General features: G+C 68.7%; 31 protein-coding genes and 1 pseudogene. 19 read left to right on the top strand and 13 right to left on the bottom strand.

Translation table 11 applies throughout. The annotated features are described in order from the left end of the window. Nucleotides 1-13: 13 nt before the first annotated feature. A complete protein-coding gene (locus KDK95_RS20570; protein ID WP_249161603.1) occupies nt 14-1,147 on the bottom strand; it encodes an IS630 family transposase in 1,134 nt (377 codons plus the stop codon). Nucleotides 1,148-1,206: 59 nt separating this feature from the next. Between KDK95_RS20570 and KDK95_RS20565 the strand changes: the two genes are divergently transcribed. The 3 genes from KDK95_RS20565 (at nt 1,207) to KDK95_RS20555 (ending at nt 4,465) form a co-directional block, all read left to right on the top strand. Continuing rightward, entirely contained in the window at nt 1,207-2,181 is a 975-nt protein-coding gene (locus KDK95_RS20565) for a tetratricopeptide repeat protein (RefSeq protein ID WP_212519849.1), read from the top strand. Nucleotides 2,182-2,518: 337 nt separating this feature from the next. Next, on the top strand, nt 2,519-2,593 hold the full coding sequence (locus KDK95_RS38305; protein WP_212519852.1) for a hypothetical protein: 75 nt from the start codon (nt 2,519-2,521) through the stop codon (nt 2,591-2,593). Nucleotides 2,594-3,178: 585 nt separating this feature from the next. Then, a complete protein-coding gene (locus KDK95_RS20555) occupies nt 3,179-4,465 on the top strand; it encodes a tyrosine-type recombinase/integrase (RefSeq protein ID WP_249161609.1) in 1,287 nt (428 codons plus the stop codon). Between the two features lie 246 nt (nt 4,466-4,711). Here KDK95_RS20555 and KDK95_RS20550 read toward each other — a convergent pair whose 3' ends face one another. The 6 genes from KDK95_RS20550 to KDK95_RS20525 form a co-directional block, all read right to left on the bottom strand. Then, entirely contained in the window at nt 4,712-5,047 is a 336-nt protein-coding gene (locus KDK95_RS20550; protein ID WP_212519847.1) for a YnfA family protein, read from the bottom strand. A gap of 121 nt (nt 5,048-5,168) precedes the next feature. After that, nucleotides 5,169-6,581: an FAD-dependent oxidoreductase gene (locus KDK95_RS20545; RefSeq protein WP_212519846.1), complete on the bottom strand. Its 1,413-nt coding sequence runs from the start codon at nt 6,579-6,581 to the stop codon at nt 5,169-5,171. 50 nt (nt 6,582-6,631) lie between these two features. Next, nucleotides 6,632-7,582 (bottom strand): thioredoxin-disulfide reductase, encoded by a 951-nt coding sequence (trxB, locus tag KDK95_RS20540; protein WP_212519845.1) that lies wholly within the window; start codon nt 7,580-7,582, stop codon nt 6,632-6,634. A 5-nt stretch (nt 7,583-7,587) separates the two neighbouring features. After that, nucleotides 7,588-8,016: an arsenate reductase ArsC gene (locus KDK95_RS20535; protein WP_212519844.1), complete on the bottom strand. Its 429-nt coding sequence runs from the start codon at nt 8,014-8,016 to the stop codon at nt 7,588-7,590. A gap of 31 nt (nt 8,017-8,047) precedes the next feature. Beyond that, on the bottom strand, nt 8,048-8,701 hold the full coding sequence (locus tag KDK95_RS37780; protein WP_307844507.1) for an arsenate reductase ArsC: 654 nt from the start codon (nt 8,699-8,701) through the stop codon (nt 8,048-8,050). Then, a complete protein-coding gene (locus KDK95_RS20525) occupies nt 8,698-9,471 on the bottom strand; it encodes an aquaporin (protein ID WP_212519843.1) in 774 nt (257 codons plus the stop codon). The genes KDK95_RS37780 and KDK95_RS20525 overlap by 4 nt, the downstream gene beginning before the upstream one ends. Nucleotides 9,472-9,587: 116 nt before the next feature. Here KDK95_RS20525 and KDK95_RS20520 point away from each other — a divergent pair, with 116 nt between their 5' ends. After that, nucleotides 9,588-10,310, top strand: coding sequence for an arsenate reductase/protein-tyrosine-phosphatase family protein (locus tag KDK95_RS20520; protein ID WP_212519842.1), 723 nt, complete (start codon nt 9,588-9,590; stop codon nt 10,308-10,310). Then, nucleotides 10,288-10,947 (top strand): arsenate reductase ArsC, encoded by a 660-nt coding sequence (locus KDK95_RS36000; RefSeq protein WP_249161602.1) that lies wholly within the window; start codon nt 10,288-10,290, stop codon nt 10,945-10,947. The genes KDK95_RS20520 and KDK95_RS36000 overlap by 23 nt, the downstream gene beginning before the upstream one ends. Nucleotides 10,948-10,954: 7 nt before the next feature. On the opposite strand, the gene KDK95_RS20510 is transcribed toward KDK95_RS36000, so the two are convergent. From KDK95_RS20510 to KDK95_RS20500, 3 genes are read right to left on the bottom strand one after another with little or no spacing between them, the layout of a single operon-like run. Continuing rightward, nucleotides 10,955-11,809, bottom strand: coding sequence for a hypothetical protein (locus KDK95_RS20510; protein ID WP_212519841.1), 855 nt, complete (start codon nt 11,807-11,809; stop codon nt 10,955-10,957). A 43-nt stretch (nt 11,810-11,852) separates the two neighbouring features. Beyond that, nucleotides 11,853-13,118 (bottom strand): MFS transporter, encoded by a 1,266-nt coding sequence (locus tag KDK95_RS20505; RefSeq protein ID WP_212519840.1) that lies wholly within the window; start codon nt 13,116-13,118, stop codon nt 11,853-11,855. Continuing rightward, nucleotides 13,118-14,542, bottom strand: coding sequence for an FAD-dependent oxidoreductase (locus tag KDK95_RS20500; protein WP_212519839.1), 1,425 nt, complete (start codon nt 14,540-14,542; stop codon nt 13,118-13,120). Before KDK95_RS20500 ends, KDK95_RS20505 begins: the two co-directional genes overlap by 1 nt. 375 nt (nt 14,543-14,917) lie before the next feature. On the opposite strand from KDK95_RS20500, the gene KDK95_RS20495 reads away from it, so the two are divergent. From KDK95_RS20495 to KDK95_RS20485, 3 genes are all read left to right on the top strand, one after another. Continuing rightward, nucleotides 14,918-15,301 (top strand): ArsR/SmtB family transcription factor, encoded by a 384-nt coding sequence (locus tag KDK95_RS20495; RefSeq protein ID WP_212519838.1) that lies wholly within the window; start codon nt 14,918-14,920, stop codon nt 15,299-15,301. Nucleotides 15,302-15,391: 90 nt separating this feature from the next. After that, the gene (locus tag KDK95_RS20490) at nt 15,392-16,099 is read left to right on the top strand and encodes a hypothetical protein (protein ID WP_212519837.1); all 708 of its coding nucleotides are present in this window, start codon (nt 15,392-15,394) and stop codon (nt 16,097-16,099) included. Between the two features lie 219 nt (nt 16,100-16,318). Next, on the top strand, nt 16,319-17,683 hold the full coding sequence (locus KDK95_RS20485; RefSeq protein WP_212519836.1) for a hypothetical protein: 1,365 nt from the start codon (nt 16,319-16,321) through the stop codon (nt 17,681-17,683). 291 nt (nt 17,684-17,974) lie between these two features. Here the strand turns inward: KDK95_RS20485 and KDK95_RS20480 are convergent, their stop codons facing one another. The 3 genes from KDK95_RS20480 to KDK95_RS20470 form a co-directional block, all read right to left on the bottom strand. After that, a complete protein-coding gene (locus KDK95_RS20480; RefSeq protein ID WP_212519835.1) occupies nt 17,975-18,391 on the bottom strand; it encodes an SLATT domain-containing protein in 417 nt (138 codons plus the stop codon). Nucleotides 18,392-18,606: 215 nt separating this feature from the next. Further along, on the bottom strand, nt 18,607-19,767 hold the full coding sequence (locus KDK95_RS20475; RefSeq protein ID WP_212519834.1) for a hypothetical protein: 1,161 nt from the start codon (nt 19,765-19,767) through the stop codon (nt 18,607-18,609). 1,130 nt (nt 19,768-20,897) lie between these two features. Next, on the bottom strand, nt 20,898-26,609 hold the full coding sequence (locus KDK95_RS20470; RefSeq protein WP_212519833.1) for a LamG-like jellyroll fold domain-containing protein: 5,712 nt from the start codon (nt 26,607-26,609) through the stop codon (nt 20,898-20,900). A gap of 437 nt (nt 26,610-27,046) precedes the next feature. On the opposite strand from KDK95_RS20470, the gene KDK95_RS20465 reads away from it, so the two are divergent. The 11 genes and pseudogenes from KDK95_RS20465 to KDK95_RS20415 all read left to right on the top strand — a co-directional run. Then, nucleotides 27,047-33,388, top strand: a complete 6,342-nt coding sequence (locus KDK95_RS20465) for an RHS repeat domain-containing protein (protein ID WP_212519832.1) — start codon at nt 27,047-27,049, stop codon at nt 33,386-33,388. 73 nt (nt 33,389-33,461) lie between these two features. Next, nucleotides 33,462-34,481 (top strand): WD40 repeat domain-containing protein, encoded by a 1,020-nt coding sequence (locus tag KDK95_RS20460; protein ID WP_212519831.1) that lies wholly within the window; start codon nt 33,462-33,464, stop codon nt 34,479-34,481. A 128-nt stretch (nt 34,482-34,609) separates the two neighbouring features. Beyond that, nucleotides 34,610-35,101: pseudogene (locus KDK95_RS20455) on the top strand (IS5 family transposase); the annotation flags it as partial. A 559-nt stretch (nt 35,102-35,660) separates the two neighbouring features. After that, the gene (locus KDK95_RS20450) at nt 35,661-35,858 is read left to right on the top strand and encodes a hypothetical protein (RefSeq protein ID WP_212519829.1); all 198 of its coding nucleotides are present in this window, start codon (nt 35,661-35,663) and stop codon (nt 35,856-35,858) included. 63 nt (nt 35,859-35,921) lie between these two features. Continuing rightward, the gene (locus KDK95_RS35995; protein WP_212519828.1) at nt 35,922-36,536 is read left to right on the top strand and encodes a restriction endonuclease; all 615 of its coding nucleotides are present in this window, start codon (nt 35,922-35,924) and stop codon (nt 36,534-36,536) included. A gap of 104 nt (nt 36,537-36,640) precedes the next feature. Further along, nucleotides 36,641-39,181: a hypothetical protein gene (locus KDK95_RS20440; RefSeq protein WP_212519827.1), complete on the top strand. Its 2,541-nt coding sequence runs from the start codon at nt 36,641-36,643 to the stop codon at nt 39,179-39,181. A gap of 793 nt (nt 39,182-39,974) precedes the next feature. After that, nucleotides 39,975-40,550: a restriction endonuclease gene (locus KDK95_RS37445; RefSeq protein ID WP_212519826.1), complete on the top strand. Its 576-nt coding sequence runs from the start codon at nt 39,975-39,977 to the stop codon at nt 40,548-40,550. A 176-nt stretch (nt 40,551-40,726) separates the two neighbouring features. Next, complete coding sequence (locus tag KDK95_RS20430) at nt 40,727-41,209, top strand: hypothetical protein (protein ID WP_212519825.1); 483 nt, start codon at nt 40,727-40,729, stop codon at nt 41,207-41,209. Continuing rightward, entirely contained in the window at nt 41,206-41,676 is a 471-nt protein-coding gene (locus KDK95_RS20425) for a hypothetical protein (protein ID WP_212519854.1), read from the top strand. The genes KDK95_RS20430 and KDK95_RS20425 overlap by 4 nt, the downstream gene beginning before the upstream one ends. Further along, nucleotides 41,643-41,912, top strand: coding sequence for a transposase (locus KDK95_RS20420; protein ID WP_307844505.1), 270 nt, complete (start codon nt 41,643-41,645; stop codon nt 41,910-41,912). Before KDK95_RS20425 ends, KDK95_RS20420 begins: the two co-directional genes overlap by 34 nt. After that, nucleotides 41,909-42,650: IS3 family transposase (locus tag KDK95_RS20415; RefSeq protein WP_212519823.1), on the top strand; the 742-nt coding region annotated here is incomplete at its 3' end. The genes KDK95_RS20420 and KDK95_RS20415, both read left to right, overlap by 4 nt.

Genomic DNA, 42,650 nt, shown 5'->3' with positions numbered 1-42,650 from the left:
AGCTAGTGCCGCATCAGGCAACGTTTGCCCTGGCGACGATCTGGCGTAGTCGTGTGTCGTCGGCATGCTTGTTGCGCCAGATGATGTACCGGCGGATCATGCTGGCCTGCTCTTTGTGGCTGGCATGGTCGGTGCCGTCGAGCGCGAAGTAGCGCAGGGCGGTGAACTGGGCTTCGATGCGGTTGAGCCATGAGGAGTTCGTCGGGGTGTAGGCGATCTCGACGTTGTTGGCCTCGGCCCAGTCCGCCACCCTGCGGCAGCGCTTGGTCGTGAGGTGCGGCGAGAAGTTGTCGCAGACGATCGCGATGCGCACATCCGTCGGGTACAAGGTGCGCAGGTACCGGCAGAACTCCAGGAACTGCGTGCGCTTCTTGTGCGGCTTGACGTGTCCGAACAGCCGGTCGCGGCCGAGGTCGTAGGCGGCGAACAGATGTCGTACCCCGTCGTTGCGGTTGTAGGTCGCTCGGCGTCGCGGGCGCGGGGCTCGGTCCGGGTCCTTGTGCACCCCGCCGCGTTCGGTCCACTGGCGCCCGGGGTGGGGCATGAGGTTGAGCGGGCCGAACTCGTCCAGGCACACCACGACCTCGGGATCCCCGTCCTCGGGTATCACCTCGCCGTCGGCTATCGCGTAGAGGTGCTCGACGCGCGCCTTCTTGACCTGGTATTCCGGGTCCTTCGAGGTCTTCCAGGTCTTTATGCGTTGAAAGGAGACGCCTTCGTCACGGAGCAGGACCCTCAGTCCCTCGTGCGAGATGTCGTCGACCACCCCCTCGGCGACCAGGAAGTCCGCGAGCTTCGACAAACTCCAGGTTGAGAACGGCAGGCCGTGCTCGGACGGCTTGGACTTCGCGATCTTCTTGATCTCGCGGCGCTCGGGCAGGTTGAAGGTGCGCGGACGGCCGCCGGCGTACTTCGGGTAGAGCGAGTCGAACCCGTCGGCGTTGAAATTGTGGATCACGTCCCGCACGCGGTCCTCGCTGGTGAACGTGACTTCGGCGATCTTCGCCACCGGCATCTTCTGCGCCGACAGCAGCACCATCTGCGCCCGTCGCCACGTCACCACCGAACCGGTGCCGCGCCGCACGATCCGCACCAGCCGCTTGCCCTCATCGTCATCGATATCCCGAACCTGAACCCGCTCCGCCATGTGCCAAGTCTGATACATCCGCCCCGCCGGGCGGCGTCACCACACCGACGGGGCAAACGTTGCCTGATGCGGCACTAGATTCTCAGCTTGGTGAGGGCACAGCACTCAACAATCTTGGCGTCGCTTTGCGGGAAGAACGGCGGTTCGACGAGTCAATCGAGGCCCACCAGAGGGCTGTTGGGATCTACCGCGGGACTGCGGATCGATCCGGGCAGGGTATGACGCTGACCAACTTAGGCGCCGCGCTGCGTGAGGTGGAGCGGTTCGATGAAGCGATCGATGCCTTGCGACAGGCGGCGGGCATCTACGCGGAGATCGGCGACCGGCGCAACGAGGGCGCGGCCCTAAATGGTCTTGGCGTCGCGCTTCGCGAGGCGCGCCAACTCGAGGAGTCTGGCGAAGCGCATCGACTGGCCCTGCACATCGCCCGCAGCACCCAGGACCGGCATGGTGAAGGCGTGGCGCTCAACAATCTCGGCCGCGCCCTCCGCGACGCAGGGAGGTTCGATGAAGCGATCGAAGATCACCAAGAGGCTATCGTCATCTACCAGGAAGCGAAGGACCTCCACTCCGAGGGGAGCGCATTCAACAACCTCGGCGCGGCATTGGCAGCGATAGGTGAGCTCGAAAAGGCGGTGGAAGCACATCGCCGGGCCGCCGGCCTCTACCTAGAGACAGGAGACAAGCACGGCGCAGCCAACGCGCTCACCGGTTTGGGGATCGCTCTACAAGATACACGCCGCTTCGACCAGGCGATTGAGGCCCACCAACAGGTCATCGCCCTCTACCGGCAGGCTGGAGACCGCCACAACGAAGGCATGGCGCTCGTCGATCTGGGCCTCGCCTACCAGGGCGGACACCAGCTCACCGAGGCGATCAGGAGTCTTAAACACGCCATTGATATCCTGAAGTCCTTCGACGACCAGAGCAGCGAGCGCATGGCGAATGGAATCCTTCGCGCCGTGCTCAAGCAAACCGCTTCGTCAAGCAGTGCCAGCACCGTCGAGGATCGACGAACTCGCGGCGCCGTGTGAACCACGGAGCAAGTGTGGGCGGAGAGGTGCCTGATCGACGCCGCGGCAGGCGTCTGCATTGTCGCGGAGTGCGACGCGACCCCGGACGGGGCAAGGCTGCGGTCGTGCGCCGCGAAGGCTTGTACTCATCGAATGTGATCGAGTGGCGTCGACTGCTGTCATCCAGGACACTCGCTGCAGCCGCGGCGAAGAACGCCAACAAGGCCAGGACTGATGCCGCCGAGCTCACGCGGCTGCGCAGGGAAAACGGCTCGTGGAGTGGGCCAAGCTGGTCGCCGAGAATATCACCCGAGTCGACCCGCAGATGCCCTAAGAGGTTAACGACCGGCCCGCCGATGTGTGGGAGCCGCTGCTGATCGTCGCAGACGCGGCCGGTGGGCATGGCCCAATCGCGACCGCACAGCGCGCGTAGAGCTGCTGGCGGCCGCGACGTATCCGGGCGAAGGCGACGCGGCCACGGGCTGTTGCTGGCCTGGCGGCATCTTGCGCTCGAGGCGCCGCTCGACGTCCATGCGGAAGAGCGCCTGCCTGCCGCGACCGATCGAGAGCTGCGCGCCGATCCACGGAATGGGTACGGAAATGGAGACCGGTCGCCGTGAGAGGTCAACCCGGAACTTGCTCGCCGCGTCCTCGACGAGCCGCTGCGACCAGTACACGTATTGCGTCAGATCGGTCCTCACAGTGACCCTTCGATCCGAAGCTGGCGTCTGCGCGCCGGAACGTGCCTATGTTATTGAGGACTGTGCCAGAGGTGGCGGACCTTTCTGCTGAACGGTCCGGACGTTCGCAATGCGGTCTGGCCGAAGGTGACCGGCCAGATGGACAGGTCATGCACCAAACCCGGTTATCAGCTGCGGCAGCGGTAACCGGCTGGCGCCCGTCGGCTGCGACACCGTGCGAACGGCTCGCGTGTGCGCCGGAAAGTGCATTGGACCTGGCTTTCTCGGGCCTTTCGTGATCATTATTGGGTGCAGGGATCTGTGCGGCTGGTGTCGTGATGGCGTATGTGGAGCGGTGCGGGCGGGTGTGGCGGGGCCGTTGGTTGCTGGCCGACGGGCACCGGTACGGGAGCCGGTCCGGTTTCGCGACGAAGCGGGAGGCCAAGCACTTCGCGGACGCGCGCGAGGTCCGTGAGCGCGCGCTGGCTGAGACTCTGGTCGAGGAGCGGGCGACGGCCGTGGAGCCCCCGGTCACGGTCGGGGCGTGGTGGGAGCGGTGGTTCGCGGCGCAGGACCTGGCGCCGAGCACGCTTGAGACGTACTCGCAGCAGTACCGCCACCACATCGCCCCGCGGTTCGGCGAGGTGCCGGTCGAGCTGGTCACGGGCCTGGATCTGGCGGGTTTCTCGCGCGACCTGCGGCGAGGAGGCTTGTCGCCGTCGAGTGTGACGGTGACCATGAGCGTGCTGCGCGACCTGCTGGGCGATGCCGCCGCCGAGGGCGTGATTCTGGCGGCCCCGAAGATGCCCGGGCGGGGTCGTAGTCGGCGCGCGCCTGTATCGGTGCGCCCGGGGCGGGTGCTGGATCTCGAGACGTTGCTGCGAGTGTGTGCGCGTCTGCCGGGGCAGTTCGCGCTGATGGTGGTGGTCGGGGTGTTCACCGGGATGCGCTGGGGCGAGGTGTGCGCGATGCGCAGGGTGTTCCTGCACCTGCCGCAGGCCGGCGGCGCGCCCGGTGGGGCGGGTTCGGCGTGGTACGAGGTCCACCCGCGGGTCGGGGCGGTGCACGAGGACGTGCACGCCCGCCGCTACTTCGGCCCGCCCAAGGGCGGGCGCGGACGCGTCGTGGATCTGCCCCCGTTCCTCGCCGAACTGCTGGCCCGGCACATCCAGGCGGCCGGCGGACGGGAGCTTTTGTTCGTCAACCGGTGCGACGACCCGATCCGGCACACCGACTGGCTCCATCTCTGGCACGCCGCGTGCGAGGGAGACGGGAGCCGCGCCGGTGGCGAGGACGGCGCGCTGTGTCCGGGGGCGCGGTTCCACGACCTGCGCCACACCCACACCACCATGCTCGCCGAACTCGGCGTGCCCGAGACCCTGCGCGACGACCGGCTCGGACACCACCAGCCCGGGGCGCGCTCGATCTACACCCACACCACCCCCGCCATGCGTACCGCGATGCTCGCGGAACTGGAGGCTAGGTGGACGCAGGTGGCCGCGCGATCCGGCGTCGACGTGGAGCGACTGTTCACCGACGACGGCCACGCCCAGGTCGCAGAGCCGGGCAGAGGAGGGTCGTGCTCCTCCCACGCACGGTGCGGGCGAGGAGCGGAGACCGGCTGACCTCGGGCACCTCCGGTTGCGCTGCCAGGGGCCGCCGCCACAGTTCCAGCGCTCGGCGTCTTACGGTGGGGCAGGCGGCGGGCGTTCCGTAGCGAACGGTCTGGCGTGCAGGGCCTTTGTGCAAGGGCCCGGGCCGAATGACGTCGTCCGGATCGTGGTTCGCCCGCATCTCGCTTGTCCGGCCGGGCGGCTGGCGAGCGATGCCAGCGAGGGGCGACCGGGGGGGATGCCCGAGCGGACAGGAGGCTAGCGGCCCCTCGGTACGTAGATGATCACGCCTATGCCGATCAGGCAGATCACTGCACCGATGACGTCGAACCCGTCGGGCCGGTAGCCGTCGGCGATCCAGCCCCAGGCCAGTGAACCGGCTACGAAGATTCCGCCGTAGGCTGCGAGTACGCGGCCGAAGTCGCCGGAGGGCTGTCTGGTGGCGACTGCGCCGTAGAGTGCGAGCGCTACGGCGCCGCCTGCCACCCACCACCAGCCGCGGTGGGCGCGCAGGCCTTGCCAGACGAGCCAGCAGCCGCCGATCTCCAGGAACGCGGCGAGCACGAACAGTCCGATCGAGCGGGCGATGAGCATGCTGACCGTTGTCCAGTAGCCGTTTGCTGCTGACTGGTCGCCGATGTCGGCGTGGTGGTGGAGCTCGGCGGAGTCGACGGGCGTGTTGGTTTCGGGTCCCGAGGTTGGGTGGGATGGCGGGTTAGGTGTTGGGTTCGCTCGGGTGGTGCTCGCGTGACCAGGCTTGCGCACTGATCTGCAGTGGGTCCCAGGGCGAGCCCAGGGGTGGGGTGTAGGACAGGTCGAGGTCGTTGATCGCGTCGATGTCCACGCCGTGGAACAGGGCGGTGGCGAACACGTCGACGCGTTTGGCGATCTCGGCGCCGAGGTGCCCGATCAGTTGGGCGCCGAGCAGGAGGCCTGATTCGGTGTCGCCGGTGACCCGGATGGTGATCGGGGTGGCGCCGGGGTAGTAGGCCTTGTGGTCGTCGGGTGTGCTGGTGGTGCTGGCCGGTTTCCATCCGCAGCCCGCCCCGGCTGCTTCGTGCTCGCGTAGGCCGGTTCGGGCGGCGACGAGGTCGAAGACCTTGACGACCTGGGTGCCGAGGCTGCCGGCGAAGCGGCGGTCTGCGCCTGCTGCGTTCTGGCCGGCGACGCGGCCTTGTTTGTGGGCGGTGGTGCCGAGCGGCAGCCATGTCGTGCCGAGCAGCCGGTGGTGGGTGACGGCGCAGTCTCCGGCCGCGTACAGGTGCGGTACGCCGGTGCGCATCCACTGGTCGACCTCGATCGCGCCGCGGGCTCCGAGCCGGGCTCCGGCGCTTTCGGCGAGTGCGGTGTCCGGGCGTACGCCGACGACCACGAGGACGAGGTCGGCGTTCCGGGTTACCGGTTGCCCGTCGGGGTTCGTGGCGTGGACCTTGAGGCGTCCGCCTGTTTTCTCGATGGCTCGGACGCTGGTGCCGGTGAGTACGTCGACGCCGTGCGCGGTCAGTTCGCGGTGGACCAGGGCGCCGAGGTCGGTGTCGACGGTGGGCAGGACCTGGGGTAGCGCTTCGATCTGGGTGACGTGGATGCCGCGCAGGGTCAGAGCCTCCGCCATCTCGAGTCCGATGTATCCGGCTCCGACGATTACCGCGGTCTCGGGGCTGTGTTCGGTGATCGCGTCGGCCAGTGCCCGTGCGTCGGTGATGGTGTGCAGTTGGTGCACACCATCACTGGGGCCGAGTGCGGCGGGTCCGGTCAGGCCGGTGATCGGCGGTGTGACGCTGACGGCTCCGGTGCCGATGACGAGTTCGTCGTAGGCCAGTTGCGTGTCGCGCCCGCCGGGGGTGTGGATGGTCAGGCGGCGGGTTTCGGTGTCGAGGGCGGTCGCGCGGGTGCCGGTCAGTACGTTCAGGCCCGCGTCGTGCAGGTCGTGCAGGGTGCGGTGGGCGAGGTTGCTCCAGTGCTCGACCTCGCCCGAGACGTAGTAGGGGATGCCGCAGATCGAGAAGTTCGGGTAGTCGTCCGCGACGACGACCGTGACCTCGCATCCGGGGTCGAGTTCGCGCGCGGCGAGCGCGGCGCTGATCCCGGCGTCGCTGCCGCCGACCGCGATCACGTGCCTACCTGTCATGGATCACTCCATCGTCTGTCGGTGCCGCCGCCTCGGGCGGGGTCGCGTGGTTAGGCGGCGGGCTGGTCGTGGGCGGCGAGGTAGCGTTCGGCGTCGAGGGCGGCTGCGGCTCCAGTGCCGGCTGCGGTGATGGCTTGGCGGTAGGTGTGGTCGACGAGGTCGCCGCAGGCGAAGACGCCGGGTTGGTTGGTGCGGGTGGTCGGCGAGTCGACGATGACGTATCCGGCGGGGTCGAGGTCGATCTGTCCGGCCAGGAGTTCGCTGCGGGGGTCGTGGCCGATGGCGATGAACGCCCCGTCGGTCGGCAGCGTGCGCAGGTCGCCGGTGACGGTGTCGCGGACGAGGATTCCGGCGATCTGCTTGTCGCCGACGAACTGGACGGGTTCGCTGTTCCACTCGAAGCGGATCTTCGGGTGGTTGAGCGCGCGGTCCTGCATGATTTTGGAGGCGCGCAGGTGGTCGCGGCGGTGGACGACGGTGACGGTGGTGGCGAAGCGGGTGAGGAAGAGGGCTTCTTCCATGGCGCTGTCGCCGCCGCCGATCACGGCGAGGTGCTTGTTCTTGAAGAACGCGCCGTCGCAGGTGGCGCAGTAGGAGATGCCGTGTCCGGCGAGCTGGTCTTCGCCGGGAATGTTCAGGTGTCGGTAGCCGGAGCCGGTGGCGAGGATGACGGCGCGGGCCCGGTGGGTCTGCTCGTCGCCGTCGGTGAGGGTCTTGATCTCGCCGGTGAGGTCCATGGCGATGATGTCGTCGGTGATGTAGGTGGCGCCGAACTTCTCGGCCTGCTTGCCCATGGCGTCGATGAGTTCGGGGCCTTGGATTCCCTGGGGGAAGCCGGGGAAGTTCTCGACGTCGGTGGTGGTGTAGAGGGCTCCGCCTGCGGTGACGGAGCCTTCGAACACGATGGGTTCGAGGCCTGCGCGGGCGGTGTAGATGGCGGCGGTGTGTCCGGCGGTGCCGCCGCCGATGATGACGACCTGGTGGATGGGGGTGTCGGCCACGTCGTTCAGGCCTCGGCGGTGTCGGTGTCGGGCAGCAGTTCGGTGATCAGGCCCTTGATGCGGCGTTCGATCTCGTCGCGGATGGGGCGCACGGCTTCGATGCCCTGGCCGGCCGGGTCGTCGAGGGTCCAGTCGAGGTAGCGCTTGCCGGGGAAGACGGGGCAGGCGTCGCCGCAGCCCATGGTGATGCACACGTCGGAGGCGCGGACGGCGTCGATGGTGAGGATCTTCGGGACCTCGGTCGAGATGTCGATGCCGACCTCCTTCATCGCCTCGACGGCGACCTGGTTGACCTGGTCGCGGGGGGCGGAGCCGGCGGATCGGACCTCGATGCGGCCTGCGGCGAGGTGGGTGAGGAATCCCGCGGCCATCTGGGAGCGTCCGGCGTTGTGCACGCACACGAACAGGACACTGGGCTTGGTGGTCTCGGTCATGGTGGCTCTCGTTCCTTGTGGTCGTGCGCGGTCAGGCGATGGGGTAGGGCTGGAGTTCGGCGAGCAGGTCGCGGACGCGGGCGTCGATCTGGTCGCGGATGACGCGGACCTCTTCGATGCTGCGGCCTTCGGGGTCGGGCAGGTGCCAGTCGAGGTAGCGCTTGCCGGGGTAGATCGGGCAGGCGTCGCCGCAGCCCATGGTGACCACGGCGTCGGCCGCTTGCACGACCTCGTCGGTCAGCGGTTTCGGGTAGGCGTGGGCGAGGTCGATGCCGAGTTCGTGCAGGGCGCGCAGGACGGCCGGGTCGATCTCGCCGCGCGGTGCCGATCCGGCGGAGCGGGCGATCACGGCGCCGCCGGAGCGGTGCGCGAGCAGCGCGGCGGCGATCTGGGAGCGGCCGGTGTTGTGCACGCACACGAACAGCACTTCGGGGTTGGGGTTGCCGGGGCGGCCGTGGGCCTTGGCGGCGGCGGTGAGCCGGTCGGTGGAGAAGTGCACGGCCAGGACCGGCAGGTACCGGTGGATGGAGGCGTTCTCGGCGAGCAGCCGGTAGGACTCGGTGACCAGGGAGTGCACGGACTCGGCCGAGAAGGTGCCGTGGTACTTCGCGGCGAGGGTCTCGGCGGCGCGGTCGAGGACGTCGGCGACGGTCGGATCGAGCGGGTCTGAGGGGTGGGCGGTCACGGGGCGCTCCCGTTGCTGGTGGCGTTGGCCAGGTCGGTCGAGGCGGAGTCCGGGTCGGTGTTGATGTCCACCGGCGCGGGGGCGGTCGCGCGGTCGGTCGGATACAGCAGCGCGATCAACCCGATGCCGACGGCGGCGCCGACGAGTTCGAAGGCGACGAACGCGGGCACCGAGGACGGCTTGATCCCGGCGAACGTGTCGGTGAAGGCGCGGGCGATGGCGACGGCCGGGTTCGCGAACGAGGTCGAGGAGGTGAACCAGTAGGCCGCGCCGATGTACGCGCCGACGGCAGCCGGTCCGTAGTGTCCGCGGCCGGTGCGCCCGAGGGAGAAGATCAGCAGGATCAGGCCGGCGGTCGCGACGACCTCGCCGAGCCAGAGGTGCCCGGCGCTGCGGTCCTTGGTGGAGAGGGTCACCGCCGGCAGCGCGAACATCAGGTTCGCCAGGATCGTGCCGCAGATCCCGCCCGCGACCTGCGCGGGGATGTAGAGCGCGACGACGCGGGCGGTGAGCCCGTCCTGCCGGCCGCGGCCGAGGACGTAGTCCGCGAGCGTGACGGCGGGGTTGAAGTGGGCTCCGGAGAGCGGCGCGAAGATCAAGATCAGCACGGCCAGGCCGAGCGCGGTGGCGGTGGAGTTCTCCAGCAACTGCAATCCGACGTCGCTCGGGGACAGCCGCTGGGCCATGATCCCGGAGCCGACGACGAGGGTGACGAGCAGCCCGGTGCCGAGGAATTCGGCGAGCGCGCGGCGGGCTGGGTGCGGGTTCACGGGCGGTCCTCCACGGTCAGGGCCGGATCAGTTCATCGATGACAGTTAATGCAGCCAGGTCAGGCGGTTGCCCGGTGGCCTTGACGCGAGACTATATCTCAACGAGAATTGAGTCAATGAACGCTGAGCGAACTGATCTGGAGACGCGGGCGAAGCGGCACGCCGCCCTCGGCGAACCCGCACGCCTCGCGATCGTCGAGCGCCTGGTCCTGTCGGACGCCTCGCCGACCGAACTCGGGCGCGAACTCGGCCTTGCGAGCAACCTGCTCGCCCACCACCTTGGGCTCCTCGAACAGGCGGGCCTGATCACGCGGGCACGCTCGGAGTCCGACCACCGCCGCAACTACGTCCGCCTCGTGCCCGAGGCCCTGTCCGCCCTGGTACCGGCGGGGATGCGCGAGGCGCAGCGGGTGGTGTTCGTGTGCACCGCGAACTCCGCACGGTCCCCGCTGGCCGAGGCCCTGTGGTCGCGCCGCAGCAGCATCCCGACCGCCTCCGCCGGGACCGAGCCCGCCGAGCGCGTGCATCCCGGCACGGTCAAGGCCGCCCGACGCCACGGGCTGAGCCTCGCCGGAACCCGCACCCGGCATCTGGACCAGGTCATCCGACCTGGAGACCTGGTGGTCGCCGTGTGCGACCACGCCCACGAACACGCCGGGCCGCGCAACGGCCCGTGGCTGCACTGGGCCGTGCCCGACCCCGCCCCCGCCGGCACCGACGCCGCCTTCGACGCCGCCGTCGAAGAGCTCACCGACCGCATCGACCGGCTGGTCCCGGCCATCCAACCCGTCCGCATCGACGAAGGAGTCGAGCACGATGGAGATCTACCCCCACGCTGACCTCAGCATCGACCAGCAACTCGCCCTGCGCACCGCCGCCGTCAACCTCCAGCGCGAGTTCGACGGGACGTTCGGCACCGAGACCATCGAGCGGTTCCTGCACTCCAGCTACGACCAGTTCGCCAGCCGCGCCTCGATCGCCAACTTCCTGCCGCTGCTGGCCGAACGCTTCGCCCGCCAACGCCTCACCGCCCTGGCCAAGGTCGAGGGCAAGATGCACGTCGGTAAGCCGGTCGTGCTGTTCCTGTGCACCCACAACGCCGGCCGCTCCCAGATCGCCCTCGGCTACTTCCAGCACCTCGCCGGCGAGAACGCGGTCGCCTGGTCCGGCGGCTCCGAACCCGGCGACCAGGTCAACCCCGCAGCTGTGGCCGCGATGAAGGACGTCGGCATCGACATCAGCGCCGAGTTCCCCAAGCCCTGGACCGACGAGGTCGTCCAAGCCGCCGACGTCGTGGTCACCATGGGGTGCGGGGACGCCTGCCCCGTCTTCCCCGGCAAGCGCTACCTCGACTGGGAGCTGCCCGACCCCAACGGCCTGAGCGTCGAAGAGGTCCGCCCCATCCGCGACGCGATCGAACTACGGGTCAGAGGCCTGCTACGGGAACTGGACGTGCCGGTCGCGGCGCAGGACTGACGGGCTGTCACGCGGTCGCGGTGGCCCAGTCGAGCAGGCGCGGCTCACGGGTGTGCCGGTAGGGCCGCTGGCGGCGCGGGGTCATCTTGAACGTCCGGTCGTGGTCGGTGAGTCCGGCCAGCTGCGGGTCGTCGTCCGGGTGGGAGATCACGCACCGGATGCCGGCGTGATCCCAGGCGAGGTCGTTGAGCAGCCGCATCCCGCGCGCGTTGACGATCCGCTCCACCCGGGGAAGCTGCTCGTAGTCCTCACCCGGGCGCACCCGGCCGAGGGCCATGAGCACCGCGACCTCGCGGGTGAGCGGGAAGACCATGCCCGCTTCATGGTCGCCGAAGGTCGCGAACCCCTTGTCGTTGAGCAGGAACCGCTCGGCGCGCTCGTCGCGGCGCAGCACGGCGAACCGTGAGGCGGCCATCACCTGGCGATTCTCCTTAAGCGCAGCCTGGCGCAGGCGCTCGAGGAAGTCCCCGGCCACCGGCGGCAGCCCCCGCCTGGCTCCCTGCTCGTTGACGTCGCGCTCGAAGTCCGGATGCCTCGGCCAGACCGCCTGGATGTGCAGCAGGATCGTGAGCCACTCGTCCCGTCCCGCGGTCCCGGCCTCCAGGGCCTTGGCGGCCAGCGGGAGCGCTCCTTCGTACGTCTCCCACCAGTCGTTCGCGTAGTGCGCGGCCAGCGACGTGCTGGGCTGCTCGACCTGGTAGAGCCCGTACTCGAAGCAGATGTTCGCCGCCGCCTGCCTACGGCGGATCTCCCCGCTGGCCTTGCTGCGCAGGCTGACGCGGCCCATGCGCGCCTCCGCGCCGGGCTTGGCGACCCCGAACCCGGCGATGAACGCGGCGGCCAGGTGATGCGGCTTTTCCATGAGATCCAAGTATCCGCGCCGGGAAGGACAGCAAGCCACCGGTTTACGCCGGTATCACCGACCCACGAGCATGATCGTGAACACGAACGCGACCGGCTGCAAGTAGCGCGAGCGACCCCAGGGCGCACAGCCCGGCTGCGCCCGCCATCGCCCAAGCCAGGCCCGCGGCGTGCCAGAGCAGCGCGACCGCGAGCGGCGTGAACGCCTCCATGAGCGTGAGCGGCACCGCCCACAGCGCGGAGAGCGTGGCGAAGGCGTCGGTGCCGAAGTGCTCGGCCAGCAGTGCCGGGCGGGCGATCGAGGCGACGCCGAAGCCGAGGCCGAACAGCAGTACGCACACCATCGCGCCGAGCGGGCTGCGTCCGATCAGCGGCAGCAACACCGCCCCGGCGCCCTGGACGGCGAACACGACGACCGTCACCTGCCGGGTCGAGACGCGCTGCCCGACGGCGGTACTCGCAAGGCGTCCGGTGACAGACAGGACCCCGAGCAGCCCGGCGACGGCGGCGGCGAACGCGGGCGGGTGCCCGAGCGCGCGCAGCACCGTGACCAGCAGCACCGAGATCGTGGCCACGGCACCGGTCTGAGCGACGAACCCCGCGCCGAGCAGGTGGAAGACCCGGTCGCGCAGCGCCCGGCGCACCGTCTCGCGCCGCGTGCGATCTGCGTGGTGGCGGGCTGCGTGCGTGCCGGGGCGGCGGACGTACGCGTTCAGCGGGATCACCACCACCCCGTGCACCAGCGCCAGAACCAGGATCGCGTCGCGCCAGCCAAGGCCCTGATCCAGCAGGCCGGCGACCGGCAGGAAGATGCTGGAGGCGAACCCGGCGACCACCGTCACCCCGAGCAGCGCGCGGGAGCGCAGGTGCGCGGGGAAGTGCGAGACGACCACGGGGAACGCGGCCTCGTACTGCACCGCGGAGGACACCGCCCCGATCCCGGCCCACACCGCGTACAGCTCGGGCACGGAGCGCACCTGGGACCAGGCGAGCGCGAGCAGCGTCGCCACGATAGCCCCCGCAGTCATCAGCATCCTGCCGCCGTGCCGGTCCAGCCACCGGCCGACCGGCAGCATGCTCGCGGCGCCCGCGATCAGCGCGAGGGTCATCGCGCCGGTCACCGCCGTCGTGCTCGCGTGTAGCGCCTGTGCGGTCGGGGCGAGGAAGACCGAGAAGCTGTAGTAGAGCACTCCGTAGGACACCGTCTGGGAGACCGCGACCGCCGTGACCAGCCGCCACCGGTACTGCCCCCATCCCGCCCGCAGCCGTGTGCCCCGGCCGGACGGACCGGCCGGGGCATCCGTGTGCATCAGCAGCACCCTGGTCCGCCGTCGCCGGTCTCGATCAGCTGCAGCGGCGCCGACAGCAGCCCGCCGCTGACCCCGGTCCCGAGACCGCGCCAGATCGAGAGCGCCACCGGCGCCGGTCCGCAGCACGAGCTGCCGCCGGCCGACTCGTCCGGGTTCGCCGAACACACCCCGGTCTCCGGCAGCTCCAGGTGTACCTCGGCCGCCGCCTGAAGGTCCCCGTCGAGGTAGGCGGCGATCGAACGGACCTGCTCGTACCCGGTGGCCATCAGGAACGTCGGCGCGCGCCCGTAGGACTTCATCCCGACCGCGTAGTACCCGGCCTCCGGGTGCGCGAGCTCCTCCTGGCCGTGCGGGGGCACCGTGCCGCACGAGTGCTCGTTCGGGTCGATCAACGGGGCCAGCGCCCGCGTGGCGCCGAGCACCGGATCCCAGTCCACCCGCAGCTCGCTGCTGACCGTGTGGTCCGGGCGGAACCCGGTCGCCGAGACGATCCGGTCCACGCTCACGGTCCGGCCGTCCGCGGCGGTCACCTGCACGCCGCCCTCGCCCTGCTCGACCGCTTCGATCGAGAAGCCCGTCAGCAGCTCCACCCGGCCGGAGTCGACCAGCTCCTTGAGCCGCGAGCCGAGCGCGCCGCGCGCAGGAAGCTCGTCCGCCACACCGCCGCCGAACACCCGCTGCCCGACCTGGCCGCGGATCGCCCACAAGACCTGGGTCCCGGGCTCCTGCTCCGCGAGCTGCGCCAGGTTCAGCAGCGTGTTCGTCGCCGAATGCCCGGCGCCTGCCACCAGCACCCGCCGCCCGGCGAACTCGCCCCGCTCGGCCCCGAGGACGTCCGGCAGCGCCGAGGACACCACCCCGGCCGCCCGCGCCTCAGCCTCGCCCACCGCTTGCATGCCGTCGCCGCCGAGCACGTTCGGGCTCAGCCACGTCCCCGACGCGTCGATCACCGCACGAGCACGGAGCCGAACCTCGCCCTCGCCGTTCGCGACCCGCAGCACGAACGGAGCCTGGTCACGCCTCACCGTGCGCACCCGGTCGAAGCCCAGCCGGCTGACCGCCGTCACCGACTGCCCGTAGCGCACATGCGGCGCGATCGCAGGGTGCTTGGCCAGCGGCGCCAAATAGGCGTCGACCAGCTCGTGCCCGGTCGGCAGCTCCTCGGCATCCGGCGCCGACCAGCCGGCGGCCTCCAGCAGCCGACGGGCCGCCGCGTCGATGTTGTACCGCCACGGGCTGAACACCCGCACATGCCCCCACGACCGCACCGCCGAACCCGCCTCGGTGCCCGACTCCAGCACCGTGAAGGCGACCCCGCGCTCGGCCAGGTGCGCCGCCGCGGCCAGGCCCACCGGCCCCGCACCGATCACGACCACCGGCAACGACTCGACCTGCTCGTGCCCGCTCATCAAGCTCTCTCCCATCGTTCTCACCACGCCTTCTCGCACACCGGCAGCCCGTCAGCCGCAGCAGCCCGCCCCGACGGCGACGGCCTCGGCCTTCGCGGACGCCCCGCAGCACGCACCCTCCGCAGCGGCCTGCGCCGACGTGCCACAACACGGCGGGGCCGCGACCGTCTCCGTCGACGTCGAAGTCGACGGGGCAGCGTCGCAACAGCCACCGCCCGCCGCGCCTTCGGAACCCGTCGCGTGTGCCGCTGACTCCACGTCGACCTGCTCGGACTCGCCCATGACTCCACTCCCGGCTGCGCTAGCCGCAAGCGGACCGGCGCCTAAATAGATGTTTGTCGAAACAAGCCACAGCTTGCCGCCTGATTAGACAGCTGTCAAGATAGAGGCATGTCGAAGCAGATAACGGCACCCAGGCCAGTCCTCGACCTGATCGCGACGGACGCCGCCTGCTGCACCCCGCTGACCGAGGCCGCCATCAGCGCGGAGCAGGCCACCCACCTCGCCGCCGGCTTCAAGGCACTCGGCGACCCGGTCCGGCTACGGCTGCTCTCCCAGATCGCCACCGCCGAATCGGGCGAGGTGTGCGTGTGCGACCTGACAGCGGGCTTCGAACTGACCGGCCCCACCATCAGCCATCACCTCAAGGTGCTGCGCGAGGCGGGCCTGATCGACTGCGAGCGCCGCGGTACCTGGGTCTACTACTGGGCGGTACCCGCGCGGATGAGCGCGCTCGCCCAGATGCTTCGCCCGGCGGGGATCGGCGCACGCTGACGGCCACTCATACGCGGGGCCTGGCAGCGCGGTGGCGCGTCGTCGGGTTCTGCGCCTGCCGGAGGCAGGGCGTGTGCGATCGTGGGATTCATGATGGTGAATGTCAGGCCGGGGGAGAGCGGCAACATCCGCGTCGTCGCGGGCTCCTGGTGGGAGCAGGACCACGGCCAGGGCGACCTGGCGGTCTATCTCAACCGTCCGGAGCCTGGGCAGGTCCTGACCATCGGAGACCTCTGCGCAGGTCTGAGCGAGGCCGACGAGCGCATGCTCGTCGCCGTGCACGAGGTAGGGCACGTGGCGGCGATCCACGGGCTCGGCCTCGACTTCGGCGGTACCCAGATCTATCCGAAGGACCCTGAGGCGATCGGCACTCAGGGTATTGTCACCCAGCTCGGCCGGACCGAGTTCCTGGAGCCGGCCGCCGTCTCGGCGGTGCAGTCCGCGACCGTGAGTCTCAGCGCCTGGATGGCTGCCGAACTGTGGCTCAGCGTGGAGGGCAAGGAGAGCCAGTTTCATTCCTGGTTCGTGCAGTCGCACGCCGCCCACGATCACCACGTGCTGCTGAACAGGCCCACCTCCGAGCTGGCGGCCTTCCTCTACGGCGTGGCGGTCGCCCCGAGGGGATGGGACGGCGCCGTGCTGTCCGTCGACGCGTTGACCGAACAGGTCCGCGGAGCGCTCCAGAGCCGTTGGGACGAACTGCGGGCGCTCGCGGAGATCGTGGACACGGACGGTTCAGCCGACCACGAGCAGATCATGGAATCTCTCGGGGAGCCGGGATGGATCGGGTGGGCCTAGCCTGGGACGCGTCGCGCTCGGCGCTGCTTGAGGCCCCGGCTCCGCCCCATGCCCCTGTTCCCGCACCTGTCCAACGGCGAACATCGCGGCGCCGGTTCGCGGTTCTGCGCGGTACGGCCCCGCGCACGGGCCTCACGGCTCGTTGGCCGACCGCTTCCCGCGTGTCGGGACCCGAAAATACCCCCGCCCCACCAAGGCAGGGGAGGAGACTGACGGGCTATGAGACTGGAGGAGGCGGGGTTCGCGCCGGAGGATGTTCTGGCCCACCCGCAGCACCATGCCGCGCAAACGACGCTGGTGGAGTTGATCGAGCAGCTTCGCGCGTGCGAGGGCCCGGCCGACGGATACGCCTTTCAGAAGGTGCTGCTCGAGCGTGTGCTGTACGCCCAGTCCCGGCGCAGCGCCTACTCCCGGGCCGCCAAGCTGATGCGCAAGCGCGCGCGGCCCCAGCCGGACGCTCCGGAACTCGAGTCGGGCAAGGACCCCACGCAACCAGGGTCCTGGGCTTTCGAACGCGAGATCTGGGAGCGCATCAGCCGCCAGTACCGGTCGGTCGGCGACGCTATGGCCTGGCGCGCGTTCGGCTTCGAACGGCGCTACATCCTCACCCTGAGCCGCAACGACGCCCCGGGGGAGATGGCCGGCAAAGCCGGCCTGCAGGCGGAACTCGCGTTCGTGGACGACGCCTGGCGCGAGGGCTGCTTCGCGATCCTGCACGACGTGACCAACTGCCTGCGCATCGGGGACGTCACCGTCTTCCCGCACAACGATGCGCCGCGGACCGAGGAGATCAAGACGAACCCTCGACGCCGCGACCGCGCGCAACTCGATCGGATCCGCTCGGCTCACCAGGCACTGTGGGACGCCGGCACACTGCCCGGCGACGATCCGCGCCAGAAGCTCTACGACCTGGCCATGCCGCTCAAAACCCACCTGGAACTGCTGCAGCAGACCGCGAACCGCGCCGCGGCCGAGGGCATTGCCGCCACGGCGGTTCCCGGCAGCCGCGCGCTACTGGTCGTGGATCAGTTCGGCTGCCTGAACGCGGGCATCACCAACGAGAATTACGCCGCGGCCCACGACGAGGAGTACCTGCCGGCCCTGCGTGCGGCCGGGATCGGGGACCGGCCCCAGTACAGGATCGCCGCGCTGAGCTACGACTCGGCCGGCAGGAACGCACTGCGAGCCCCGTGGGCGATCTACCCGCTGCACCCGGTCATCTGCGCCCGCCTCATCGGCGATATCAGTGTGTTCATGGTCGAGTCGTGCGGGCCCGATCTGGCCCAACTCATGCAGGCCGCCGGGCTAAACGCGCGATGGGCGCTTCCCGCAGCGCACGGAAGCGTCATGCAGCCCGGTGAGGTGGTGATGGAGTTCACCGAAACGGTCAGGACGCCCGTCGGGTCCGGCGTCCTGGAGCAGAAACGGACCCTGCAGATGCGCCAGTCCGACCTGGACCGCTACCTGATCGAACTGCTCGACCCCGTGACGTGGACCGTCGCCGTGCGCTCGATGTTCGAAGACCCGAGGCTCGCCGGCCAACCCTGGCCCTACTACCGCGACGAGGACCACGTCTGGGTATGACCGCCGCCCGCGGGCAGAAGCGACGCTTTGCGCGCGCCGGTCAGGCGGGGGGCGGTCGAAACGCGGGGGACCGGCCATCGGGTAGCGCCCGGTCTGGTTATTCAGACGCAGATGCTGTGAGGCTGGTCATCGACCACGGCGGATACTGCTACCGGGGTCCGACGTGGCCGGGTTTGTGGTCGACGCCCTCTGGCGTGAGCACCACGGTACGCGGCGCCGGCCCTGGGCGGGCCTTCGTTGGCCATAATGGCGGCGCCGTACAGTGCGCAGGAAAACATGCCCGAGCCGGTGTCACTGCTCGCGCGTGCCGTCTGGCTCGATCTCGGCGCTCTGAGCGGCCGCATCGAGGCGCCGGTACTCGATCCACCGCCTGCTGGTCTCAGCCCAGATCTTCTGGTGGTCGCGGAAGAAGCCGTCGAAATCTGACTTGCGCACGTCGGCTGTCGGGGTGGTGACCAGGAAGTAGTCCATTTCGTCTCGGAGCCGCTGCAGGCGGTATTGGGTCTCCTCCATGAGGATCCACCGGGAGCGCCAGTTGTAGAATGGTTCAAGGGCGCTGATCACGGTCACCAGGGCGACCATCGGCAGCGCGACCGACGCCCGCGCCGGTAGCCAGGTGAATCCGAGGACGACCGTCGATGCAGCGGTCAATGCGAGCGTGAGGATCTTCGCCCACGATGCGCGTGCGCGAAACCGGGCCTTGCGCATGTGGACCCAATCCATGTCCGAGGACACGAGGACACGGAATCTGGATATGGCGTCACGCAGCGGCAGGTCGGGCTCGGTCGCGAGTTCGAGGAATCCGCGATCCGAAGGCAGTTCAGGGTGAGCACGTCGGCGCCACCGTGCGATCAAGATTCACCGTCCCGCGGTCGACCGGCTCCGCCCGGTCTCGGTGACCTCCTGCCCGCCGCCCCTCGGGCTTATTCCAGCTCGTCGCGCGTAGCTGCGGCTTCCTCGCGGACGGCTTCGCGGAACTCGCGCATGAATTCTTCGCGCTGCTCGTCGTAGTCGTCCTGGTCCTCGTCGTCGGGCTCTTCGTCGGTTTCCGGGTAGTCGTATTCCGAGTGCTCGTGGTAGACGAGCCAGCATGCGTGAATGCCGGTGAGAAGGTCTTCGAGCAGGTCGAGTGAAGCGCGGGACGGGTCGAGCGGCGTCAGCCGAAGCTCGGCGAGCAGGGCCTCGCGCAGCCCGTCCTGGGTGTCGTCGAGCGCGGTGGCCCTGTCTTCGAGTTCCTTGATTCGACCGATCAGCGCCCCGACGTCGGGGATCTTGCCTTCCGCGACGGTGGCGGCGTCGCGGATCAGAGCGACCACGACGGTATACGGGCTCTGTCCGGCGGCGAGGCGTTCGAGGACGAGGGTGGGCGTTTCGACCGGCAGCGCCTCGATCGCGTCGGCCTCCAACACCACACGCGACGGGTCGATCCCGGCCTGCTCGCCGGCCACCTCGGATGCCGCGCGCAGCCAGTGGGCGGCCGCGACCGCCGCGGCGGTCGGATCCAGCTCGGTGAACAACTCGCTTGCGCCGAGTGGGTCCTTGTGCAGCACCCGATCCGCGGCCTCGACCTGCGATGGCGACGCCTCGGGGCGCGAGAGCAGCACAGCCTGCTGCGCCCGGCCGTGCAGGCTGCCGCACTCGGCGTTCTCGACGGCGGCGAGCTCTGCTGCCACCTCGGCCCGTGTGACCTCGGACAGCGCTGAATCGGCGATCGCGTGCAGAACCCGCCCGAGCCGGTGCGCGCTCTCTTCCACCGGGTCGTAGCAGACGGTCATGTACCCGTGCTCGTCGGGCAGGTTCGGGTTGGCCACGGCGCTGGGCACGGTGGCGAAGGCTTTGCGGGTCTGTGCCCGGTGCCAGGCCTCGCTGTTGGCCTGCTCGCTGTCACCCGCGGCAGACCCGGGTTCGCTGTAGGCACGCCACAGGGCGCTCGACAGGGTCGTGAGCGCCTGCGCCAGGCGAAGGCCGTCCTGTTCACCGGCGCTCGCATCGAGTTCCGCGAAGGTGAGGGCGAGGTCTCCGGCCCCGGTACCCCAGGTGGCGATCAGCTTCCGGTCGTGCGAGTCGAAGGCATAGCGCGTCATGGCTCCATCATGCCCGCGTCCTCCGACACCGCGGTCGAATACGCCGACCTCCGGATCAACGCGCCGGGTCCACAAACCGCCGCGAGTCATTCGCCTAGTGTGCGACGAGGCACCCCGGGCTCGCTGTGAGCGAACACCTACGAATGAGCGGCTGCGCGCTCGCGCAGCAGCGTCTGACTCTGCCCGTTCGTGTGGGCGACGGCTCACGCGAGGCGGCGGGCGTTTTTGGGGGCGTGCAGCAACGTGTCGACGAGCGGACGGGTGCTAGTCAGTCGCTGGACAGGAGGGGATTGGTGCGCGACTTCTAGAGGCTGAATCCCGGGTTGACGCCGCGGCGGCCGGCGGCGCTCTGGGCAGGCACTTAGATCTAGAGGTTGACCCAACATTATGCACGACTGGAGCGAAGTCCGCCTTGACCTGCAGGGGCGCGGGAAATCGTAAGATAATGAATGTTATACACGATTCCATCCGGCCCCGGCCTACGCGAGCCAGGTAATACCACCCTGACCTGCAGGGATTGTGGCGACTCATGGTTAGCAAACATTATGCATGACGGCAGCCGCCGGCAGCGCCACGGCGCGGTCCGATGCGGGTTCCATTATGGCCGATCCGGACGGCACGGGGCCCTGACCTGCAATTTCGCGTTACGTGCGGGTGCGCAGGCGGGGAAAATGGGGAACCCTGCCAGTCACGCAAAGTAGCAGCCATTCGGACGTGCGGGCCCGTTGCGGCAGATGTCGTGGTTTCTTCTAGTAAACCTGCAGTTCAGCGAGCTGTATGGAAGTTAAGAGGCTGACTACGGGTCGCTCGCAAACATAATCTCTCTTGTGGCATGTGGGGGTCGGTGACCTGCGAGTATTAATCGGTCACCGGCTCCCGCCTCGCATTATGCTGCGATCCCGTGCGGTTCTGGGCAGATCTCTGCCATCTGCTGGCAGGTTTCGCTTCGGATCTTCCCCAGATTTTCCCCACTTCAGAGGTCTGACATTCTGTATTCCTGCGGCTTCGCTGCCTGGGCCGCTTCCATCGAGGGTGGCACAGGGAGCCGGTGCCCAGGATTATGAGCCTGAAAGGTTGCCGTCGAAAGCGACCGACGGCAACCTTTCAGGCCGCCCGGGACCGGAAAGCGGCTAGCTGATCTGGTCGTGCAGCGCGGCTACCTGGGTTGCGTTCAGCGCGTAGTTGAACACCTGGACGTCGCTGACATCTCCGTTGAAGAAGTCGCCGGTGCTCGCGTCGTACTGGTCGGCGCCGATGAGCATCGAACCGGTCGCGGACCAGTTCGTGATGCCCGTCGACGTGGCGACCAGGCTGCCGTTGACGTAGAGCTGCGCCGTCTTCGTCGCGGCGTTGTACGTGCCGACCAGGTGGTACCAGGTGCCCGCGGTCGGGGTCGTGGACGAGCACGGGACGGACGGTTGCCCGGGTGTGCTCGCGGTATCTGTCTGCATGAAGTTCATGCACCACGACTTGGCATTCGGGTTGTACTGGAGGTAGAACCCTGATGCCTCACTGCCCGCCTCGGCCGCGATGGTTTCGAAGCCGCTGGGGACCGCGTTGAGCTCGGCCCACGCGCTCACCGAGAAGCTGCCCGCGGTGTTGAGGACGTCGGTGTTCGAGGTCTGGCCGTAGCCGGTGGACCCGTCGAGCCCCAACACGGTCTCGCCGCTCAGCGCGCCCACCGTGGCGGTCGGCCACGTGGTGGTGCCGTTGAGCGTCAGATCGTTGGCGCTCGAATACTGGTCGGTGACGGCCAGATACGGGTTGGAGTTGTCGGTCAGCGCGCTGTCCGCGGCCGACTGACCGCTACCGTCGTCCATCTGCCAGATGTCCTGCGCGGCCATGACGCTACTGGCGAGCGCGCCGGTGCCGGCGTTCGACAGGTTGACCGGGTCGGACGGGGTGTTGTTCCGGCTGGTCCCGACCATCGCGAGCGGCCCGAGCTGGACCGGATTGTCCGACGTCACCCCGATCGCGGTGTCCGGATCGATATAGAAGTAGCCCGGTGCGGAGGTGTTGGCGAGGAACGCGTTGATCGTGGTGCGAACGCTCTCCACCCCACCCGTGGTCCCGGTGCACGGGTCGTTGGCGTTGGTTCCGGAGCCGGTGGCGCCGTCGCCGTTATAGGTGCCGCACGGAGTCAGCCCGATGGCGATGGTGTTGAGGAAGGTGCCGCCGTTGCTCGTCTGGATGACGTTGCTGGTCATTCCCAGCACGTCGCCGATGGCGCTCTGCAGGCTGGCCTCGGACTGTCCGGTCAGCGCGTCTTCGAGCCCTTCGTCGAGGATCACGGTACTGACATTCGGTTCGTCGAGGACGTCGCGGTCCATCCGGGAGAGCACCGAGGGGCCGCCGACGAGCCCGCCGGTGGCGGTCTCCGGATAGTCCACGCTGATCTGGTTCGACTCGATGCCCGCGTTCACCGTGCCGTACGGGACGGAACCGGTGGCGGAGGCGTCGGCCAGATCGTCGGACAGCCGTATCGCGTCGCCGTTGTTCGGCGAGAGCGGCGCCGTGTTCGGCTGCCAGGCGTCGATGAGGTTGTCGCCGAGCACGACCTGGGTCGGCTCGTTCTCGGTCTGCACGTCGAGACCGGTGACGAGGTCGGTGAACGAGCCGTTGACGGCTCCGCTCGCGGTGAACTCGGCCCCGGACTGCTGGGTCGTGGAGTCACCCGAGCCGACCGGCGCGACGTACTCGTACGAGTCGGTGGCCCACGAGTGCTGGACCATGTCGGGTGCGGAGTTCGTCAGCTCGAAAGACACGGCGTACCACAGCGCGGCGGTCACCGAGTAGCTGAGCGGGTCAGAGTAGACCATGCCGCCGACCGGGATGGTCGTCGTCTTGCCGCCGTTGAACGTCAGCTCCACCGGCGCCGCCGTGGTGGCCGGGGTCGGGGTGATGTCGTTGCCGCTGGTCGGCGCGATGGTCGCGTCACCGATGTCCATCGGCGAGCTGCCGAGGGCGTTGTCCAGCTTGATGCGGACCGTCGATCCGGTCACCGAGGGCTGGACCAGGACGCGGAACGACTGGTTGTTGAAGTTGCCGGATTCGAACGTGTAGTTGCCCTCGGTGTCCGACGCCCACGCGCCGGTCCACGTGTAGGGGGCGGTCGCGTTCGAGCTGGTGGTGTAGGTCGGGGTCGCGACCGTGCTCCCGCCGGATTCGACGGTGCCGACTGTGGTGTTGCGCGTGCCCATCGAGAACACGTGGATCCCACTGGTCAGGATGCTGCCGGAACTGGTGCTGAGGACGCCGTCATCCGGCAGCGTGATGGACTGCACCGTGCAACCCGGGTAAAGCGGGACGGAGAACGCGTAGATCTTCGGGTGGTCCGTCGTGTTCTGGGTGCCGCTCGCGGTGTTCATGTGCGGCAGGGTCACCGCAGCCAGTGTGGACGGCCCCGAATTCCAGTCGGGCACGGTGAGCGTGTACGGCTGGGAGTTGTCCGTGGCCGACGCGCAGCCCGAAGCGTAGTTGACGTAGCCCTGCGGAGCGCACTGGCCCAGGGGAGTGGTCCCGTCGAAGCAGTAGGTTCCGGCCACGCCGGTGCCGCCCGGCACGTACGGCGTCGTGGTGTCCCCGTTGATGCCGCCCGCCAGGTCGAAGCCGCCGTTCGTCGCCGTGACGAGCATCGTCAGGGAACTGGCTCCGGTGGCCGGCGCGGCGTAGTTGTAGGTGACCGTCTGGTCCTCGGCGAGTACGTTGTCCGACTTACCGGTGCCGAAGGTCGGCAGCGTCAGCGGCGTGCCGTCGATGGTGACCTCGCCCGCGCTGGTCCAGCCGGCGTTGGCCAGATCGGTCGCCGAGATGCTGTTGCCGGAACCGTCCGCGTTCGCGGCCGACTGCGCGGTGTCCGCGCTGATGGCCGTGTTGTTCAGGCACTGCTGGAAGGTGCCGCAACTGACGGTCTGGTGGCTGGCGACCGTGAAGTGGTAGTCGGAGGCGGTCGAGACGTCGCCGGCGGCGTCGACGCCCTCGACGTGCAGGGTGTGCGGCCCGGCGTCGAGCGGGGTGATCTTCAGCGCGGTGGCGTTGTACATCGACGTGGCCTCGGCGGCGGTCAGGGCCCTGCTGTAGACCTGCACGCCGGAGATGTCGCCGTTGACGGGGTCCGCGTCGGCGCCGTCGTAGAACGAGCGGCCGATCGCGAGCGCTCCGGTGGCGGCGAACTCGGTCGGGTTGGTCGCGGTACCGGCGAGCACGCCGTTGACGTAGAGCTGCATCGCCCCGGTCGAGTGCGTGTAGACGCCGGTGAGCTGGTACCACACGCCGGCCGTCGGAGTGCTCGATCCGTGCGCGCGATAGTAGGAGTGGGTGGCGCTGTCCGCCGAGAGCTGGGCGAAAGCCCATGCCTTGTCACCCGCGTCGTACTGCAGGTAGAACGCCGAGTCGGCCGAGGCGTCCTCCGAGACAGCGGTCTGATACACGGTGGAGACGGAGTTGAGCTTGACCCAGGCCGAGACCGAGAAGTCCGCGTTCGTGGGCACAGCCGTGGACGACGTCTGCGCGTAGCCGGTCGAGGTGCCGTTCGTCGCGAGCACCTGCCCGCGCGTGGAATCGTCGGCCCAGCTCGCCCCGGACTGCAACGTGGCGGGATCGGTTCCCGCCGAGTCGGTGGCCGAGGTGCCCGTGCTCTGGTTCAGTGCCCATACGTCGGTCGGGCTGGAGGCCGTGGTGCCCAGCGGCTGGGCGGTGTCCGACGCCGGCACGCCGCTGTTCGGGATGGCCTGGTCGAGGGCGTAGTAGTACTTCGTGGCCACGGCGGTGCCGCCGTCCACGACCTGGAAGGTGCCGGGCGTGCCCGCCGCGCCGCCCGCGGTGGCGCCGTCGGTGTCCGTGTTCGGATATGTGCTGTTGTCCTCGATGGTCGGGGCGTCCGGAGCGGTCGGTTCGGCCGTGAAGGTACAGACCGGCGACCACGCCGTCGACCACAGGCCGTTGCTGGTCTGCACCTCCCAGGACACGTTCTCGCCCTCGGTCAAGGCGCTGGTGAAGCTCGACGGCAGCGAGGCCGTGGCGGTGGCGTTGCTCGCGAGATTGTCCGCCGACTTGAGGGTGTACGTCGTGCCCGGCGTCGAGGTCAGCCAGTACTTGAACGTGGCCTGTAGCTGGTCGCCGTCCCTGCTGGTGATGTTGGCCGCCCTGAGGTTGACCGGGCTGCCGACGATCGACTTGCCGATAAACGGGTACGGCGTGGCCGTGGCGCAGGAGGCGACGTCCGAGTTGACGTACGCCGAGAGTTGGCTGGCGGTCGGCGTGTTGGGGATGTGTCCGTAGGCGATGTTCAACGTCGGGTTGTCCGAGAAGCGCGCGAAGTCCGTGATGGTCTGTGCGCCCTCCTCGGTGTCGTCGGTCAACGCGAAGGTAATCTGCGAGGAGTGGTTGTTCGCGGAGGTCTGGATCGGGCCCTGGACGTTGAAGCCGCCGGGCACGCCGGTGCTGTTGTCGGGGCAGCCGGTCGGGTTGTACGCAGCGCCGACGCTCGCGGTTCCGTCGTAGTAGTCGGAGCCGCCGAGGTATCCGGGCCGGGTGTTCCAGTTGGTGCCTGACCCGATGCCGCCGGACCAGTGCAGGTTCACGGTGCGGCTCAGCGAGCAGTTGAAGCTGGCCTGCCACCGCTCGGCGACGCCGACCGTGGCCGAGCCGATCTGCCCGCCGTCGATCACGCTCGGCAGCGACCACTGGTAGAAGGCGCGCTGGATTCCCTCACAGGTCGCGGACGTGGCGTAGGGGACGTAGCCGACGCCGAGCTCCCCGTAGTCCGCGCTGGACCCGGAGTTGTCGTAGTCTGACACGCCGTTGCACGGGCTGTCCTGCTTGACCTCGTCGAAGGCGGGGCTGGCGCCGGAGGCCGGGTGCCAGGAGAACGTCGGGTCCACGTAGACCGGCCAGTCGACGTTCTTGCCGGTCAGCAGCGTCGAGCTCGGACGCAGCGTGAGCGCCGAGGGCTTGATGCCGATGCTGATCGGCGCGGTGTGCGCGGCGAGACCCGGCGCGGCGGCGCTCGACGGGTCCGCAGCCGCGATCCGCGCCTGGGTCGCCGCGGCGGACGCGGAGGTCTTCGCGCCGTCGGCCGGAAGGGTGGTGTTGGAGTCCCACTCGAGCCCGCTGGAGGCCTGCAGCGCCATTCCGTCTCGGCTCGCGGCGAGAGTTCCGGTTCTGATATTAGAACCGCCGGAGGAATGTGCGGCGAGCGTCAACGCGGCGAGTTTCGGATTGGCCGCGGCCTTCGCGTCGTGCACGATGAGGACCTCACTGAACCCGCCTGTCGAGTTCGCGGTGAGTTCGAGGTCCACACCGCTCAGTACATTGCGGTACGTGGCGGTTCCCCCGCTGATCAGTGGGGTCGGCAGGCTTCCCGGCCAGGAAATCGAATACGAGCCTCCCGAACTCGACGTGGTGGTCACCAACGGCCCGTCTCCGCCGTCCGAGAACGTCTCCGTTCCGTACGCGGTCGCGGCGGGTGATATGCCGCCGCTCGTATTCCTGTGCAGCGCGGTGTCGACCCCGACCCACGCGCCGTTCTGCTGTGTGCGTACAGGTTTCGTATTGCCAGTGAGCGTGAATCCGCCACCTGGCTTGGCCGTGATCAACCACGTGGGCGTGGTCAGCGCGGAGACCACGACGGGCTTGCCGGTCTTGTGCGCCTGCGCGCTCGCCTTGGCCATCGCCCGCTGCTGGGCTGCCGTCGGACCATAGCCGTCGGGCAGTTTCGGCGCGTCGGCCGGAAGCTTCGCGGCCGACGCCGGGGCGGCGGCGGGCTTGCCGGTCGAGCCGGCCGGCGCGTGCGCGGCCGGGGCGGCGTACGCGGGTGACGCCGCGAGAGTGGCTGCCGCCAACGCGAGCGCGCTGACCCCCGCGGTCGCCGTTCGGCGTCGTCGGACGCCACGGCTAAAAGTGAACATATTGACTCTCCGGTCGCAGTTGCTCCCTCAACCACCGCACCAGTCCCCCTGGTGAAGGGCTCGGAGCCCATCGAAGCTGGACCGTACAGCTCACGAGGGCCTCATGGCAACGAAATGAGAAACACATCGATACGAGGACCACTTTTATAAGGTTCTTGTGGAAATCCTCTTCCCCAGTCCGCCCGCCGCGGTTAGGATGCGATCGCGTCGGCCTGTGCTGCCAGGTGTCGCTAACAGCTGAATTGGGGATCTGGGGAGGGGACTTCGTGGCCTTACGTGCTGCGCTGCACACGCCTGGGCGACTGCCTGGCGCTTCGAGGAAATCCTGGGGTCGGGCGCTGCGTCCGGTCGCTCTCGCGACCGCGTTGCTGATGGTCGGACAGGTCGCCTGGGCCGAGACGGCCGCGGCGGTGCAGGGGCGGAGCGCGCCGAGGCCGCCCGCCACCGCGTCCGTGCCGGTCTCCCCGGTGGTATCGCATTATGCGAAGAAGACACCGATACCGTCCTGGCGGGCGCCGAAGCCCGTCTGGCCCTCGGGCAGCGCCACCGTGGACGTCTCCGCGAAGGGCAGCGCCGCGGGCGCGCTGCCGGTGACCGTGTCCGTTCCCGCGGCCGGCGCTCACGCCCAGGCCACGAGCGCCGCGACGGCCCCGACCTCGGTCTCCGTCACCGTCGAGCCGAAGGCCGCCGCCACCGCGGCCGGTGTGAACGGCGTGCTGCTGAGGCTCGATCGTGCCGACGGCCGAACTGGGAACGGGACGCTGTTGGTCTCGTTGTCCTACGCGGAGTTCCAGGACGCGTACGGAGCGGACTGGGGTCAGCGGCTGACGCTCGTCGCGCTGCCCGCCTGTTCGCTCACGACGCCGAACCTGCCCACGTGCCGGGTTGAAACCCCGGTGAAGTTCACACACGACCTCGCCGCGCGGACCCTCGAAGCCTCCGTCACGCTGCCCGGCGCGGCGCAGGGCTCGAAGACCGCCGCGACCTCGGCCGCGCACACCGCCGCGGGCTTCCTGGTGCTGGCGGCCGACTCCTCGAGCTCGTCGGGCGGAGGCGGCGGCGACTTCACCGCCACCACGCTCAAGCCCTCGGGCTCCTGGAGCGCCGGCGGCGCCACCGACGCCTTCACCTGGTCGTACCCGATCAGCGTGCCCGGCGTCCCCGGCGGCATGAAACCCAACCTGGCGCTGTCGTACAACTCGCAGTCGGTCGACGGTCTGACCTCGAGGACGAACAACCAGGCCGGAATCGTCGGCGACGGATGGGGCGTGACCGAGTCCTACGTCGAACGCTCCTACCAGACCTGCCACCAGAATCCGACGGGCTCCACGAAGACCTACGACAACTGCTGGACGAGCGACAACGAGCTGACGCTCGATCTCAACGGCTCGACCTCCACTCTGGTCAAGGACGACACGACCGGCGACTACCACCCGCTGAACGACTCGAACGAGCGTGTTCAGCACGAGACCGGCGCGACCAACGGCGCGCAGAGCGGCGAGTACTGGATCATCACCACGGCGGACGGCACCGAGTACTACTTCGGCCTGAACCAGTTGCCCGGATTCGCCTCGGGCGACCCGACCACGAACTCGGTCGACACCGAGCCGGTGTACTCGACCGCGGACTTGACAGGGTCCTGCTACAACTCGACGTTCTCCAAGTCCTACTGCGAGCAGGCCTACCGCTGGAACCTCGACTACGTCGTCGACCCGCACGGCAACGCCTCGTCGTACTGGTACACCACCGACACGAACTACTACGCCCAGGATCTAGGTACCACCGCGGCGTCGACCTCGGTGTACACGCGTGACAGTGTGCTGTCGAAGATCGAGTACGGGCAGCGCTCCGGCTCGATGTACTCCGCCACCCCGGCGGCCGAGGTGCAGCTGAGCTACAACGGCCGTTGCCAGACCTCCTCGACCGGCTGCGCCACCAGCGGCCTGTCCACCTCGACCGCCTCGAACTGGCCGGACGTCCCCTACGACCTGAACTGCGAGTCCGGGGCCGCCTGCTCCTCGCAGTCGCCGAGCTTCTGGACCGAGGACGAGCTGACCGGCATCCAGACGCAGGGGCTGGTCGGCAGCACCCTCGACAACGTCGACTCGTGGGCGCTGGCCTACTCGTTCCCGCCGATCCCGGGCGCGAGCAAGGGTGACACCTCCACCCCCGCGCTCTGGCTCGCCTCGATCACGCATACCGGCCAGGACACGACGGCGGAGCCCTCCGGCGGAATCGCCATCCCGCTGGACAGCGTGACCTTCACGCCGACGGCGATGGAGAACCGCGCGAACCTGTCCGAAGGCTACCCGTGGATCACCCGGGACCGGTTGACGCAGATCACGACCGAGACCGGCGAGCAGATCACGGTCGACTACTCGGCGCCCGCGTGTGGGAGCAGCACGCCGAGCGACGACTCGCAGAACACCATGCTCTGCTACCCCGAATACTGGTACCCGGCCGGTGACCCCAGTCCGATCAAGGACTACTTCAACGTCTTCATCGTCAATTCGGTCACCGAGCACGACCCGACCGGAGGCAACGACAACGACGACATCGTCACGTCGTACACGCCCGTCGGAAACCCGGCGTGGCACTACGACGACAACCCGATGACCCCGACGAACCAGGCGACCTGGAACGAGTTCCGTGGTTACCAGGGGATGACCGTCAGCACGGGTACCGCTCCCGATCCGGCCACCAAGACGCAGTACACGTACTTCCAGGGCATGAACGGCGACTACCTCACGTCCTCCTCGACGAGGTCGGTGAGCGTCAGCGACACCCGCGGCGGCTCTGTGCCGGACGACAACCAATACGCCGGCACGGCCTACGAGACCCAGGTGTTCAACGGTTCATCCCTGGTGACCGACACGATCAACACGCCGTGGTCGAGCGCTGCGACGGCCACGCACGCACTGCCGAACAACCTGCCCTCCCAGCAGTCCTTCATGACCGGCCAATCCTCGACCCGGGTCTACACACCGCTCGCGGACGGCTCCACGCGCGAGACGGAAACCGACTACACGCACGACTCCGACGGTCGGGTCACCCAGACCAACGACCTCGGGGACGTGACGCAGGCCTCGCAGAACCAGTGCACCACCACCACGTACGCGGACAACACCTCAGCGTGGATCATGGATCTCACCGCCGAGGTCAAGACGGTGTCGGTGAAGTGCTCGACCCCCCCGACGCTGCCGGCCGACGCGATGTCGGACAAGCTCACGTTCTACGACGGTTCCACCACGCTCGGAGCGGCACCGTCTGCGGGCAATCCGACGATGACGCAGGCGGCGACCTCGTACACCGGCTCGACACCGACCTACACGACGATGTCGCGGACCGCGTACGACGAATACGGACGCGTCACCTCGTCAACCGACGCCGACGGCAACGTGACGACCACCGCGTACACTCCGGCGACCGGCGCCGAGCAGACCTCGACAAAGGTCACCGATCCGATGGGCCTGGTCACCACGACCAACTTCGACCCGCTTCGCGACCTGACCACGCAGACGACCAATCCCGCGGGGTACGTGACCACGGAGCAGTACGACGCCCTCGGACGGCAGACCGCGGTCTACGAGCCGGGGCAGCTCGCCTCGACCGGTACGCCGAACCTGAAGTTCAGCTACAACGTCTCCGACAGCGCCGCGTCCGTCGTCGACAGCTACACGCTCAACGACGACGGCACCTACCGCGAGACCGAGGTGCTGTATGACAGCATGCTGCGGTCGCGCGAGAGCCAGGCCCAGACGGTGGACGGCGGCCGCGACATCACCGACGTCTACTACAACACGGACGGTCTCGAGTCGGAGACGACCGGCCAGTACTACAACAGCTCGGCGATCTCCACGACCTACGTGCAGGCGCAGCCCGGCGTGGTGCCCTCGGCGACCGGCTACACGTACGACGGCGACGGACGTAAGACCGCGATGATCGCCTACGCCCTCGGCACGCAGACGTGGCAGACCACGTACTCCTACGGCGGCGACTTCGCCACCACGGTCCCGCCCGCCGGCGGCACGGCCCAGACGGTCGTGACCAATGCCCGCAACGAGCAGACGGATCTCATCCAGTACCTGGCCGGCGACCCGACGAACTACCTGACCGACCCGGTCGCCGACTACACCGACACCAAGTACACGTACTTCCCCAACGGGAAGCCCGCCACCGAAACCGACGCCGCCGGGAACCAGTGGAGCTGGCAGTACGACCTGCTCGGCCGCCAAATCTCCGCGACCGATCCGGACACCGGCACGACGGAGAGCACGTATGACAACAACGGCAACGTGCTCACGGTGACGGACGAGCGGGGCAAGCAGACCACGAACAACTACGACAAGGACTCGCGCAAGGTTTCCTCCTACGACACGACGAGCACGCAGACGCAGAGCTCGGGCAACGAGATCGCGTCCTGGACGTTTGACACGATCAAGAAGGGCATGGCGACCTCCTCGACGTCCTACTCGAACGGCGACACGTACACGAGCTCCGTGCTCGGCTACAACTCGCTCGCGAAGCCGCAGGCCACGAAGATCACTCTCACCGGGACGGACGCGGGGCTCGTTCCCACGGCCGGGCTCACCACCACCTACGGGTACACGCTCACCGGCAGCCTCTCCACCCAGACCGACCCGGCGGAGGGATCTCTGCCAACCGAGACGCTGAACTACGGCTACGACGAGTTCGGCCAGCCGACCAGCCTGAAGTCGACCGGCGGCACGACGTGGACCTACGTGTCCGCGATCGGCTACGACGAGTTCGGCGACCCGCTCGAGTACACGATGCCGACCGTCGGCGGGAACGTCTGGGCGCAGATGACCTACGACCCGCAGACCCAGGCACTCGACAGCGTGCAGACCACTGATTCGACCGACGCGTACGTGGTCGACAACCTCACGTACTCCTACGGCAACTCCTCGGGCAGCGTCTCGAAGGGATCCGGCCTCGTCACGCAGATCCAGGACGCGCAGCAGAGCGCGTCGACAGTGGACACCCAGTGCTTCACCTACGACTACGCCCAGCGCCTGCAGCAGGCCTGGACCGCGACCGACGCATGCGCCTCGATCCCGAGTTCCGGCAACTCCTCGACGGTCGGCGGTACCGACTCGCCGTACTGGCAGTCGTGGACGTACAACGCGGCGGGCAATCGGTTGACCGAGGTCGACCACGATACGTCCGGCAACACCGCGAATGACACCACGACCACGTACAACTACCCGACCGCGGGCACCAGCCAGTCCGACACGCTGAGCAGCACGACATCGACCGGTCCGCAGGCCTCGCAGAACACCGCGACGTACAAGTACGACACGGCGGGCGAGACCATCTTGATCAGCGGCGGCGCGCTCGGGAGCCAGTCCCTGGCCTGGAACGATCAGGACAAGCTGCAGTCGGTCACCACCAGCGCCGGGGCGACGAACTACGCCTACGACGCGAGCGGCACCCAGATCGTCGTCCGCGACCCCGGGAGCACGACGTTCACCGACGGCGACACCCAGATCGTCTCGACCGCGGGCGTGCTCTCCGGAACCCGCTACTACAACGTGGGCGGCACGACCATCGCCGAGCGCACCAGCACGGGTCTGGTGTACGACCTGATACCGGACCGTCAGGGCACTGACCTGCTAGAGGTCGCCACGACCTCCGCGCAGACCGTGATCCGGCGCCAGTACCTGCCGTTCGGCGCAACCCGCGGGACGTCCAGTTGGGTGGGCGGTACCAAGGGCTACGTCGGCGGCAGCGAGGATCCGACCACCGGGATGGAGACGCTCGGGGCCCGCGTCTACGACGATGTCTCCGGACGCTTCCTCTCCCCGGACCCGATCTTCGAGAAGAACGATCCGACCCAAATGGCTGGCTACGACTACGCCGCCAACGATCCGGTGACCGGCAGCGACAAGAACGGCCAGATGTTCTACATCGACGGCTACGGCGGCTGCGGTTCGATCGCGGCCTGTACGCAGGCGATGCACAACATGAGTTGCGCGCAGAACCCGGTCCAGTCGGGGTGCCCGGGTTACCAGTTCGTCGACCCGAACACCAACACGGCGCTGTTCGGCCCGATCGTGTTCTCCTCAGCGATGCCCGACTACAACAAGCGGCTCAAGCAGAACCAGCCGGCCTACGACAGCCAACAGCAGACCGAGGCGGAACAAGGCGTACTCAACAAGCTGGAGGCAGCGGCGGCCCTGGCGGCGCTGGACGGGTACAAGGAATCGGTGGCGCTGCTCGGCTACTGGATGAGCAAGCAAGGCGGACTGCTGATCATGGGCCAGTCGGCGATCGGCTCGTACTACAACGTGCCCTCGGTCAAGACGATGATCGACAGCCAGGTGCGCAAACTCATGGCCAACAAGGCTCCTGGACCTTCGAGCTTCGTATCGATGACGGGGTGGATGAACCCGCCGCCGAAGACGCCCACGTACAACGGCCCCTTCAGTCTCGCTTTCCCGCCATCCTCGGGCGGGGACTCCCGAGACTGGTACCTGACCATGGACGAGATGGATGTCCGCGTCGCCGCCTACAAGTCGAGCGCCGATCAGATCACCTTCTCGTTCCAGGTCGCCAAGTACTACAGCTTCGACCACTCGTTCGGCCCGATGGGCCTGTCGCCGTCGCAGCTGGAAGGCCTGAACACGCAGGGATACGCGCAGAACTTCTACGTCGTCGGCCAGTCCGCGCCGATGACGATCTCCACGAACTGAGAAACGGAGGGCTCGCGCGGTTGTTAAGCTTCCGCGCGAGCTCCCGGAGAACTCTCATCAGAAAAGAGTGATCATGCCCGGTACTGGCGCCAAGTGGCTATCCCGGCGGACCGTGCTGATCGGCACGGCCGTGGTCGCGGTCGGTGCCGGGGTCTCCATCGCGGTCGCGGAGTCGGGTTCCGGCTCCTCGGCGCTGCGGGGGCTTGCCGAGCTGACGAACGGTGTCAGCGACACGGACGCGGTCGCCTTCAGCCCGGACGGCGCCTCGCTGTTCGCCGCCTCCGGGACCCAGATCCAGCAGTGGGCCACGTCGAACTGGGCGGCCGGTCTGCAACTCGACGATGCTCAGGTCACGGTCAGCGCGCTCGGCGTGAATCCGCGGGGGACGCTGCTGGCGGCCGCCGCGGACGCCGTCTACGTGTGGAATGCGCAGACCGGGAAGTTGCTGAAGACGATCGACCGCGTGGGCTCCGCGCTCGATCCGACCCAGTTCTACACCTGCCTCCAGTTCAGCCCGGACGGGAGTCTGCTCGCGGTCGGCGACGAGCACGGCCTGATCCGGTTGTGGAACACCACGACGTGGGCGGTGCAGGGGGAGCTCAAGGGCCATTCGGGGTCGATCGGCGGCCTGGCCTTCGCTCCGGACGGGGCCACCCTCGTCAGCGGCGGCTCGGACGATCACTCGGTCCGCGTGTGGAAGCTCTCCTCCCGCACGTGCGTCGACACCGCTGTGCAGTCCAAGGGCGTGATGGCGGTGTCCTACAGCTCGGACGGTCGGCTCTTCGCTGCCGCGTTCGACGACACGGTCAAGTTCTTCGACGCCGCGACGTATGCGACGGCGGCTTCGGTCGGCGGCTTCGCATTGTCGATCACCGGGGCGGTCTTCGTGCCGGGGAGCCACATCGTGGTCGCCGTCGACCCAAATGAGGACGTGCAACTGTGTGATCCCACGCCGGGTGCGACGCAACAGCGGTGGAGCACGGCCAACGGCAACGACGCCGTCGCGGTCTCGCCCGACGGCAAGACGGTGGCCGTCGGGGCGGACGGCGGCGGGATCCACGTGTGGTCCATCGCCGCGATGCTGCCGAAGTGATTCGAAAATGGCCTCACGTACATGTATGGCCGCTCGGGGTGATTGTTGGTTAATCTTCTACTCCGCTTGCGATCTTGGTGGCCTGGCTGATCTAGGGTGCGTTTGAAAAGTGGGTTGGGCATCGGGCGGTGCTCGAACCGCTGCTGCCGCGCGGTAAAAGGCCTGGTCGCCCGATGGTGCACAATAGGAGGCGGCTGATCGACGGGATCCGGTGGCGCACGCGGGCCGGGCCGGGCCGGGCCGGGGTGGCGTGGCGTGATGTGCCGCCGTATTACGGGCCGTGGCAGTGCGTGTACTGGCTCTACCGCCGCTGGCAGCTCGACGGTGTCTGGTCCGCGATCCTCACCGCGCTGCAGGCCGGGGCGGATGCGGACGGGCTGATCACGTGGAACGTGTCGGTGGACTCCACCGTCACCCGCGCCCACCAGCACGCCGCCGGTGCCCGGCGCGACCCGGGCGCCCAGGCCGAACCGCCCGTGGGCGAGCCGGCCGACCACGGGCTCGGGCGCTCGCGGGGCGGACTGACCTCGAAACTGCACGTGGCCATCGAGCAGGGCCAGAGGCTGCTTGCGCTGGTGCTCACCGCCGGGCAGCGCGGTGACAGCCCCCAGTTCGCGCCCTGCGCCGCATCCGCGTGCCCGGGCGGCCGCGGCCGCGCCGCGCTGGAAGAGCGGGCCTACCTCAAGCTTCACGCGGCTAGGTACGCGGTGCCGGTGGCCAGCAGCTGGTCGTAGAGCGCGACGCCCCGCCTTTCGCCGCCGTCCCGATCGGACAGGTCGCGGCGCTCGACCTGGCGGATTTCGCACGCGGGCTGCGTGGGCGGGGCCTGGCGCCCGCCGGGCGTACGCAGCCTCTACCCCCACACCACCCCCGCTTTGCGCACCGCGATCGCGGGGCTGGAAGCGAGCCGTTGCGCGCGCCGACATCGATGCGCAGCGCATGCTCACCGAACGCGGCGGCGCCCGCGCGCGGTGCGGGCGAGGGGCGGGCGTCGGGTGAGCGGCGGGCGATCTTCGGCTGCGCACGGTGGCGTTCACTGGAGCGCACCGCAGACGCCCTATGCGCCCGCGCGCACCAGGTGGCGCAAAAAAAGCTTATTCGCGCTGGTCAGATGGCTTGAGTGTCGGAGGGCTCTGATAGAGAAGGAGGAAGAGCCCGAATCGACAGGGAGGCAGGCAAATGCGGCAGGGGATGTACTACCGCCGGGGACACTGGGTGCGTAAGGACAGGCGCAAGGCGAAGGCGAGCGGGTGGGTCGTGTTGGCCGTGGTACTGGGTGTGGCGTGGCTGCTGCTGCACGGCACGCCGAGTAGCGCGGCGCCCGCGCCGAAGCCGACGACGAGCACGCACACCTCCAGTTCCCCGGCCGCCCGGTGAGCCGCAGGCGGACAAGGACGCGGAAGCCGAGCGGGCCGGCCGAATGGGCCGCGGCGGCCGCCAGTGCTCGCCGTCGCGTTCGTCAGCGAGGCGCTGCGCTCCGCGGTGCGCGCGGTGCCGGCGCTCGCGTACCTCAGCGGCCTGGCCGTTATTGGAGCCGGCTGCGTTGTCGCGGCCCGCCGCGCGCGAGGTCGCATCTCGATGTGCAGCCAGATACGCCGGGCATCGGGCCTGACCCTCACGATGCTTGCGATCGACGAGATGGCGCCGCGGGCCTTCGAGGAGGCGATCAGAGATCTGATGCTGCGTGACGGCGTATCGGCCCGGCACGTCGGGGCCGCCGGAGACAAAGTGGCCGACGTCATCGGCACCGATGTCGAAGGCGCCGTCTACGTCGCCCAGTGCAAGCACACCACCGTCGGCGGCAAGGTCGGCGTGCGCGTCATCTACGAGGTCAACGGCACCGCTCGACCGGTACACGGCGCGGACACCGCGCTCGTGGTCACCAACGGCACGTTCACCAGGGACGCCAGGGGGCAGGCGAAGGACTTCGCCATCTACTTGATCGACCGGGAAGCTCTGCATCTGTGGGCGGGCGGAGTCCACATTCGGACACTCATCAAACACGCGGCGAGCGCTGGGCGGCGGCGCCAGCCCACGTCGGTACCGCGGTTCTGAGAGACACCAAGGATCATGCGAGGCCCTCTGAAAAGGAAGGTGGCGGTCAACGCAGTTCACGGAACGTGCCCTGGGGGCGGTCCACGGCCCGGCGTATCCGCCCGATGCCACAAGGGCGAGAGATTGTAGGCGGCAGTTGGCGGTATCGTCGCGGGCGGAGAAGGGAGGGGCTCGTGGGGGAGCAGCGGTCTGAAGCCTTGAGCTACCGTTCGCTGACCAGCAGCGTCCGTCCGCGTCGCGCGCTCACCGTCCTGGGTTCTGAGGGAGATTGGCGCGCTCGTGTCTGGCGGATGCTGGAGTGCTACTCCCGGACGTGGGGCGGCGACGGGAACGGACTGGTCGGGTATACGGGCGAGGTGGAGGTCCCGGGCGCGTTCTGGCCGTTGCTGCGCGCTTTCGACGCCGATCAGTGGGTCGCATTCGCGGACACGCGTCTCGGGTTTCGCATGTCCGACCCCGACGCGTACGAAGCCCAGCTCCGGGATGCTGTCAGGCGATGGTCGGAGACCAACGGCACGCCGGAGTCCGAGGCGCGCGAGCTGTTCGAAGACGAAGACCGCCTCTCGGACGCGTTCGTGCCCATCGAGACCGCGGACGACGCGTACATCCGCAGGTGGCTCGCGCCAGCCGCCTCCCAGTTCGCGATCCTCGAGGGCGGATACACAGCCGACCGCATGCCGCCCCACGGCCTGGTCGACATGTGCGAGCTGACGCATGCGCCCGCTTACACCGCGGAGCTCGATCTGAGCGCGCTGCCGGTGTCCGTGCAACTGCTGGTGCTCTCGCGCACCGGAAGCCTCGCGCCGAGCCACGCCGCTCACCTCGAAAGGCAGCCGGGCTTCGAACGCCGGACGATCGCGGTCTCGCCGGAGGAACTCGACTACGTGCTCGAGTTCGCCTGGACGGGGCAGGTGGATACGCTGTCGGTGCGTGCGCTCGCGGAGCTGCGCGGGAGGTTCGGCGGCGAACCGGCTGATGCCCCGCGCCTCGGCTTTGCGGATGCCGACTTTGCCGCGCACTTCCCGCTGGCCCAGACCCTGCTGGGATGCTCGTGGCATCGCAAGTTCGATCGGACGCTCTACTTGGGCTCGCCTCTGGTCGTCGTCTGCGGTGATAGCGCCGCCGACTTCACCTACGCCTACACGCGCCGCCGCGCGGTCGGGCCGACCTTCTGGCTGCCGGTGGACGATGACGCCGAGGTGAACAGAGCGGTCTTCGGCGCACTCGCGCGCCACCTGGCGACCTCACGGCGCGGGAGCGGTCTCGAGCGGGAGGTGCTGCTGACGTCGTTGACCATGAGCGTCGAGAAGCTCGAGACCATACGCGCCGAGGTCCTGGGCACGGTGTGGGGCCGCGCTCTGGGCAACCGCAGCTCGCCCACCCTGCGCGTGTGCGCGCCGGCCGACGTGCCGACCGAGCGGAAATGGCTTCTGGCGGACTCGACGCACATCGGCGTCGAGCACTATGAGCCGTTCGCCGGAGACACGATGGTCCGCGCGCTCGATTTGCTCAAGCCGTCCGAGGCGCGCGGGGTGAGTGCCACCGCGTTCAGTTGGCAGGTCGATGTCGCAGCGCCCGGCCACCAGGTGCCGGCTCGGTGGGCGCTGCACGAGCTCCTGTCCGCCGGCGACATGCTGATGCCCGGAGCGGTGCGCGCCGGTGTCGAGGGCCTGAGCGTGAACTCGCACGGCAAGATCCTCCAGATCGACGGGGTCGTTCCTCACCAGGCGCTCGTGCGTACCCGGCTGCGCCTGCCCGGGCCCTTCGAGATCTTCTCGAAGCTCGCCGATCAGTCGGGCGCGCAGCTGCGTGATTCGGACAAGGGGCGATACACCCGCCGCATGCTCGAACTCTGGGGCGGCCTGTCGGCACTGGCCGAGGACCTGCGATCGGACGGGCCCGTCCGCAAGATCCTCAAGGAGTGGATCTCGGCGAACGGGGTCCACGGGCGCATCCAGCACGGGCGCAAGTTCCTCAGGCTCGGGGACCTGGTGCGCATCCTCGACTACGGCAAACCGGAGCTCGCGCGGGCAAGGGACGAGGCGCGCGAACTGCTCGACCGGTTCCTGACTGCCTCCATCGCCTTCCGCGGCGTCGTGCTGCGCTGCGGCCTGTGCGCGGACACCTCCTTCTACCGGCTCGAGGACCTCGACCCGGCCTATCAGTGCCCGCGCTGCCGTCGGCGTAGCGCCATCACCCATGGGAGCTGGCCCATGGGGGAGAGCGGCCCGTTCGAACCCGACTGGTACTACGTGCTCGACGAGGTCGCCTACCTCGGCCTGCGCAACGACATCCACGTCCCGATCCTCGCCCTTGCCCAGATGGCCAAGGCTTCCACCTCGTTCCTGCACATGCCGGAGGTCATCGTCGCCCGCGACGGAGAGACCGACCTCGAAGTCGACCTGTGGGCCATCGTCGACGGGCGGATCGTGATCGGCGAGGCGAAGAAGGGCGACGTCCTCGCCGGGACGCAAGACGAGGAGACCGGCCGTTGCGCGGCGTTGCTGCGCCTCGCACGCGAGCTGAGCGCGGACGAGTTCGTCATGGCCAGCGGCGCGTCCCGCTGGAGAGAACGGACCCGGCGGAACGTCGAGAGCACGCTGGGACAGGAGATGACTGTCACGTGGAAGGCTGGCTTCAGGTAGCCGGCCGGGCCCTTTCGCGGGCGCACTGCGGTCACGGCCAAGCCGCCACCGTCGGTTTGTTCGACAAGCCTCCGACATCTCGCGTGCGAAGGCCTTGACCTAGGCTCGTCAGCCGATCACCGCCGGCACAGACGGATGTGGAGCGCTGCCACGGAGGCGTTGCGGGTGCCTGTGAGGGCCCGTCGTGGGCCCGGGACGCGTTCCTCAGTTGCGAGGTCTGTCGGTGGCCGCGAGCACAGTGATTTCCTCGTGGAGAAGCGCAGTGACGGCGTCGCGGGCAGCGCCCTCGTGAACATCCGTTTCCCGCGGATGCGACGGCCAAAGCGCTTGTACGCCCAACGCGCCGTGCTGCGCGGAGCTTGGGCGCCGCCGCGCTCGGCGGCGCGCCCTGGCGGGCCGAGGCGCTGCCGTGAGGGAGGCACAGACGGTCTTCCTGTGACGGTGACTCGTTCCCGCGGGTCTCGCGGACCAGTCCTGGGGGTTTCTCGTTGACTTCGTCCAGGAGACGCACGGGGTTGCCACGCCCGCCTCAAACGCGCCTACCAACGATCTCGCGCGCCGGTTGGCACGATATGAGGCGTCTGATTTGCTGGGCTGCGCGCGGATGCACCGTGCTGGAACGGGGAGCGAGATGGCACAGCAGGTCCGGACGGGAAAGACGTCTCAGGTTGGCGCGAGTTCTCGCCGCGGCGTCCCGGCGCCTGCGGTGAGTGCGACTGAGCAGTCCTCTGGCGTCCGCGGCGCAGTCGCTTTGCCGGTCGGCTCGCTCCTGTGCGCGTTAGTTTTGACCATCGTGCTCCCGTCCCTGTTGTTGTGGTGGTGGCTGATCAGCGGTTTGATCATCGCGTGGGCAGTGCTTTCCGGCCCGATCAAGCGAGGGCGGCGGGAAGCGGCCGGCGAGCGGGAGCGGCGCGCCGGGATCGCGGAGGCCGAGCGGCATCGCCAGCTTGCCTCGTTGGACGTCATGACCGGCACCGAGTTTGAGAACCATGTGGCCAACCTGTGTCTGCGCGACGGCCTCGAGATCGTGCAATCCGGCGGCGGTGCAGGCGATCTGGGCGCGGACGTCATCGCGAACCTTCCCGACGGTCGGCGTGTGGTCATCCAATGCAAGCGGTACAGGGCCTCGGGATCGGTTTCCGGGCCTGAGATGCAACAATTCCTCGGCACGGTGCGAGCGGAACACGGCGCGGACGTGGCCTTGTTCGTCACCACCGCACGGCGCTTCACCCAGCAGGCCACGGATCTGGCCGGCCGTCACCGGGTCTACCTGATCCAGCGCGATCGACTCGCGTTCTGGAACAACGGCACCCCTCTACCTTCGCTCCTGTCCAGCTGGGAACACGACCGGACGCGCGGCGGTTACTGACGTACCGAAGCTCGGAACCCTTGGTCTTGGCGTTCTTCTGCCCGCAACTCAGGTGAGACAGCGCCGGAGCCCTCCGCATCCGCGACCAAGCGTTGCGCGGAGACTCAGACTGCCTATTACTATCAGCCGCCGGTCCGCCGCCTTGACTGGCGTGCCCGAGACGGCGTGGACGGCTCTTGCCGGTCAACTTGCCGTTTGCCGCATTTTCGGGCGAATCCTATGCCATGCTGGGTGTGGGAGGGTTCTTACTCATGATCGATGAGGCTGCCACCGCCGTGGTTACGGGCGCTGCCGGGAACATCGTCGCCTACATGCTCAGCGGCCGGATCGATGCGTTGCGTGAGCTGTGCGCCCGGGTGTTTCGGCACGCCACGGCGCAGGAGCGGGCCGAAGCACTCCACGCGCTCGATCAGGACTCAGCCGCTCTGGCCCACGGCGAGGCGACGCAAACGGCGATCGCCGCACGCTGGTCCGTTTTGCTCTTCTCGCACCTGGTAGAGCACCCGCAGGCGCGCGAGGAGATCGGCGTTCTGGCCGGCGCGCAGGGCGGTTTCAAGTCCGTGCGGATCGGGTCGCAGCACAACCACGGGTCCGGGACGTTCATCGGCGGGGACAACTATGGGGGCGTTAATTCCGGCGGAGGCCCAAGCACGGCATGACGGGTGATGACCTCTGGCGTCGTGGCGTCCGCGACCAGCACAATCACGGGTCTGGGACCTTCATCGGCGGGGACGGCATCCGCATTGAGATGCTCGATGAGAGCACCAAGCAGCTGCTGGCCAAGGTCACCGAGCAGGCCCCCGCTCTGGGCACGCTGCTCGAGCAGGCGCTGCGCGAGGGAGTGATCTCCGCCGAGACCGCGGCGTCACTGAGCATGGCCGCCCGGGCGATCAACGAAGACGTCGCCGCTTCGCTGCGCATGGCCAGCTACAGCATCAACGAGGACGTCGCCTCCACCTTGAGCCAGGCCAGCTCCGCCATCAACGCTGAACCGCCCCGGCTTTGCGCCAGGCTCGTTTCCTTGGAAGGATCGAGCCCGTCATGTCGAACAAGAGATACCCGCAGGAGTTGCGTGACCGGGCGGTGCGCCTGGTGCTCGAGACCCGCGATCAGTACCCGAGCCTGAACCAGGCGATCCACTCGATCGGGGCGAAGCTCGGGGTCGGCCCGGAGTCGCTGCGCTCCTGGGTGCGCCAGGCCGAGGTGGATGCCGGCGCGAGGCCCGGGACCACGAGCGAGGAGTCCGCGCGGATCAAGGCGCTCGAGCGTGAGGTCGCCGAGCTGCGCCGCGCCAACGACATCCTCAAGGCAGCGGCGTCTTTCTTCGCGGCCGAGCTCGACCGGCCACAGCCACGCTCGTGAGGTTCATCGACGAGCATCGGGACCGCTTCGGCGGGGTCGAGCCGATCTGCAGGGTGCTCACCGCACACGGCTGCAGCATCGACCCGAGTACGTACTACCGCGCCGCCAGGCGCACGCCCTCGGCCCGCGCCGTGCGCGACGCCGAGCTGAAGGACCTGATCACGCGGGTGCACAGCGAGAACTTCGGGGTCTACGGAGTCCGGAAAGTCTGGCGGGAGATCAACCGGCAAGGTCAAGACGTGGCCCGCTGCACGGTCGAGCGGCTGATGCGCGAACTCGGCCTGTCCGGCGCGGTGCGCGGGAAGAAGGTGCGCACCACGGTGCCGGACCCGTCCGCTGAGCGGGCACCTGACCTGGTCAAACGGGATTTCGTTGCGACCGCGCCGAACCGCTGTTGGGTCGCGGACTTCACGTGCGTGCAGGCCTACCGGGGCACGGTCTACGTCGCGTTCGTCGTCGACACCTTCTCCCGCCGCATCGTCGGCTGGTCGGCGGCCACCTCGAAGGCGACCCCGCTGGTGCTCGGGGCCCTGGAGATGGGACTGTGGCAGCGTGACCGGGCAGGTCAGGACCGGGCCGGCTTGATTCATCACAGCGATGCAGGGTCGCAAGGCGGATTCAATCGGTCGTCGCAACACCTCGATTCTGGAGGTGTGCGGTGGGTCGTGAGGCGAAGGACGTGCCGGAGGGGCGAGCTGGTGGTCGGCGGCAGTGGGCGGCGGATCGGGCGTTGCGGGC

The organism is Actinospica acidithermotolerans (genome assembly GCF_018139625.1).
GTDB classification, from domain to species: domain Bacteria; phylum Actinomycetota; class Actinomycetes; order Streptomycetales; family Catenulisporaceae; genus Actinospica; species Actinospica acidithermotolerans.
The sequence above is the reverse complement of the archived record's forward strand: the minus strand, read 5'-3'. Positions and strand labels throughout refer to the sequence as shown.

Coding starts and splice junctions, on each gene's coding strand:
- KDK95_RS20570 (WP_249161603.1), bottom strand. CDS start 1,147: ATGGCGGAGCGGGTTCAGGTTCGGGATATCGATGACGATGAGGGCAAG.
- KDK95_RS20555 (WP_249161609.1), top strand. CDS start 3,179: ATGGCGTATGTGGAGCGGTGCGGGCGGGTGTGGCGGGGCCGTTGGTTG.
- KDK95_RS20550 (WP_212519847.1), bottom strand. CDS start 5,047: ATGCTCATCGCCCGCTCGATCGGACTGTTCGTGCTCGCCGCGTTCCTG.
- KDK95_RS20545 (WP_212519846.1), bottom strand. CDS start 6,581: ATGACAGGTAGGCACGTGATCGCGGTCGGCGGCAGCGACGCCGGGATC.
- KDK95_RS20535 (WP_212519844.1), bottom strand. CDS start 8,016: ATGACCGAGACCACCAAGCCCAGTGTCCTGTTCGTGTGCGTGCACAAC.
- KDK95_RS20520 (WP_212519842.1), top strand. CDS start 9,588: ATGAACGCTGAGCGAACTGATCTGGAGACGCGGGCGAAGCGGCACGCC.
- KDK95_RS36000 (WP_249161602.1), top strand. CDS start 10,288: ATGGAGATCTACCCCCACGCTGACCTCAGCATCGACCAGCAACTCGCC.
- KDK95_RS20510 (WP_212519841.1), bottom strand. CDS start 11,809: ATGGAAAAGCCGCATCACCTGGCCGCCGCGTTCATCGCCGGGTTCGGG.
- KDK95_RS20505 (WP_212519840.1), bottom strand. CDS start 13,118: ATGCACACGGATGCCCCGGCCGGTCCGTCCGGCCGGGGCACACGGCTG.
- KDK95_RS20500 (WP_212519839.1), bottom strand. CDS start 14,542: ATGGGAGAGAGCTTGATGAGCGGGCACGAGCAGGTCGAGTCGTTGCCG.
- KDK95_RS20495 (WP_212519838.1), top strand. CDS start 14,918: ATGTCGAAGCAGATAACGGCACCCAGGCCAGTCCTCGACCTGATCGCG.
- KDK95_RS20490 (WP_212519837.1), top strand. CDS start 15,392: ATGATGGTGAATGTCAGGCCGGGGGAGAGCGGCAACATCCGCGTCGTC.
- KDK95_RS20485 (WP_212519836.1), top strand. CDS start 16,319: ATGAGACTGGAGGAGGCGGGGTTCGCGCCGGAGGATGTTCTGGCCCAC.
- KDK95_RS20480 (WP_212519835.1), bottom strand. CDS start 18,391: ATGCGCAAGGCCCGGTTTCGCGCACGCGCATCGTGGGCGAAGATCCTC.
- KDK95_RS20475 (WP_212519834.1), bottom strand. CDS start 19,767: ATGACGCGCTATGCCTTCGACTCGCACGACCGGAAGCTGATCGCCACC.
- KDK95_RS20465 (WP_212519832.1), top strand. CDS start 27,047: ATGGTCGGACAGGTCGCCTGGGCCGAGACGGCCGCGGCGGTGCAGGGG.
- KDK95_RS20460 (WP_212519831.1), top strand. CDS start 33,462: ATGCCCGGTACTGGCGCCAAGTGGCTATCCCGGCGGACCGTGCTGATC.
- KDK95_RS20450 (WP_212519829.1), top strand. CDS start 35,661: ATGCGGCAGGGGATGTACTACCGCCGGGGACACTGGGTGCGTAAGGAC.
- KDK95_RS20440 (WP_212519827.1), top strand. CDS start 36,641: ATGCCACAAGGGCGAGAGATTGTAGGCGGCAGTTGGCGGTATCGTCGC.
- KDK95_RS20425 (WP_212519854.1), top strand. CDS start 41,206: ATGACGGGTGATGACCTCTGGCGTCGTGGCGTCCGCGACCAGCACAAT.